Here is a 57,671-nt window from a genome sequence, read left to right on the forward strand (position 1 = left end):
GACAGGCGTCCAGCAGGCGCGTCACGGGGGAAGTGCTGACAGTGGAACGTGCGCAGGAACGCAATCCCGGGCCGGAGACGGACGGCTCCGCCTTACGGCCCGCACCGGCCGGTGCCGAGCTGGAACTCCTGGTGCACGGCGTCGGCGGCACCACACCCGAGAAGATGCTCGACGACCCGCGCACCGTGCGGATCACCGGCGACGACACGGCCGCGATCTTCCGGCGCGCCTCCGACGCCGGGGAGCCCGTGGCCGTGGACGGACCCCGCGGCGAACCGGTCCGGGAGGCGTACGTCTGGTGCAACCTCACCTCCGGTGACGGCACCCGGGCCCTGTGGCTCCTGCTGCTGCCCTTCATGGTGGTCAACCTCGCCCACTGGATGCGGCCCGCCGCCCACGGACGCAGGCGCACCGTCCGGCTCTACGGCCTTCTCGTGCGGCTGGCCGCGCTCACCCTGACCGTGCTGTTCACGGCCACCGCCTGCGAGGTCGCGCTCGACCTGGTCGCCTGGCAGTGCGCGGGCGTCGCGGACTGCGCCCGCCGCCACACCTGGCTGGGCTTCCTCTCCCCGGCCGTGGCCGGGAACGCCTGGTGGACCCAGCCGGGCCGCCGCCTCGCGCTCGCCGCGCTGATCCCGGCCGCGCTGACCGCCCTGCTCTGGTACCTCTCGCACCGCACCTGGAACGCCTACGAGTCGCACCAGCCGATGTCCCGCGATCCCGAGCCGGAGACCGACGCGAGCGCCCTGGCCCGGCCCGGCTTCTGGTACGGGCGCCGCCTGGTGGCCCGGCTGCGCGCCGCCCACACCGCGGCCGGCCTGCTCACGGTCGCCGCCGCCGTCGCCACGCCCACGGCCCGCTTCGACCACCGTCCCGGCGGGCCGGCCGCCCTGGACATGCTCGGCTGGCTCCTCGCCGCGGCCCTGCTGGGCTGCGCGGCGGCCGTGGTGGCCGTCGTCTGCCGCCGCGGCCGCAGCGAGCGGTGCCCCGACCACAGGCTCGACCGCCACCTCGTACGGCGCCTTCCGCTCGGCGCCCTCGTCCTGCTGCTGCTCACCCTCGTCCACGCCGGCTGGTCCCGTCCCGGCTGGCGGTCCGCCGGTCAGCTGCCCGGTGACGCCGCCTTCGGCGCACTCATGCTGACCCAGGGACTGCTCGTCGTCGTCCTCGCCGCCGTCGCCCACGACCTGTACCGCCGTCGGCCCGACCCGCGCGCCGCGGGACGCGGCCTCGGCGGGCCGGCGGTGGCGCTGCTCGCCTGCGCGCTGGGCGGTGTCATGTCCGGCGGCATCGCGCAGCGCGTCGCCGACTGGCTGGACGGCACCCGCGCCCTCCTCGACGGGCCGCCGGTACTGCTGACCTGGCAGGCCTCCGTCATCCCGCCGCTGCTCGCGCTGCTGCTGCTCCTCGCCGCCCACCTGGCCCGGCGCACCACCCGCCTCGCCCGCGCCGAGCGCGACCGGGTACGCCACGAGCATTCGGGCGAGCCCGAGGACCCCTCCCGCACCCGCCGCATCGCCCATGCGCGGGCCATGGCCACCCTCACCGACCGTGCACCGCTGGTCCTCGGCGTGCTCTGCGCCACCACCCTGCTGCTGGGCGCCGCCGCGCTGGCGGGCGCCCTGGCCACCGGCGAGCCACCCGAAGGGGCGGCCCGGCGGACGTACGACGTCGTCCAGGCGGTTGCCGAGACCTCGCAGGCGCTGGGCTCCTGGCTGGTCGGCATAGGGTTCCTGCTGTTCGTCACCTGGGGCCGGCGCGCCTACCGGGACGCCTCCGCCCGGCGCACCATCGGCATCCTCTGGGACGTCGGCACCTTCTGGCCGCGCGCCGCCCACCCCTTCGCCCCGCCCTGCTACGCCGAGCGCGCGGTGCCGGACCTGACGTGGCGGATGGCGACCTGGACCGCGCGCACCGGTGGCCGGCTGGTCCTTTCCGGCCACTCCCAGGGCAGTGTGCTGGCCGCGTCCGCCGCCTGGCAGCTCAGCCCCTCGGCCCGCAAACGGGTGGCCCTGCTCACCTACGGCTCCCCGCTGGAGCGTCTCTACGGCCGGTGGTTCCCGGCCCACTTCGGCCCGTCCGCGCTGGCCGCCCTGCACCGGGACGTCGCCTGCTGGCGCAACCTCCACCGCCCCACCGACCCCATCGGCGGCCCGGTCCGTCTCCCCGGCGACTGCGGCCCCGAGGTCGACCACGAGCCGTTGCGCGACCCCCTCGCCTACGGCCGCACCCCCGAGCACCCGCTCCCCGCCCCGATCCTGGGCCACTCCGACTACCAGGCCGATCCGGCCTTCGCCCGCGAACGGGCCCGTCTCCTGGCCCGCCTGCGCCCCGACCTGCCCGCCCAGCGCCCGGAACGCCCGCGACCGTGACGCTCCCCGCCCTGTGCTCCGGTCAGGGCAGCTCGGGCAGGTCCTCGCCGTACAGCAGGGTCAGGTCGTCGGTGCTGGGGTCCGCGAGCTGGGCGACACGGCTCGCGTGCCGTTCCACCATCGCCTCGAACGTCTGACGCGCGGTACGGCCGTTGCCGAAAGCGGCGCCCTTCGGGATCACCGTGAAGTACTTCAGCAGCGCCTCCGACGCGCCCGGAGTCAGCCGGTACTCGTGCTCGTCGGCCTGCTGCTCCACGATCCTGAGCAGCTCTTCGGGGCCGTAGTCACCGAAGGTGATGGTCCGTGAGAAGCGTGATGCCACCCCGGGGTTGACGGAGAGGAAGCGCTCCATCTCGGCCGTGTAGCCGGCGACGATCACCACGACCGAGTCCCGGTGGTCCTCCATCAGTTTGACCAGCGTGTCGATGGCCTCCTTGCCGAAGTCGCGCCCGGCGTCCTCGGGGGACAGCGCGTATGCCTCGTCGATGAACAGGACGCCGCCGTGCGCCCGCTGGAAGGCCTCCTGGGTGCGGATCGCCGTCGAGCCGATGTGCTCACCGACCAGGTCCACCCGGGACACCTCGACCAGATGGCCCTTCTCCAGCACCCCGAGGGAGGCGAGGATCTCGCCGTACAGCCGCGCCACCGTCGTCTTGCCCGTGCCGGGGGAGCCGGTGAAGACCAGATGCCGTTTGACCGAGGCCGCCTTCAGGCCCGCCTGCTGCCGGCGCCGGCCCACCTCGATCATGTCGGTCAGCGCCCTGACCTCCCGCTTGACGCTCTCCAGGCCCACCAGCGCGTCCAGTTCACCGAGCACGGCCGTCGAGGACCGGGCCGGCTGCTCCGGCCCGACCGCGGCGACGGCCGGTTCCGCGTCCAGGGCGCGCTGGCCGGGGATCGCTCCGAGCAGCCCCGCGGAGGAGGACGCCGACTGCTCGGCCGTCTCGCGCGGTGCCGGCGGCCGGAGACCGCCGCTCTCGTCGCTGGTGCAGTCCTCCACCACCGGACCCGTCCCGGAGCCCGTGTCCGGCCCGGCGGCGTCCGCGAACTCGTAGCCACCGCGCGCGCACCGCTCGGTACGGCACTTGCGCAGCGTCGTGCGGCACCCGTCGATCACGTGGAAGCCGTAGCCGCCGCTGCCGCTGACCCGGCAGTTCACGAAGGTGCCCCGGCCGCCCGCCGACACGTAGAACCCCGCCTCGGCGGGGGAGTCGACCGTGCACCGCTCGACGGTGGGGTCGGCGCCCTTGGTGACGATCACACCGGTCTGGGTGCCGTCCACGGTGCAGTTGGCGAGGTTGCCGCCGCTGCCGTGGTCGCGGAACCAGGCGCCGGTGGCCGCGTCCCGGATCCGGCAGTCGTCGAGCTGCGCGGTCGCGCCGTCGCTCACCGACACCGCCGTGTTGCGCACCTGGTACAGATCGCTGTCCACGACGTCCGCGCGCGAGCCGCGGTCCAGCACGAACAGTGCGTCCGGTACATCGTGCACCCGGCAGGCGTCGAGTACCGCGGTGGCACCGTCGCTCACCCACACCGCCGGATAGTCACCGGTGCTGTCGAAGATCTCGCACTGGTTGGCGTCGACCCGGGTGCCCGGGTCCCACACCGACAGGCCGTTGCGGCCGAACTGACGGACCGTCGTCCGGGTCAGCGTGAGCACCGAGCGGGAGCGCAGGTCGATCGCGTTCTCCGGGACGTCGTGGATCCGGCAGTCGGCGAGCGTGAGCACCGCGTCCGTGTCCAGCGTGACGCCGTCGGCCGTGGTGCGGTGCAGATCGCAGTCGGTGAGATGGGCCGTGGCCCGCCCGGTGATCTGCACCCCGGAGCCCCGGACCTCGTACACCTCGCAACCGACCGCCTCCAGCGCCGAGTTCTCCCCGATCGCGGTCAGTCCGTTGCCGGCGGCGTGGTGCACCCGGCAGCGCTCCAGCCGGGGACGGGCCCCGCCGTGGACCGAGACCCCCGCCTGACCCGCCGCGACGACCTCGCACTCCTCGAACACCCCGCCCGCGCCGTCGAGTACGGCGATACCGATGCCGGCCGGGTTGTCGACGGTGCAGCGGCGCACGGTCGGGCGCGCCCCGCCGCGCACCTCGATGCCCGCGGCGGACCGGGTGACGATCCGCACGTCCCTCAGCTCGGGCGTGCCCTCCTCCACCAGCAGGGCGGGCGCCGCCGCGTCCTGGCCCTCCACGTGCAGGTCCTGCACGACCGCCGAGGCGCGCACGGTCAGCGGTACACCGTCCGCAGGCGCGATCCGCACCGAGCCGGGGGCGCCCTCGGGACCCCGCAGGGTCACCGGCCTCCGCACGACCAGGTTCTCCCGGTAGGTGCCGGGAGCGATGGTGAGGATGTCGCCGTCGGCGGCGGCCTCCAGGGCTGCGGCGAGCGAAGCGTACTCACCCGTGCGGCGACGCCACCGCGAAGTACCGCTGTGCGTCACCTGGACCGTGCCCTGTGCCATGGCGTTGCCGTGCCCCCACCTCGTAGTACGCGGGTTTTGGTGCCGAATGCGAGTCGGCCGGTCCACCGTAGCGTGCGCGCGGGTGGTGGGATGACCAGAGCCGGAAGGCCGTCAGCTGCCGGTGCCCGCCTTGCCCCAGTCCGGACCCGCCCGATCCCAGGCGTGGTCCCAACGCGCGTACCGGCGGCGGACCATGCGCCACACGATCAGCCGCCTGCCGCACTCGACCAGGCCCGCGGTCAGCAACGCGGCCCCCAGACCGGCGAGTACGGCGTGCGTCGTCGCCGTGGGGGAGTCCAGCGGGCGTGTCGTCACCCGGCCGTCCCGGTCCGTCCAGAGCCCGAAGCGGTCGCCCGGATGCGGCGATCTGAGCTTCGCCAGGGCCGGTCCGCGCCGGTGGCCGCCGTCGGGTGCCGTCCAGTCGGCGAGGACCCGGCTGTGGGCGTCCCCCACGGCGCTGGTGTCGGGGTCGGTCTCGACCGGGGCGCCGCCGATTCTTCGCACCACGGTCGCCGAGACGAGGTGGCGTTCGTGCTGCTGCTCCCGCGCGGAGCGCTGCAGGGAGTCCTGAGCCGTCACCCCGACCAGGGTGCCGGTCACCGGCGCGGCCACGGCGATCAGCACCAGTGCCACGAGGGCCACCCAGGCCTCGGTCAGATCGGTCGCACGGCGCAGCGGATTCCGCCGCCAGCGCCACAGGCCTCTGATGGCCCGCACGTCCCCCACCCCCTTCCGCTCCTCGGCGGTCCCCCGAGGAGCCGCCCACCCCCGGGCCCGGGCGCCGGGAGCGAGTGACCTCACTCCCGGGCCGGGCCGTTCACGCATTGCTCATGGTGTCCCAACGACCGGGCCCCGCGCCGGGGTTCCCAGGAGTCACGACAACACCCGTACCGGGTCACCCACCCGGACCGTGCCGGTCGCGAGCGGCACCAGGTTCTGGCCGAACAGCAGCCGGCCGCCGACCCTGCGGTGCCGGGCCAGGGTGTGCAGGGGTTCGCGGCCGCGCCGGGCGGTGCCCTGGTCGGTCGTGGTCACCACGCAGCGCGCACAGGGCTTGGCGACCCGGAAGGCCACCTCGCCGATGACGAGGCCGGACCAGTCGTCCTCCGCCCATGGCTCGGTGCCCTCGACGACCACGCCGGGCCGGAAGCGGTCCATCGGCAGCGGACCCTCGGCGGCGTGGTCGCCCCGCGCGATCAGTTCGTTCAGGGCGTCGAGGGAGGCGACCGTGGTGACCAGCAGGGGATAGCCGTCGGCGAAGCTCACCGTCTCGCCCGGCCGCGCGTACTCGGGATCCAGCGGGCGGCGGGAGGCCGGATCGTCCATGTGGACCAGCCGGACACCGGCGCCGAGATGGCCGGAACACCACGTATGAGCGGTGCCGGACGCCGGGACCGCCGCCACCTTCGTGCCGAAGACGTTCACCGGCACCGTGGCGGCCGGTTCCGGGACCGCGACCTCCAGCGGTTCACGTCCGGGCGCCGACAGGCGAATGCCGCCACCGGGCAAGGGCTCGGCGGCGGCAAGCGCGAGACGCGGCTGCTCGCGTTGTGTGACGACCTTTCCCCCGTCGTCGATCAGTGTCCAGCGCCGGTCCCCGGCCAGCCCCCAGGGCTCCACCGCGGCCTCCCGGGGCGAGACACCCCGGAACGCCTTGACCGGATGGACGTGGATCGACCGCACTCGTGCGTTCCCCATGCGGCCATCGTGCCAGGTGGCAGTGGCAGCCGGGGCCGCGGGTCAGTAGCCGCGGTACTGCTGGTTGTTGTACGGGTCCTGGTACGGAGCCGCCGCGGGCCGCGGGGCGGCGGGGCGCATCGCCTCGTACCCCGTCCCGCCGGCCATCGGGCGCTGCTGCTGCGGCGCCTGCGGGCCCGGGTAACCGCGGGGCGCGCTCGCCTGCTGCGGGATGTACGCCGTGGGCGCCTGCTGCAGCGGGGCGGGCTGCGGCATCTGCGGGTAGCCGTAGGAGGGGGCCTGGTACGACGGGCCGGCCGGGAGGGCCGGCAGCGCCGAGGGCAGCGCGGGCAGGTTGCTGCCCGTGTCGTACGCGGCGGGTACCCGGATCGGGGCGATCTGCGGGGTACCCCGCTCGGCCACGAGGGAGTCGTAGATCGGGGTGTCCGGGAAGGAGGCGGAGTAGTAGCCGCCGCCATAAGTGGAGCGGGGGGAGGTCATGGCCATAAGTTAAGCCCACGATGTGCTGGTTGGGGAGACCGATAAGAGGGTTGTTTTCCGTGTCGGCAGTGACGCGGGATCCCCAATACGAGCGAACTCGGCAAAAATGGACGCCGATCAGGGTTTGGATCGTGTAAAAGCCGAGCTCCTGACGGGTTACCGGCGGTTGACCGGCGATCTTCACCGGTCTTCCCGCGCCCCTCATGTGCGTTCGCCGCCCCCGGGAATAGGTTGGGCGGGTAGCGATCATCCGGGGCGCCCGGGCACGTCCGGGACGCACACCGACACGCGATGGGGGCGGACATGACAATGACGAAAGGATCGAATGCGCCGGTGCCGACCACGGCCCTGCGCGTCGAATTGGGCTGGCGCCCGGGGCCCTCGGTGCCCGACGCGGACGCCTCGGCGCTGCTCCTCGCGGCCGGAAAGGTCCGCTCCGACGGGGACTTCGTCTTCTACAACCAGCCCGCGCACCCCTCCGGCGCGGTCCGGCACGAGGGCAAGCGGACCGCCGGTGAGCGGGTCACCGACACCCTCCTCGTCGACCTTGCGCGGGTGGAGAGCGGGATCGACCGGATCGTCCTCGCGGCCTCGTCCGACGGCGGGACGTTCGGACGGGTTCCCGGCCTCTACATCGAGGTGACCGAGGACGGCGGCGGTGCGGTGGTCGCCCGCTTCGACAGCCCCGGTGCGACCTCCGAGACCGCCTTCGTGCTCGGCGAGTTCTACCGGCGCCAGGGCGGCTGGAAGTTCCGCGCCGTCGGCCAGGGCTACAGCAGCGGACTGGAGGGCCTGGCCACGGACTTCGGCATCACCGTCGACGAACCGCGGCAGCACGCCGCGCCGCCGGCACCCGCTTCGCCGTCCGCGCCGTCGTCGCCGAGCGCGCCGCCCCCGTCGCCCGTGACGCCGCCCGCCCCGCCCGCCGCGGCGCCGCCCTCGCCCGCCGCACCGCCGGTGACCATGCCGCCGCCGGTCACCGCACCGGTCACGCTGCCGCCGCCCCCGGCACCCGCCGCGGCCGCACCGGTCCGCCTCTCCAAAGTCACCCTCACCAAGGCCGCCCCCTCCGTCTCGCTGGCCAAGCAGGGCGGCACCTCGGGAGCCATGCGGGTCAACCTGAACTGGCAGGTGCGCAAGCAGTTCCCGGGTTGGGGCGGCCGATGGGGCGGCGGCCAGGGCGACGTCGACCTCGACCTGTGCGCCCTGTACGAACTCGCCGACGGGCGCAAGGGCGTCGTACAGGCCCTCGGCAACGCCTTCGGATCGCTGAACCGCCCGCCGTACATCCACCTGGACGGCGACGACCGCACCGGCGCGGCGGCGAACGGCGAGAACCTCACCGTCAACCTCGACCACAAGCAGGACTTCCGGCGCATCCTGGTCTTCGTCACCGTCTACGAGGGCGCCGCCTCCTTCGCCGACCTGCACGCCACGGTCACCCTCCAGCCCCAGCACGGCGCCCCGATCGACTTCTCCCTGGACGAGTGCACGGTCCCCTCCACGGTCTGCGCCCTCGCCCTGATCACCAGCACGGGCGGCGACCTCGTCGTCCGGCGCGAGGCGCGGTACCTGGTGCCCGACCGGGGGGTGAGCCCGCAGCGCACCATAGACCGCGCCTACGGGTGGGGCATGAACTGGACGCCCGGCCGCAAGTGAACCGGGTCAGCCCTCGTCGGGCCGCACCTCCGGACGCGCGTACGTGCGGCCCTTCCAGGCCGCACCCCGCCCCCGGTAGTGCTGCACGGCCGAGTCCACCGTCATCAGGAGGTAGAGGAGAGCCGTGAACGGCAGCAGCGGCGCGAGCCACAGCGGCTGCTGGTAGTACCGGAGCATCGGCAGGTAGGTCCCCGCCATCACCGCCCACGCCAGCGCGCCCGCCACCGCCGTGGCCGCACTCCCCGCGGCCGCCCCCGCCACCACGGCCGCGGGCGGCACCAGGTACACCAGGGCGAGCCCGGCGACGGTGCCGAGCAGCAGCGCCGGGCTGTGCCGCAGCTGGGCGTAGGCGCTGCGCGAGACCATCCGCCACAGGTCGTGCAGCCGCGGATAGGGCCGCACGCTGTCCACCCGGTCGGCCAGACCCAGCCACACATGACCGCCGGCGCGCTTGACCGCGCGCGCGAGGGCGACATCGTCGATGACGGCATGCCGGATGGCGTCCGGGATCCCCGCCCGCTGCGCCATGTCCGCGCGCAACAGCACACAGCCGCCCGCCGCCGCCGCCGTACGCGACCCACGCCGCCCGATCCGGCGGAACGGATAGAGCTGCGCGAAGAAGTAGACGAACGCGGGTACCACGAGCCGTTCCCACAGGCTCTCCACCCGCAGCCGGGCCATCTGCGACACCACGTCGAAGCCGCCGGTACGGGCCGCCGCCACCAGCTCCCGCAGGCTGTCCGGCGTGTGCGCGATGTCGGCGTCCGTCAGTAGCAGGTACTCGGGGTCACGCGCGCGTGCGAGGGCGATGCCGTGCCGCACCGCCCAGAGCTTGCCCGTCCAGCCCGCCGGCGGCTCGCCGGGGGAGTCCACCGCGAGCGGCAGCCCGCCGTGCCGGCGGGACAGCTCGCGGGCGAGATCGCCGGTGCCGTCCGTGCTCCCGTCGTCCACGAGGACGATCCCGGCGCGCCCCGGATAGTCCTGGGCGAGCAGTGACGGCAGACTCGCGGGCAGCACCGCGGCCTCGTCCCGGGCCGGCACCACGACGCACACCGACGGCCAGTCACCGGCACCGCTGCGCGGTGGCAGCCGGACGTCCGTGCGCCAGAAGAAGCCCTGGCACAGCAGCAGCCAGCACCAGGCGGCGAGGGAGGCGACGGCGATCCACACGATGGCGCTCACGGGCGCAGTCTGCCCCACCCGACCGGCCGGCCGGAGCCCATCGTCTATCGTGGCCGGGTGAAGATCGCGCTCATGGACTCCGGAATCGGCCTGCTGGCGGCCACCGCCGCGGTACGGCGCCTGCGGCCCGACGCGGACCTCGTCCTCTCCCTCGACCCCGACGGCATGCCCTGGGGGCCGCGCACCACCGAGGACCTCACCACACGTGCCCTGGCCGTCGCCGACGCCGCCGCGGCCCACCGGCCGGACGCCCTGATCATCGGCTGCAACACCGCCACCGTGCACGCCCTGCCCGCCCTGCGTACCCGTCTGGAGCCCGGCATCCCCGTGATCGGCACGGTCCCGGCGATCAAGCCGGCCGTCGCCGGCGGCGGCCCGGTCGCCATCTGGGCCACGCCCGCCACCACCGGCAGTCCCTACCAGCGCGGTCTCATCGAGGAGTTCGCCGACGGTGTCCGAGTCACCGAGGTGCCCTGCTGGGGGCTGGCCGAGGCCGTGGAGCACGCGGACGAGGCGGCCATCGACGCCGCCGTCGCCGCCGCGGCCGCGCTGACCCCGGACGACGTCACGACCGTCGTCCTGGGCTGCACCCACTACGAACTGGTCGCGGACCGTATCCGCGCCGCCGTACGGAACAAAAGCGCCACCCCGCTCGCCCTGCACGGCTCCGCCGGGGCGGTCGCCGCCCAGGCCCTGCGCCGCCTCGGCGAACAGCCCACTCCCGAGGCCCCGGCCGAGGGCACGCTGACGGTGCTGCTCAGCGGCCGGGAGGGCGCGCTGCCCGCGGCCGCGCTGCTCTACCCCGAGGGACGGCTGCTGCCGTCCGCCGGCCCGCTCGCCGACCGGCACTGACCCGGAGCCCCGCGGCCGACGTCTGGGCCGCCCGGAGGAGGCACCCTCCGCGAGCGGGTACCCGCGCGCCGAAACCTGAGTAACCTCATATTCATGAGCGAGCACCGCCGCGCCGAGGACGCCTTGCACCCCGACGTCTGGACCGGACGCGCCACGAACCGGGTCCAGTGGCTGCTGGCGCTGGTGGGAGCCGCCTGCCTGGCGCTCGGCATCGAACTGGCCGTGCAGTCCGCCTGGACCTCCGGCGTCGCCGCGCTGGCGATGTCCGTCGTCGGCTGCATCGCGGCAGGCCTGCTGGTCCTCTTCGGCACCCTGGCCTTCGTGCACGTCGACCTGAAACTCGAGAAGGACTGCCTCGAGGTGCGCTGCGGCCACATCGGAGTGCCGCGCCGCCGCATCCCGCTCTCCGAGGTCGCCGGAGCCGACTTCGCCGCCCTCGTCACCCCCTGCAACTGGGGCGGCTGGGGCTACCGCTGGCGCCCCGAGAAGGGCACCGCGGTCGTCGTCCGCCGCGGCGAGGGCATCGTGCTCAGGCTGTGGGACGGCCACACCTTCACGATCACCGTGGACAACGCGGAGTCCGCGGTCCGCGTCATCAGGGCCCGGCTGCGGGCCATCACGCCGGGCACCATCAGCTGACACGCGGCCGGCTCCGCCCGTACGGATTCGCTACGGCTCGGTGCCGTCGCCCGCCCACGGCCGTGCCGTCGCCCACCCCGCCAGCAGACCGGCGCCCGCCGTCACCGCGGTGAAGCTGAGCGCGTCGCCGACCGCCGCGAGCACGGCGAGCGCGGTCAGCGCCGCGCCCGCGGTGAGGGCCACCGGGGTGGAGCGCGGGGAGCGCCACAGGGCGTGCAGTATCCAGCCGTGCACGGCGACCAGCAGCAGGACCCCGATCAGGCCCTGCTCGGCCGCCTGCTGGAGCGGGGCCGAGTGCGGCCTGCCGTCAGCCAGTACTCCCTGCGGCCCGGCCGCAGCGAACTCGCCGAAGCGGCCGGGGCCGACGCCGAGCATGGTGTCACGGCCGGCCAGCCGCGCGGCGTCCCGCCACAGCTCGAGCCGGCTCGCGGAGAACCGGCCCCGCAGGGCGTCGGTGAGCCCGGCGGGCAGCGCGTCCGCGGCGACCGCCCAGACCGCGGCGGCGGATACGGCCGCCGCGATGGCCAGTCCGGCGACACCGGCGCCCCGGCAGGGCATCGCGCCCGCCGCGAGCGAGCACAGCAGAACGGCCGCGCTGACCGCGCAGCCGACGGCCGAGCCCGTCGCGGCGCCGGTCAGCGCGATGCCGGCGGCCAGCAGCCGCAGACCGAGCCGGGCCGCCGGCCGGCGCGCCGACCAGGCGGCACAGCAGGCCGCCCCGGTCGCGAGCGCCAGCAGCGCGGCGGTGGCACCGGCGTGGCCGAGCGGGACGGCGTACCGGGCGCCGGGGGAGAGGTCGGGCATCACCAGCGGCAGGGCCGCTCCCGTGACCGAACCGGCCGCCGGCGCGGCCACCGGCAGCAGCGAACCGGAGATCCGCCCCGCGGCGTAGCCCGCGGCCACGGCGAGCACCGCGAGCAGCACGCCCTCGGGCCGCCCCTCATGGGCCGCCGCCGTGATCAGCGACCAGGCGGCGCACGCCCCCAAGAGGATCATGCCCGTCCCGTCAGAAACGTTTCGTCCGGTCTGTCGGCAGTCGGCGCCGTCCGCGGATCCCATTTCCGTCGACCCCACCCCGTAGCCCCTCGTACCCAGGTCCCCCGACCCGTGGCGTCCCCGGCGGCGCGCACCGGACCGGCCGCACCGCTGAGGCTGGGCACACGTTAACGGCTGATGGCCGCTTTGTGGACGAGTCGCGCGGGAACGCGCGAGCGGCGACGGGACGCCGGAGGGGGCCGGGACGTCCTGGACGGCGCTGTCGGCGTCTAGGGCGACCGCCGTAGACTCCCCGGGTGACCGTCACCGCAACTTCCGTGGACCAGTCCGACCAGCTCAGGCAGCCCTCCGCGCAAGCGGCGCGAGGCAGCCGGCTCCTGCGTACGGTCCCGGCCGCCGCCTCCGCCCTGTGCGGGGTGCTGCTCTACGTCAGCTTCCCGCCGCGCACCCTGTGGTGGCTGGCCCTGCCCGCCTTCGCCGGCTTCGCCTGGGTGCTGCGCGGGCGCGGCTGGAAGGCGGCCCTCGGCCTCGGCTACCTCTTCGGGCTCGGCTTCCTGCTGCCGTTGCTGGTGTGGACGGGCGTGGAGGTCGGTCCCGGACCCTGGCTCGCCCTCGTCGCCATCGAGGCGGTCTTCGTGGCCCTGGTCGGCGTCGGCGTGGCCGCGGTGTCGAGGCTGCCGGCCTGGCCCGTGTGGGCTGCCGCCCTGTGGATAGCCGGCGAGGCGGTACGCGCGCGCGTGCCCTTCCGCGGGTTCCCCTGGGGCAAGATCGCCTTCGGCCAGGCGGACGGCGTCTTCCTGCCGCTCGCCGCGGTGGGCGGCACCCCGGTGCTCGGCTTCGCCGTGGTCCTGTGCGGGTTCGGCCTGTACGAGGCCGGCCGGCTGATCGCCGAGCGGCGCCGCACCCGGACCCTGCGGCGCGGGGCGGCGGCCGCCGCCCTGCTGAGCGTCGCCGTCCCGGTGGCCGCAGCGGTCGCCGCCCGGCCGCTGGTGAGCGACAAGGCCCAGGACGGCACCGCGACCGTCGCGGTCATCCAGGGCAACGTCCCCCGCTCCGGTCTGGAGTTCAGCGCCCAGCGCCGGGCCGTGCTCGACTACCACGCGCGGGAGACGCTCAAGCTCGCCGCCGACATCAAGGCGGGCAAGGCCGCCCGGCCCGACTACGTGCTGTGGCCGGAGAACTCCTCCGACATCGACCCCTTCACCAATCCGGACGCGGCCGCCGTCATCAACGAAGCGGCCAGGGCCGTCGGGGTGCCGATCTCGGTCGGCGGCGTCGTGGAGAAGGACGGCAGGCTGCTCAATGAGCAGATCCTGTGGGACCCGGTCAAGGGACCGACCCAGACCTACGACAAGCGGCAGGTGCAGCCGTTCGGCGAGTACCTTCCGCTGCGCGGCCTGGTGGGCGCGATCAACAAGGACTGGACCGGCATGGTCCGCCAGGACTTCAGCCGGGGCGGCGAGCCGGGCGTCTTCGACTTCGGCGGCGCCAGGGTCGGCCTCGCCACCTGCTACGAGGCCGCCTTCGACTGGGCGGTCCGGGACACCGTCACGCACGGCGCGGAGATGATCTCGGTACCGAGCAACAACGCGACCTTCGACCGCAGCGAGATGACCTACCAGCAGCTCGCCATGTCCCGTGTCCGTGCCGTCGAGCACAGCCGGACCGTCACCGTGCCGGTCACCAGCGGCGTCAGCGCGATCATCATGCCGGACGGCAGGATCACCCGGAAGACCGGCATGTTCGTGCCCGCGTACCTCGTGCAGAAGGTGCCGCTGCGCACCTCCGAGACGCCCGCGACGCGGCTCGGCGTCCTGCCGGAGATCGCCCTGGTGCTGGTCGCCGCGGGTGGACTCGGCTGGGCGATCGGCTCCGGTGTGCGCGCCCGGCGCGGCGGCGGCGCGTAGCCGTACGACGGCCGTACGCCCCCTGACGTGCGCGGGAGCCCCGGACCGGCCCGTTAGGGTCGGTCCATGGCTACTCCTGACTTCATCCGCACCCTCCGGGCCAGCGCCGGTCAGCAGCTGCTGTGGCTCCCCGGGGTCACCGCGATCGTCTTCGACGACGACGGCAGAGTGCTGCTGGGCCGGCGGTCCGACACCCGCAGGTGGTCGGTGATCGGGGGTATCCCGGAACCGGGTGAGCAGCCCGCGGCCTGCGCGGTGCGGGAGGTGTTCGAGGAGACGGCGGTGACGTGCGTCCCCGAGCGGGTCGTGCTCGTCCAGGCACTGGAGCCGGTCACCTACACCAACGGGGACGTCTGCCAGTACATGGACATCACCTTCCGCTGCCGAGCCGTCGGCGGCGAGGCCCGGGTCAACGACGACGAGTCGCTGGAGGTGGGCTGGTTCACGGTGGACGCGCTGCCGGACCTGAACGAGTTCGGGCTCTTCCGGATCAAGCAGGCCATGTCCGAGGCACCCACATGGTTCGACCCTATGACTATTGGCTGAAGTGTGGGCCGTGACCACATGTGGTGAGGGGTGAGCCCCGCTTATCGTCGGCTCATGACCACGTCCAGCCCGCCACCGGCCGCCCAGCCCCCCGCCCCGCACCACTCCCTCGACCTCGGCGGCCGCACCGCCCTCGTCACCGGCGCCGCCAGCGGCATCGGGCGCGCCTGCGCGCTGCGGCTCGCCGCCGCCGGCGCCGAGGTGAGAGCCGTCGACCGGGACGCGGCGGGCCTCGCCGAGCTGGCGGAACTCGCCCGGCGGGCCGGTGACCTCCCGGGCACGGTCGTACCCCACGCCCTGGACCTCACCGACCTCGACGCCGCCGAGCGCGTGGCCGCCGGCACCGACGTCCTGGTCAACAACGCCGGACTGCAACTGGTGCGCCCCCTGGAGCAGTTCCCGCCCGAGGTCTTCCACACCGTGCTGACCGTGATGCTGGAGGCACCTTTCCGGCTCATCCGCGGCGCTCTGCCGCACATGTACGCGCAAGGATGGGGGCGGATCGTCAACGTGTCCTCCGTGCACGGACTGCGCGCCTCGGCCTTCAAGTCCGCCTACGTGGCCGCCAAGCACGGCCTCGAAGGCCTGTCCAAGACGGCCGCCCTGGAAGGTGCCCCGCACGGGGTGACCTCCAACTGCGTGAACCCCGCCTATGTGCGCACCCCGCTGGTCGAGAAGCAGATCGCCGACCAGGCGCAGGCCCACGGCATCCCCGAGGAGCGCGTCCTGTCCGAGATCCTGCTGAAGGACAGCGCCGTCCAGCGGCTCATCGAACCCGAGGAGGTGGCCGACGCCGTGGCCTACCTGTGCGGGCCGCAGGCCTCCTTCGTCACCGGCACCTCCCTCGTCCTCGACGGCGGGTGGACGGCCCACTGAGCGGGCCGGCGCCGCCGGGCCCGGGAGTTTTCCACAGGCCCGGCAGGCCGGGCCGCCGATGCGGAATCCTGTGACCATGTCTCGCGATCACGTCCAGCCGGCCGGAACCCCCGTCTCCGAGGGCGCCACGGGGGTGCCCGACGACGGCGCGGGCGCCCCGTACCTCGAGCTGCTGGCCCGCGACGCCCCCGTGGAGGCCTACGAGCAGCCGGTGCTGCTCGCCCGCGCCGAGGGACAGCCGGCCGACCGGGTCGCCGCGCTGGAACGGGCCAAGCTGCTCGCCCTGCGGGTCCGCTCCGAACTGGAGGGACGCCGCCGGCGCGAGGCCGAGCTGTCGGCGCTGTTCGAGACCGCCCACGACCTGGCCGGCCTCCGGGACCTGGACGCCGTCCTGCAGGCCATCGTGCAGCGCGCCCGGTCCCTGCTGGGCACGGACGTCGCCTATCTCAGCCTCAACGACCCGGCACGCGGCGACACCTACATGCGCGTGACCGAGGGCTCCGTGGCCGCCCGCTTCCAGCAGCTGCGCCTCGGCATGGGCGAGGGGCTCGGCGGACTGGTCGCCCAGACCGCGCGGCCGTACGTCACTGACGACTACTTCAAGGACGCCCGCTTCCGGCACACCCGCGCCATCGACGCCGGCGTGGAGGACGAGGGCCTGATCGCCATCCTCGGCGTACCGCTGATGCTCGGCCCGAACGTCATCGGTGTCCTCTTCGCCGCCGACCGGCGCGCCCGCGTCTTCGAACGCGGGCAGATCGCCCTGCTCGGCTCCTTCGCCGCGCTCGCCGCGGCCGCCATCGACACCGCCAACCTCCTCACCGAGACCCGCTCGGCGCTGGCCGGTCTCGAACGGGCCAACGAGATCATCCAGGACCGCAGCGCGGTCATCGAGCGCGCCTCCGAGGTGCACGACCGGCTCGCCGAACTGGTACTGCGCGGCGGCGGGGTCCACGACGTGGCCGCGGCCGTCTCCCAGGTCATCGACGGCACGGTCGAGTTCACCGAGGCCGGCACGGCGCCGGCCGGGGCCCTGAAGGCGTCCAGGACCGAGGGACACGCGGTACGGCACCAGGGCGACTGGATCGCCGCGGTGGCCGCGGGCGGCGAACTCCTCGGCGCTCTCGTGCTGCGCGGCCACCCCGACCTCGACCCGGTCGACCAGCGCACCCTGGAACGCGCGGCGATGGTCACCTCGCTGCTCCTGCTGGCCCGCCGTTCCGCCGCCGAGGCCGAACACCGGGTGCGGGGCGAACTGCTGGACGACCTCCTGGACGCCCGCGACCGCGATCCGCGCCTGCTGCGCGAACGCGCCGCCCGGCTGCACGCCGACCTGGACGCCACCCACGTCGTCCTCGCCGCCCGGCTCGACGGACCGGCCGCCGACGCCGACGAGGAGGCCGCCGCCCGGCGGCGCCTGTGGTCCGCCGCCTCCCATCTCGCCGCCACCCGGCACGGGCTGGCCGCCGCCCGGGACGGCGGCACGGTCCTGCTGCTCCCGCTCGCCGCCGGCGACAGCGCCACGGAGCTGGCCCGCCGGACCGCCCGCCACCTCGGGACGGCCGTCCACCAGCCCGTCACCGTCGGCGCCTCCGCCCCGGTCACCGATCTCACCGTCCACCACGACACCGTGGCCGGCGCCTATGACGAGGGCCGCCGCTGCCTGGACGCGCTGCGCCTGCTGGGCCGCGGCGGAGACGGCGCGGCGGCGGAGGACTTCGGCTTCCTCGGCCTGCTCCTCGCCGGCGACCGGGACGTGGGCGGCTTCGTCGGCCGCACCATCGGCCCCGTCGCCGACTACGACGAGCGCCGCGGCACGGAACTGCTGCACACCCTGGACGCCTACTTCGCCTGCGGAATGAGCCCGGCCCGCACCAAGGACGCCCTCCACGTGCACGTGAACACCGTCGCCCAGAGGCTGGAGCGGGTGGGCCGGCTGCTGGGCGAGGACTGGCAGACGCCGGCCCGCGCCCTGGAGATCCAGCTCGCCCTGCGGCTGCACCGGCTGGCGACCCCGGAACGGCACTGACCGGCCCCCCGAGAAGGGAGCCGGTCGGTGCGCAGGGCCGTACGGCCGGTCAGACGGTGCCCGCCCTGGCCGCCGGGTTCGCGTCGGCGGGCTCGCCGTCCCCGGCCTCCACCTGGGCGAGGTCCCGGTGCCGGGTCTCCTTGGCGACACCCACGGCGATCAGGGTGAGCACGGCCGCCGCGATCACGTACAGGGCGATCGGGGTGGAGCTGCCGTAGTCGGACAGCAGCGCCGTGGCGATCAGCGGTGCGGGCGCACCGGCGGCCACGGAGGCGAACTGGGCGCCGATGGAGGCGCCGGAGTACCGCATCCGGGTCGCGAACATCTCGGCGAAGAAGGCCGCCTGGGGCGCGTACATGGCCCCGTGCAGCACCAGGCCGACGGTCACGGCCAGCAGCAGGTACCCGAAGGAACCGGTGTCGACGAGCGAGAAGAACGGGAACATCCACAGTCCGACGCCGGCCGCGCCCAGCAGGTACACGGGCCGCCGTCCCACCCGGTCGGAGAGCGCGCCCCAGGCCGGGATCACGGCGAAGTGCACGGCGGAGGCGATGAGTACGGCGTTCAGCGCGGTCTGCTTCGAGACGCCGGCGGACGTGGTGGCGTAGACGAGGATGAACGCGGTGATGACGTAGTAGCTGATGTTCTCCGCCATCCGGGCACCCATGGCGACGAGCACGTCCTTCCAGTGGTGGCGCAGCACGGAGACGAGCGGCAGCTTCTCCGGCTCCTCGGCGTGCCGGTCCTCGGCCCGCCGCAGCGCCTCCTTGAAGACGGGGGACTCGTCCACGGAGAGGCGGATCCACAGACCGACCATCACCAGCACACCGGAGAGCAGGAACGGTATCCGCCATCCCCAGGTGCCGAAGGCGTCGTCCGAGAGCACGGCGGTGAGCAGCGACAGCACACCGGTCGCCAGCAACTGCCCGGCCGGCGCGCCCGTCTGCGGCCATGCGGCCCAGAACCCCCGCCGCCGCGCGTCCCCGTGCTCGGAGACCAGCAGAACGGCGCCGCCCCACTCACCGCCGAGCGCGAATCCCTGCACCAGGCGCAGCGTGGTCAGCAGCACCGGCGCGGCGGAGCCGACGGTCGCGTGCGTGGGCAGCAGACCGATGGCGAAGGTCGCCCCGCCCATCATCAGCAGGCTCAGCACCAGCAGCTTCTTGCGCCCCAGCCGGTCACCGTAGTGCCCGAACACCAGGGCGCCCAGCGGGCGGGCCGCGAATCCGACGGCATACGTCAGGAAGGACAGCAGTGTTCCGACGAGCGGGTCGGAGTCCGGGAAGAAGAGCTTGTTGAACACCAGCGCGGCGGCGGAACCGTACAGGAAGAAGTCGTACCACTCGATGGTGGTGCCGATGAGGCTCGCGGCGACGATTCTTGGGAGGCTGGCGGGGGGTGGGGGAGCGGTGGTTCCGGAGGCCATGTGCGCCACTTCCTCGTGTGCGGTGGGGACGGGTACGTGTCGGCACACCGTAGGAAGTTGCAGGTCAGGGGCACATGTGGTGGGGCACCATAGTTCCGGGCGCTGCTATGCGTGCGGCCACCATGCCGGGCCGAAGAAGGGCGGTTCCCGGGCTCGGGAGTGGTCGAGACCAGTGCTGTCCGGGAAGCGTAGTTGGAGATGATTTGGCGGTGCGGTGCTGACTCCCGTGCTGGTCGGTCGGCCGCGGCAGGTCCTCTGGCGTGACGGAACCGCCGGGGACACCGCCGTCGCCCTCGGGCGTGTTGGATTCGTCCGTGGAGATGCCGAGAAGCGGGTGGATCGGCCGTATCGGTGTGGCGACCGGCCGGAATCGGCCGTGTTTCAAGAGTCGGGCGTGAAGGGTTGCATGCGTGCGATGAGGATGGCGACATCGTCCGGGTCGGCGGGCAGCCGGAGTTTGTGAAGGAGTCGGTCGCAGGTTTCTTCCAGGGTGGGGTCAGGTGTGTCAAGCAGGCGCAGGAGGGTGTTTAGTCGTTCGTCGATGGGGTGATGACGGACCTCGACGAGGCCGTCGGTGTACAGGACCAGCCGATCACCGGCGTCGACGGGGATGGTCGTGGTCACGAAGGGCACGCCGCCGACCCCGAGTGGGGTGCCGGTCGGCAGGTCGAGCAGTTCCGGGGGCTTGCCATCGCGCACCAGGACGGGCGGCAGATGGCCGGCGACGGAGATGTGGCACTCCGCGCGGTGCGGATCGTAGACGGCATAGACGCAGGTGGCTATGTACTGCTCAAGCCCTGAGGTGATCTTGTCGAGGTGATGGAGGACCTCGGCGGGGTCCAGGTCGAGGTCGGCGAAGTCGCTGGTGCCGGTGCGCAGGCGGCCCATGGTGACGGCGGCGTCGATACCACTGCCCATGACGTCTCCCACAACCAGCACGGTCTTGTCGCCGTCGAGCGGGAGGACGTCGTACCAGTCGCCACCGACCTCGTAAGCCGCCTGTGCAGGCCGGTACCGGGAGGCGACTTCCAGGCCCGGGAGGTGCGGAGGGTGGTCCGGGAGCAGGCTGCGCTGAAGGGTCTCGGCCGTATTGCGCACCGTCTGGTGCGAGCGGGCGTTGTCGATGCACACCGCGGCGCGGGAGGCCAGCTCACCGGCGAGGGCGAGGTCGTCCTCGTCGAAGGGCTGCGGGTTACGGGCGCGGCTCAGCCCCAGGAAGCCGAGGATCTGGCCGCGGGCGGTGAGCGGGAGCAGCATGTAGGAGTGGACGCCTGCACGGGCCAGCAGCGTGGCGGCGCGGTCGTCGCGGGCGATGCGGGCCATGGCGGCGTCATCCATGTGCGAGATCAGGATCGGCCGGCCGGTGCGTACGCATTCCGTGGGCAGGCGGTCGGCGTCGTAAGCAGCGATCTGCCCGGGCGGGTCGGCGGCCTGGACGGCTTCGGTGGCATAGGCGGCCTGCACTGCGAGGGCGCGGAAGAGCGCGGGACCGTCGCCCAAGGGCGGGCGGTGCTCGTGGAGGACGGAGTCGAGGACGTCGACCGTGGCCATGTCGGCGAGCTCGGTAACGGTGACGCCGGCCAGCTCTCGGGCGGTCTGCTCCACTTCCAGGGTGGTGCCGATGCGGGCAGAGCCGTCGGCGATCAAGGCCAGGCGATGGCGGGCCTCGGCGGCCTCCGTGGCTGCCTGGTAACGGTCGGTGACGTCCACCACCAGGTCGGCCACCCCGAGGACCCGCCCCTGGGGGTCGTCCAGCCGATACAGCGAGATCGACCAGGCGTGCACGTTCGGGTCGGCGGGGGTGTGGCCGACGATGGTGTACTCGTCGACCATGGGGACCCCGGTCTTGAGGACCTGCCGCATCCCGGCCTCCGGCCCCTCGAACTTCGCCGAGGTCATGATCTCGCGGTAGTGCCGGCCCAGATGGTCTTCCGCGGGAATGCCGTGCATCCGCTCCAGAGCGGGGTTGACGGCGACGTACCGCAGTTGGGTGTCGAGGATCGCCAGCCCGATGGGCGACTGGGAAATCAGCCGGGTGGACAGGGCGACGTCCCTCTCGACCTCCCGAAGCTTTGACCTGTCGGTGGCCAGACCAAGCGCGTAGAAGTCACCCAGGCTGTCCAGCAGCCGCATGTTGCGGAACTCCACCAAGCGAGTGCTGCCGTCCTTGTGCCGGATGGGGAAGGCCCCGGCCCACCTCTCCCCGGTAGCCATGACCTCGGCAAACAGCTTGATCATCAGATCCCATTGCTGCTCGTGAACGAGCAGCGGCGCGGCGTACTGCCCGAGCGCCTCCTCAGCGGTGTAGCCGAACAGGTCCTCGGCCTCCGGGCTCCACAAATCGATCCGCCCATCGGCATCCAACAGCACCGCGGCAACGCCGAGAAGATCCATCAGCCCACTCGGCTGCGACGATCGTTCCTCCGGCTGGCCGGTGTCACCCGGACGCCCATCGGCTGCGGTCACACGGGCACCCCTTCCATGCGCCGGACCACAAGGGCCTCCACTCGCGCCAGTCCGTGGCTCTGCCCCGTACCGTACGGAGTGCTTGGCTTCCATGGTCCCCCTGGAGCGGCCTTCCGCGCACGCACTGGACCAGGACGGCTCCGCCCCTTTTCATTCGTCGTGAGCACTGCCTGGAACCAGCGGCGCACCTGATAGGTCACGGTCTGGCTTCGGGAGCACCAGGGGGAGCACCCGCGTTGGTCGGGTGCCACCACCCGGTCATACCGACTGGTCGGTCTGCCCTGCGGAGCCCTGGTTGAACATGACGTCGAATTCAACTATAACCGATCCGAAGGCCCGGCTGCCCTCGCCCCGCGGTCATGATTCATGTCATCGGTCAACGGTGAAGGCGGCAACGAGCGTGCACAGCGCCGCAGTTGCCTTCGATTCCGCCCGCCGGCAGCGAGCCCGGCTCACGGAGCTCGGAATTCCGGTCCCAAAGCCCCCGGACGAACCGGGCCGACAGAAAGCAGTGAGTCCGACATGAGGGAAGCAGTCATCGTCTCGACGGCACGGACGCCGATCGGTAAGGCGTACCGCGGCGCGTTCAACGACACCCAGGCGCAGGAACTCGCCGCCCATGCCCTTCGGCACGCGGTGCAGCGCGCCGGGCTCGAAGGGGGCGAGGTCGAGGACGTGGTCTTCGGTTGCGCCGCGCAGCAGGGGTCGGCCGGCTACAACGTCGCGCGCCAGGCCGTTCTCCGTGCCGGACTTCCGGATGTCGTGCCGGGGATGACCATCGACCGGCAGTGCTCGTCGGGCCTGATGGCCATCGCGACGGCCGCCAAGCAGATCGTCGCGGACGGCATGCAGATCGCTGTCGGCGCCGGTGTCGAGTCGATCTCCCTGGTGCAGAACGACCACATGAACACCCACCGAGCGGAGGATCCCTGGCTGGTCGGGCGCAAGCCGAGCATCTACATGCCGATGCTGCAGACGGCGGAGCTTGTCGCCGAGCGCTATGGCGTGAGCCGGGAGCGCCAGGACGAGTTCGCGCTGGTGTCACAGCAGCGCACCGCGGCGGCGCAGGAAGCCGGCCGGTTCGACCGGGAGATCGTCGCGCTCACCAGCGTCAAGAAGGTGCTCGACAAGCAGTCCGGGGAGGTGCGTGAGCAGGAGGTCACCCTGACCCGGGACGAGGGCAACCGCGCGTCGACGACGCTCGAAGGGCTGGCCGGGCTGGCGCCGGTGCTGCCCGACGGCCAGGTGAGCGCGCATTCCAGCGTGACGGCGGGCAACTCCTCGCAGTTGTCGGACGGGGCTTCGGCGTCGGTGCTGACGGAGGCGAAAGAGGCCGAGCGCCGTGGACTGGAACCGCTGGGCGTCTACCGGGGTATGGCCGTCGCCGGTTGCGGACCGGAAGAGATGGGCATCGGCCCGGTGTTCGCCATTCCGAAGCTGCTGAAGCAGCACCATCTCGCCATCGACGACATCGGCCTGTGGGAACTCAACGAGGCGTTCGCCTCGCAGGCGCTGTACTGCCGCGACGAGCTGCGTATCGACCCGGAGCGGTTCAACGTCAACGGCGGCGCGATCTCGGTCGGCCATCCGTACGGAATGACCGGTGCCCGCCTGGTGGGTCATGCCCTCATCGAAGGCAAGCGGCGTGGCGTCCGGTATGTGGTGATCTCGATGTGCGTCGGCGGCGGAATGGGTGCAGCCGGACTGTTCGAGGTCGCCTGATGGGAAACGACCGAACCGCCGTCCTGGTGGACTTCGGCGGGGTCATCACCTCCAGTGTGCTGCGCGCCTTCACCGACTTCGGCGCCTCGCTCGGCGGGGACCCGCGCCTGCCGCTGGACCTCCTCGCCCGGGACCAGCCGTCACGCACCCTCCTCGCCGACCACGAGTGCGGCCGTATCGACGTCGAGTCCTTCGAGCGAGGATTCGCCGAGCGTCTCCGCGTCCACGGCGTCGACGTGGTGGCCGAGGGGCTCACGGCCCGGATGGTGGCGGGTATGTCGATCGACCGGGAGATGCTCGCGCTGCTCAGCGATCTCCGAGCTGCCGGCCATCCGGTTGCGCTGGTCTCGAATTCGTTCGGAACCGGAACCTACGACGGCGTCGACCTCGCCGCTGTCGCCGATGTCGTCGTCATCTCCGCTGAGGTCGGGATCCGCAAACCTTCCCGGCGGATCTACGCGATGGCATGCGAACGCCTCGGGGTCGGCCCCGAGGAGGCGGTGATGATCGACGATCTGCAGCAGAACCTCGACGGAGCGGCGCGGATCGGCATCGGGGGCGTGCTGCACACCAGTGCCGCCGACACCCGCCGCCGGCTCGCCGAGCGCTTCCGCATCACCGCCTGACCGACCGGTGCGCCCGCGGCCAGGCCGGCGGAGTCGGCGGAGGGCTCGATGCCGAGGCCGGGCCGCGGCCACTGATCGACGGGGAAGACCCGGCGCCGCGACCCGATCGCCTCCCCGGAGGGCACCGCCTATGACCACTTTTTCGATCCCGTGTGCCACACGCGACCCTCGCGAACTGCGGCCACGGCGCCCCACGGTGACTTGTGACTCTGGCGTCGGATTCAAGTAAAATCACCGGGATGGACACCAGTGCGCCCGAGGAGATCGACACCGAGAACGCGCCGCCCATGGCGCCGCTCTCGCACCTCCGGGAGCCGCCTACGACGAAGCGTGGGGCACGGACACGGGCCGCTCTGGTGAAGGCCGCGCGGAAGGTCTTCGAGCGCGACGGATACCTCGACACCCGCCTGACCGACATCACCAAAGAGGCGCAGTGTGCGGCGGGATCCTTCTACACCTACTTCGCCAACAAGGAAGAGGTGCTTGCCGCCGTCCTCCTGGAGGCGCAGGAGGACATGATGCACCCCGGCATGGGCCGGGTGCAGGGCGCCGACGATCCCTATGCGGTGCTCGAGGCGAGCAATCGCGCGTATCTCGAGGCGTACAAACGCAATGCGAAGCTGATGGCGCTGCTGGAGCAGGTCGCCCAAGTGGAGCCTGAGTTCCGTGAGTTCCGAAGGCGGCGGGGGGACGCGTTCATCCGCCGCAATGCCCACGGCATCGCCGAGTTGCAGGCGCGGGGTGTCGCAGACCGCGAGGTCGATCCGATGCTGGCCTCCCGTGCGCTGTCGGGCATGGTCAGTGTCATGGCGTACAACGCCTTCGTGGTCTGTGAAGGGCAGGAGGAGGGTACGCCGGTGGACTTCGAGGAACTGGTGTCCACGGTCACCCGGCTCTGGGCGAACGCCCTGCGGTTCCCCGGTCACCGCTGACCGGGCCCGCCCGGATCACGGTGCTGCGCGGCCTGCCGGTGTTCGGCTGCCAGGACCGTGAGGGGCACGCCGAAATCGACTTCACCGACGTACGAGTGCCGGCCACGGGCCTTCTCAAGGGGGAGGGCGAGGGCTTCGCCATCAGCCAGGCCCGGCTCGGACCCGGTCGTATCCACCACTGCATGCGGGCCATCGGCGCGGCCGAGCGGACGCTGGAACTGATGTGCCGGCGCGCGCAGTCACGGGTGACCTTCGGCAGCCCGGTCATGTGCCGCCTCGGTCCTGGGCGGACTCCACGATGCCGCTCACTGGCACTCTTCCCCTTCCCCGGCCCCGTCACGGATGGCGAGGGCGACCAGAAGTTCCAGGAGGTCGGCGATCCGGCGCGGATTGCGGCCGGTGCGTTCCTCGAGCCGGCACCCATACGCACTGCTCATCGCATCGTGCGCCGCCCACCGCGCGAGCCCTCGCTGACGAGCGGGCCGTTCTGCCCGCCGTCCCCCTGTGCCCGCCACGCCGTGCCGCGTGGCGGGCGAGGCTGTGGCCGTACCGGGTTCAATGGCTTGCGTGGCGGACAGCGAGGCAGAACATCGCGACCGAGTGCAAGGTGGTGTCCAGCGGTGGAGAAGCGGATGACGGAGCTCAGGGAAAGCCACGACGATCCGTTCGCCCTGCACCTCGCCGCCCTGGCGGTGCTCGACGACCGGGGAACCGTGACCGGATGGAACCGGCGGGCCCAGGAACTGCTCGGCTACCCGGAGACGGCCGTGCTCGGCCGTCCGGTGTCCGAGGTCCTGGTCGAGCCCCGCGACCTGCCGGCCGTCCGGGACGTCGCCGCGAGCTGCAGGAGAGCCGGCGGCTGGTTCGGGGTGCTCAAGGTACGGCACCGTGAGGGGCGGCCGGTGGAGATGGGGGTCAGGGCCCATGCGGTCGCGCGTGACGGCCGGGTCCGTGAGTGGTTCCTCACCGGGGCACCCGCGGCCGACGTCCTGGAATGGCAGAGGGACCGCGCGCTTCTCGACGGCTTGTTCCGCAGATGCCCGATCGGCCTGGTCGTGCACGGCCCCGATCTCCGGGTTCTCCGGGTCAACCGGGCCATCGAACGCTTCACCGGCATCCCGGCGGAACACTTCCGGGGGCTGCCCACCGGCTATCTGCTCCTCCCCGACGACGCACGCAAGGCCGTGGACCGCGTGCGTCAGGTGATCGAGACCGGGAAACCGCTGGTCTACTCCGAGCAGTTCGCTCGCCTGGAGTGGGATCCCGCACGAGAGCGGGTCGCGCTGGTCTCGTCCTTCCGGATGGAGGACCCTGCCGGGCGCGTCCTGGGCGTGGCCGAGATGATCGAGGACATCACCGAGCGTCATCGGGCCCAGCGCCGGCTCGCGCTCCTCGACCAGGTCGGCAGCCGTATCGGAACCACCCTCGACGTCGTGGAGACGGCCCGGGAACTCGCCGAGGTGATGGTGCCTCACCTCGCCGACCATGCGTCGGTCGATCTGCTCCAGCCGGTGACGCGCGGTGAGGAAGTGACGCAGGGCCTGGCAGGGCCGGTGGTACGAGTGGGCACCGGCGGCGTCGGCGCCCGGCAAACCGGCCCGCCCCACCCCCAGGGGGAGGCGGTGGAGTTCGCGCCGGACACGCCCCAGGCCAGATGCCTGGCCGAAGGGCGGCCCGTCCTGGAGCCGGTGCTCCCGCCCGACTGGTTCTCGACGGAGGGCCGCCAGGGGATCCACGCCCCGGACCTGGGCGCCCATTCGCTGATCGTGGTGCCCCTGGCCGCACGCGGCCTGGTGCTCGGTGTGATGACCCTGTGGCGTTCGCGCCGCCCCGATCCGTTCGAGGCGGAGGATCTCACCCTCGCCCAGGAACTCGCCTCGCGCGCCGCCGTCGCCATCGACAACGCCCGGCGCTTCACCCAGCAACAGCAGACCGCGTTCACCTTGCAGAGCAGCCTGCTGCCCCGGACGGTCCCGGACCAGTCGGCCGTCGAGGTGGCCCTTCGCTACCTGCCGGCCAGCGCGGCCCCGGGCCTGGGCGGTGACTGGTTCGACGTCATCCCGCTGTCCGGTGCACGGGTCGCCCTCGTGGTCGGCGATGTGGTGGGACGTGGCCTCCACGCTGCCGCCACCATGGGCCGGCTGCGTACGGCCGTGCACACGCTCGCCAGCCTCGACCTGGAACCGGACGAGGTGCTCGCCCGTCTTGACGACCTGGTCGACCTGCTGGCGGCCGAGCAGGAAGCCGCCGGCGAGCGGCCGGTGGGCGAGCAGGTCATCGGCGCCACCTGCCTGTACGCCGTGTACGACCCGGTCTCCGGGCGGTGCTCCGTGGCGCGCGCCGGCCATCCCCCGCCGCTGCTGACCGCCCCGGACGGACAGGTGGCTCCGCTCGACCTGCCGGCCGGCCCACCCCTCGGCCTGGGCGGCCTGCCGTTCGAGGCCCGGGAGGTCGAACTGGCCGAGGGCAGCCTGCTGTGCCTGTACACCAACGGGCTCATCGGCGAACGCCACATCGATGCCGACGTCGGCCTGACCAAACTGTGTGGAGCGCTCACCCGCCCCGCGGACGCCCTGGAACGGACATGCCAGGCGGTGGTCGACTCGCTCGTGCCCGCGCGCCCCAGCGACGACGTCGCCTTGCTGGTAGCCCGTACCCGCATGCTGCCGCCGGAGGACGTCGCCTCCTGGCAGCTTCCGCTGGAGCCCGCCAGCGCCGCCCGGGCCCGGGAACTGACCTCGGCCAAGCTGTCCGAATGGGGTCTGGAGCACTTGGCGTTCACGACGGAGTTGATCGCAAGCGAACTGGTGACCAACGTCTACCGGTACGCCAGCGGACCGGCGACCCTGCGGCTGATCCGGGAACGGTGCCTGGTGTGCGAGGTCAGCGACACCAGCCACACCTCACCCCACCTGCGCCGCGCTCGTACCACCGACGAGGGCGGGCGCGGCCTGTTCCTGGTGGCCCAGATGGCCGAGCGCTGGGGTACCCGATACACCCGCGAAGGCAAGACCGTTTGGACCGAACAACCACTGACCGGCATGTTCCCCTGACCGGCCCCCGCGCATCCGTGCCCCCGAGGTCCCGGCCACGCCGGGCGGACCGCGGCGGCGGGGCCGGGACCGTTCGCGCAGCCGGCCCCGCCGCCGTGGTCACTCGACCGCGGCCAGCAGCCGCGCCTCGCTCTCCTCGTACAACCGCCGGGTCTCCACGCTGCCCGCGGCGCGGCGCCGGTGGTCCAGTCCGCTGCCGAGCCAGCCCGCCAGGTAGCCGAACGGGACCGAGACCAGTCCGGTGGACTGCATGGGGAACAGGTGGAAGTCGGCGTCCGGGAAGACGGCGGACGGCGTGCCCGACACGGCCTTCGAGAAGACCAGCAGCAGCAGCGCGCAGGCCGCACCGCCGTAGAGGGTGGCGAGCAGGCCGGTGCGGGTGAATCCGCGCCAGAACAGCGAGTAGGTGAGCGCGGGTGCCACCGCCGATGCGCCTATGCAGATGGCCAGCGTGGTCAGCACGCCGACATCCCAGTCCTGGACCAGGGTGGCGAGCCCGATCGCGGCGGTTCCCACCACCACGCTCGTCCACACCGCCACCGTCATCTCCGTACGCGGCTCGGCGTGTCCCCGCCGTACCGCATGGGCGAACAGGTCGTGGGCGAGCGACGAGGCCGCGGCCAGGGTCATCCCCGCGACCGACGACAGGAGGGTGATGAACACCATGCCCGCCACGGCCGAGTAGAGAATCGTCGTGCCCACGGAGCCGTGGGGCCGGCCGAGCACCTGCGACAGCATGAGCACCGACGTCCTGCCCTGCGGGTCGGCCTCGGTGATGTAGCGCGACCCCACCAGCGCCGCCGCGCCCGTACCCATGATGATCACGAGCAGGCAGAACGTGGTGACCGTGCCGACCGCCCACGACATGGAGCGACGTACGGCGGGCACGTCCCGCGCGGAGTACAGACGCATCGTGATGTGGGGCAGGCAGGCCACGCCGAGGACCACGGTGATCTGGAGACCGATGAAGTCCAGCCGGTCGACGGCCGACGTACCCAGTTGGAGGCCCTGCTGGAGGAAGGCCGGGCCCGCGCCGCTGCCGTCCTGGGCGGCCCTGAGGACGCTGCCGGGACTCCAGCCGAAGCGGTTCAGCACCAGGGCGGCGACGAGGGCGCTGGTGCCGATCAGGATGACGATCTTGATCATCTGAATGAGCGCGGTGCCCCGCATCCCGCCGAGCGCCGCGTAAATGATCATCAGGCTGCCGACCATGACGATGCACGCCGTCCTGGCCCCCGCCGCGTGTGGGAGGTCGAGGATGAACGTGAGCAGCGACCCGGCCCCGGAGAGCTGCACGACCAGGAAGGGCAGGGTCGCCGAGAGTGTCACCACACAGGCGGCGATGCGCACGGCCCGCCCGGGCATGTTGCGGGCCAGGACGTCGCCCATGGTGAACCTGCCGGCGTTGCGCAGAGGTTCGGCCAGCAGGAACATCAGCAGCACCAGCGACAGGGCGGTGCTGACCGCGAGGACGTAACCGTCGTATCCGGCGAGCGCGACGATGCCGGTGGTGCTCAGCACCGTGGCCGCGGAGATGTAGTCGCCCGCGATGGCCAGGCCGTTCTTGAACGGGGTGAGCGACCGGTAGCCGGTGTAGAAGTTCGTCAGGTCGTCGTGGTCCGGTCCCGCCATCACGCAGATCAGCAGCGTGAGGGTGACCAGGGCCGTGAACAGGAGGAGGACGGCGGCCTGCGTCCCGGAGCTGAAGTCGTTCATCTCGCCGCCCTCGCGTCCCGGGCCACGTGGACCCCCCGCTCCCTGACGTTGCGGGCCAGCGGATCCACCGAGCGTTGTGCGCTGCTGCCGTACCAGAAGACCGCCGCGAAGGTGACGACGAGCTGGAGGACGCCGAGGGCCATGCCCAGACTCAGCTCCCCGGCGATCTTGGACCCCATAAGGTCCGGAGCCCAGCAGGACAGCACGACGTACACGACGAAGGAGCCGAGCGCGGCGAGTGTGGAGGTCCGGCGGAGCACGCGATAGGCCGAGCGGAGGGCGGCCAGGTCGGCACCGGACCCGGGGGTCTCGTGCGGGTACGCCTCGGCCCAGGTGGCTTGCCCGTACGCGTCGTAGTGGCGGGCGGTGTGGCCGTAGGACTGCGGCTCGGTGTGCGGCAGCGGCCATCCGGGAGGTGCTGACGGCGGATACGGATTCTCGTCGGGGTATGTCATCGCCTGGCCTTCCACAGCGGCTCGGATCCTGGGAGTGATGAGGGGGGCGGAGTGCTTCAGGCGGCGCACCATACCGACTGGTTGGAATGCCTGTAAGCCCGCCGTGGATCACATTTCGGGGTCGATGTGGTTCACCGGGTGCGGGACCACGGCGCGGTCAGCGGGACGGGTCGAGCAGGACCTTGCGCACCCCTCGGCCACCAGGGGCGTCGGCGGATGAGACGCGGCGCACGCCTCCGGCTACAGCGGCGCCGGTGAGGAAGCGCCCGGGACCAGCACGCGGGGGGTTCCGGTGCCGTCGGCGGGCACGGCCCACACGTCGCTGCTGCCCACTTCGCCGTCGGCGGGCAGGGCGTAGGCGAGGGTGCGGTCGTCCAGCCAGGTGGCCTGGTCGTCGACGCTGTGGCGCTCGGCCAGCGGCGTCCGGCGCAGGGTGCGCAGATCGAGGACGTACTCGTGCCAGAGCGTGGCCCCGGACAGGACCCGTTTCTTGAAGGCGACCCGGGTGCCGTCGGGGGAGAGCGAGGGGCACTCCACGTTCTCGGCCAGGGTGGTGACCGAACGCCGGGAGAGCGAACCCCGCACCAGATACGTCTTGTTGGCGGTGTTGAGGGTGGCGTAGAAGGTGTCGTCGTCGGAGGCGAAGGTGACCCCCCAGAAGTTGATGTCCGAGGCGTGGTACGGCTTGCCGTCCTTGACGACCGAGAACTTCTCCAGGCTGGGGATCAGCCGCATGGTACGGGTGTCCAGGATCGAGGTCCGGGTGGAGAAGAAGGCGGAGGAGTAGGACTCGCCGGAGACGAAGACGGTCCAGGCGGCGAAGCGGCCGCTCGGCGAGACCCGGGCCCGGCTGGGCGTGCCCGCGAGCGGGAACTCGCGCCGGGTACGGAGGTCCGCGTCCAGGAGCAGGGCGCGGTTGCTCTGCTTGAGGACACCGGGGTCGGACTGGAGGCAGACGCCGGTGCCGGCCGCCGCGTAGAAACGCGCGCACTTCAGGTCCGAGGCGACCCGCCGGCCGCCGGGATCGGCCGACGGCACCGAGGCGACGGCGGTGCGGTGCGGGCCGGCGGCCGCGTTGACGAACGTCAGGCGGTTCTTCTGGTCGAGAGTCAGCCTGCCCTCGCCGACGGCGGGGCCGCCCGCCTGCGGCCGGTCGGCGCGGTCGGCGCGGGAGGCGGCGTGCAGGACCACGCCGGTGCCCAGGCCCGCGAGCAGCAGGACCGCCACGACGAGTATGAGCAGACGGCGGTGGAGCGTAGTCATCCGGATCCTTGGGGCTGAGGTGGTCATCGGGTCCCGTCGGCCGGCCGCAGCACCAGGCCCGCGACGGCGGCGCAGGCCAGCAGGCCCACCGCCGAACCGGCCAGCGCCGGGCCGTCGCCCCACACCGTCCAGGCGGCGCCGAAGGCCAGTGAGCAGCAGAACCGGGCCAGCGCCTGGCTGGTGCCGACGATGGCGAGGCCGCTGGCGCGCAGCTCCTCCGGCACGACGCCGGCGAGGGCGGCCGGGAGCACACCGTCGGTGGCCGCGTAGAACGCGCCGTGCAGGGCGAGTACGGCGGGGGCCAGGACCGGCGTGGCCGGCGCCCACAGCAGCAGGGCGTAGGCGATGAGCAGGCCCACGTGCCCGGCGAGGAACACGGTGCGCCGCCCGATCCGGTCGGCCAGCGCGCCGGCGGGCACGGCGAGCAGCAGGAACACCGCGGCGGTGCCCAGCGGCAGCAGCGTGAACCACTCTTCGCCGATGCCCGCGCGGCGTTGCAGGAGCAGGTAGACGAAGGCGTCGCTGACGGTGGTCAGACCGAGCAGTGCGGCGCAGCCGGCGAGCGCCCGCAGGCGCGGCAGACGCAGCAGCGCCAGTGCCTCGCGCACCCGGACCGGCGGCCTGCCGTCCGGACCGCCGGCACCGTCCAGCCCGCCCGGCTCGCCGGTTGCGTCCGAACCGTCCGGCTCGCCTGTTCCGCCCATGCCGTCCGTCCGCGCCTCCCGCCGCCGGCCGGGCACGAACAGCACCAGCACCAGCACGCCGAGCACGGCGACGCAGGCGCTCACCCCGAACACGGCGTCGTAGCCGTCGGCCGCCGCGCGCAGGATGAGGAAGGCGGCGAGCGGGCCGAGCATCGCGCCGGTGGTGTCCATCGCCCGGTGCACGCCGAAGGCCCGGCCCTGGTTCGCGGCCGGCGTGGACAGGGAGATCATCGCGTCGCGCGGGGCGGTGCGCAGGCCCTTGCCGGTGCGTTCCAGGGCGAGGACCGTGCCGAGCGTGCCGAGGCTGCCGGCGAGCAGCAGCAGCGGCTTGCAGAGCGCGGACAGGCCGTAGCCGAGCCCGGCCATCAGCTTGTGGTTGCGCACCCGGTCGGCGAGGTGGCCGCCGGTGAGCTGGACCAGGGCGCTGACGCCGTTGTAGACACCGTCGAGGGTGCCGAACCCCAGCGGGCTGAAGCCGAGTCGGCTGACCAGATAGAGCGGCAGGACGGCGGTGACCATCTCCGAGGAGATGTCGGTGATCAGGCTGACGGTGCCGAGCACGAGCACGACCGGGGCGACCCCGCGTCCGGGGCCGCGTCTCCGGTCCCGCTCGGTGTCCGCCCGGGCGGGGGTGGAGCGGTCGGTGAGGTACATGATCGGGGACTCCAGGTGCGGTGCGATCAGTTCTGCCGGCTGCTCTCGTCCCGCAGCCAGGTGCCGAAGTCCTCCGCCTCGATGGCCTTCCGGGCCCGCCACCGGGCGACGACCGCCGTGGCGACGAAGACCACAACACCCGCGAGGAGCCCCGGTTCCTCACGGACCACGGCCAGCAGATCCGCCCTGCTGGTGCGCGCCGACGCCTCCCGCGGTTCCTGGTGCCGCTCGACCTGGGCGGTGGACACCGCGGCCCGGATCCGCCGCCTGACCAGATCCGGCCAGGTGCGCGGCGGGTGGACCACGACCCGGGCCGCACCGACCACGAGCCGCTCCTCGGGGGCGAAGGCCAGGGACGCGGCCAGGTCGTCCGCCATCAGCGGCGGCAGCGCCGCGATCCGCGCGTACCCGGCCTTGGAGACCGCGATGACGCCCCGGCCGAACAGCCCCTCGCGCACGGCCGGGAGCCGCTGCCACACGCGGTAGTAGGCGCGCACCGGCCATGCGCAGCCGGCCAGCGGGAGCTGCCGTTCGGGGGCGGTGGCGAGGACGCCGGAGGCGTCGTCGTCCAGGGGCCCGGCCAGCGCCCGTACGTCGGCGCCCGTGATCACGACGTCGGCGTCCACGTAGATCCGCGGGAAGCCGCGCGCGTGCTCGTCACCCGCCCGCAGGGCCGCGTGCTTGGAGGGGACCGGGATCTCCACCACCCGTACGCGCGGGCCGCGTTGGGCCGCGATGCGCGCGGTGTCGTCCGTGCAGCCGTTGCACACGACCACGATGTCGGTCTCGTCCCCGGAGGGGTCCGCCAGCAGCGAATCGAGGAGCCGGCCGAGGACGCGCGCCTCGTTGTGGGCCGGGATCACGATGCTCGTCACCCGGGCAGTATGCCGTCGGTGTCGTCATTGCGCCGTGTGTTTCGTCCAACTGTTCCCGCGACTGCGTCCCGTGGTCTAGATTGAGGTCCGCCGGGCCGGTTTGGGAGGGACATCCGCACCTGACGACAGGTCAAGTAGCGGATTCGTAAGCCGGATACGGCACAGGCAACAGCCAACATGCAGGGCGCGCAAGACGGTTGGGGAACCGCTGACCGCTCCCTGGTTTTCCGGCGCCGTTGTGTTGAGGAGACACACCGGCGCTGTTCCGGCCCTGGCCGCGGACTTGCGACCGTATGTCCGCATCGCTCGGTCAGGGGTAGCCGCGCATGTGGTGGGGGGGGCATGACCATTGAGGTCACGCATGAGCAGGTGGTTCTGGATCACAGGAGTCCAGAAGCGCGCCGAAGACCTTGGGAACGGAAGTACCGAACGGTCCTGTTGGTCGCGGACGGCCTGGCGGCCGTAGCCGCGGCCTTAGTGATCCACGGGGCCTACGGCCGCTGGACGGTGGCCCTGGTACTGCCGCCGATGTGGATCGCGGCGATGCTGGCCCATCGCTCCTACGACCGGGGCGCCCTGGGCCTGGGGACCGAGGAGTACCTGCGGGTGCTGCGCGGGGCCGTCGCCCTGCCGGCGCTGGCCGCGTGTGCGTACTGGCTGTTCGCACGCGACCTGGGGCTGCTGCACGACATGATCGCGGCCGCGGTCCCGGCCGCCGCGATCGCCCTGGCGGTCCGGTACGCGCTCCGCCGCCGGCTGCACCGGCGCTGGGCACGGGGCCGGGACCGCACCACGACACTCCTGGTCGGGCCGTCGCACGGGATCGTCGAACTGGTCGCCGTGCTGCGCAGGGCGGGCGGCGCGAAAGAGTTGCAGGTCGCCGGCGTGTGCCTGAGCGACCCGGAGAACGCGGTCGCGATCCGTGAGCTGGGGCTCCCCGTCCTCGGCGGGATCGGCGACATGAACGACGTCGTACGGGCCACGGGCATCGGTGCCGTCGTGGCGCTGCCGGCGCCGGAGTTCGACGCCTCCGTCCTGCGCCGGATGTCCTGGACGGCGGCCGTGCAGGACGTCGACTTCCTGCTGGCACCCGTGCTGACCGACGTGTCCGCCTCCCGCCTGGTGGTACGGCCCACCAACGGGGTCCCGCTGATGCGGATACAGGCACCGAACCTCTCGCGGGCCTCCCGGCTGCCCAAGGAACTGCTGGACCGGACGCTCGCCGCGGCGCTGCTCGCGGTGCTCCTGCCGCCCATGCTGGTGATCGCCCTGGTCGTCCGGCTGGACAGCACCGGTCCCGCGCTTTTCCGGCAGCGCCGGGTGGGCCGCTACGGCAACCACTTCACCATGCTGAAGTTCCGCACGATGCGGCAGGACTCCGAGGCCCTGCGGGCGGAACTGGAGCACCTCAATGAGAACAGTGACGGCCTGCTGTTCAAGGTGAAGGAGGACCCGCGGATCACCCGGGTCGGCTCGCTGCTTCGCCGCAGCTCGCTCGACGAGATCCCGCAGCTGATCAACGTGGTGCGGGGCCACATGTCGCTCGTCGGTCCCCGCCCCTCGCTGCCCGAGGAGGTCGAGGAGTACACGCCGGACATCAAACGCCGGCTGCTCGTGAAGCCCGGACTCACCGGGCTGTGGCAGGTGAGCGGCCGTTCCGACCTGCCCTGGGACGAAGCGGTCCGGCTCGACCTCGGATACGTGGACAACTGGTCGATGGGCCTCGACCTGACCATCCTGCTGCGCACCGGGTCCGCCGTGGTGCGCGGAGCGGGGGCCTACTGATGGACCGAAGGAAGAGGAACAACACAGTGACGCAGACCACGGATCCGCTGGGGGTCGCGGTCGTCGGGGCCGGCTACTGGGGCCCCAACCTCGTACGCAACTTCCAGGCCAGCGAGCGGTTCCGGCTGCGCTGGCTGTGCGACCTCGACGTGGACCGGGCCCAGCGGGTCCTCGGCGGCTACTCGACGGTCCAGGCCACCTCCGACTACGCGGCCGTCCTGGCCGACCCCGCCGTCGCCGCCGTCGCCGTGGCCACCCCCGCCGGGACCCACCTCGACATCGCCCTGGCCGCACTGCGCGCCGGCAAGCACGTCCTGGTGGAGAAGCCGCTCGCGGCCACCTACGCCGACGGGATGCGCCTCGTCGCCGAGGCGGAGGAGCGCGGGCTCACCCTCATGTGCGACCACACCTACTGCTACACACCCGCCGTGGGCCGCATCCGCGACATGGTCCGCTCCGGTGAACTCGGCGAGATCCACTTCGTCGACTCGGTCCGGATCAACCTCGGCCTCGTCCAGAAGGACATCGACGTCCTGTGGGACCTGGCCCCGCACGACCTGTCGATCCTGGACTTCATCCTCCCCGACAACGTCGAGCCGGTCGCCGTCGCCGCCCACGGCGCCGACCCGATCGGGGCGGGACAGGCCTGCGTGGCCTATCTGACGCTGCAGCTCAACACGGGGGCCATCGCCCACGTGCACGTCAACTGGCTCTCCCCGACCAAGGTGCGCACCACCATGGTGGGCGGTTCCAAGCGCACCCTGATCTGGGACGACCTCAACCCGGTGCAGCGCGTCGCGGTCTACGACCGCGGGGTGGACCTGGCCGCGCCGCAGGAGATCGGCGCGGACGAGCGCCGGGAGATGCTCGTCTCCTACCGCTCGGGGGACATGGTCGCCCCCGCGATCGGCGAGAAGGAAGCGCTGCGCAGCATGGTCGACGAGTTCGCCGACGCGATCAGCGGCGGGCGGGCCGCGCTGACCGACGGCCGGGCGGGTCTTCGCGTGCTGGACATTCTCGAAGCGGCCTCCCGGAGCCTGGAGTTCCGGGGCGCGGTCGTCGGCCTGCGCGCCGGGCATTGACAGTTCCACCGATGGAGAGGGCACTTCAGTTGAGCAGCGTACGGGGCAAGAAGATCCTGGTCACCGGGGGGGCGGGGACCATCGGGTCCAATCTCGTCGACCTCCTGACCGAGGGCGGTGCCCGCGAGATCGTCGTGCTGGACAACTTCGTCCGCGGCCGGATGGGCAATCTGGCCGGCGCGCTGCGCAGCGGCGTCGTCGAGGTCGTCGAGGGCGACATCCGTGACGCCGCCGCGGTGCGGAAGGCCACCGACGGCGCCGACCTGGTGTTCCACCTCGCCGCGATCCGCATCACACAGTGCGCGGAGGAGCCCCGGCTCGCCAACGAGGTCATGGTCGACGGCACCTTCAACGTCCTGGAGGCGGCGGTCGAGGCCGGGGTCGGCAAGGTGATCGCCTCGTCCTCGGCCTCCGTCTACGGCATGGCCGAGGACTTCCCGACGACCGAACGCCATCACCCGTACAACAACGACACGTTCTACGGCGCGGCCAAGGCCTTCAACGAGGGCATGCTGCGCAGCTTCCACGCCATGTACGGCCTGGACTACGTGGCGCTGCGGTACTTCAACGTCTACGGCCCACGGATGGACATCCACGGCCTCTACACCGAGGTGCTCATCCGCTGGATGGAGCGCATCGAGTCGGGCGAGCCGCCGCTGATCCTCGGCGACGGCAGCCAGACCATGGACTTCGTCGACGTCAGGGACATCGCGAGGGCCAACGTGCTGGCCGCCGAGGCGGATCTGACCGACGAGGTCTTCAACATCGCGAGCGGTACGGAGACTTCGCTCAAGGAGCTCGCCCAGGGCCTGCTCGAGGCGATGGGGGCCCAGGGCCTGGAGCCTGAGCACGGGCCCGCCCGCGCGGTGAACGGGGTGGTCCGGCGGCTGGCGGACACCACGCGCGCCGCCGAACGGCTCGGCTTCACCGCGCGGATCGATCTGCGCACCGGCCTCAGGGACCTGGTCGACTGGTGGCGCGCGGAGCGCGCCGCGGGGGAGGCCGCCCAGTGAGCACCGACCGCATCCCGGTGATGATCCCCTGGCTCGGCGAGGAGGAGGCCCGGGCAGCCTCCGAGGCCGTCCTCTCCGGATGGGTCGCCCAGGGCCCCCGGGTCACCGCGTTCGAGCGGGCCTTCGCGGAGCGGGTGGGCGCCGAGCACGCCGTCGCGGTCAGCTCGTGCACCACCGCCCTGCACCTGTCCCTCGTCGCGCTCGGCCTCGGGCCCGGCGACGAGGTCGTGGTGCCGTCGCTGTCGTTCATCGCCACCGCCAACGCCGTCCGCTACGTGGGCGCCGAGCCGGTGTTCGCCGACGTCGAGCCGGCCACCGGCAACCTGACCACGGCCACCGTCGACGCCGTCCGCACCCCCCGCACCAGGGCCGTCCTCACCGTCCACCAGGGCGGCGTACCGGCCGATGTGCACGCCCTGCGGGCCGCCTGCGCCGACTGGGACCTGCCGCTGGTGGAGGACGCGGCGTGTGCCATCGGCTCGACCGTCGGCGGCAAGCCCGTGGGGCACGGCGCGCTGATCGCCGCCTGGTCCTTCCACCCCCGCAAGGTCGTCACCACCGGCGAGGGCGGCATGGTCACCACCGACGACGCCGAGTGGGCCGAGCGCCTGCGCCGGCTGCGCGAGCACGGGATGAACGCCTCGGCGGCCCAGCGCCATGCGAGCACCAAGCCGGTCCTGGAGAGCTACCTCGAGGTCGGCTACAACTACCGGATGACGGACATCCAGGCCGCGGTCGGCCTGGTCCAGCTCGGCAAGCTCGACGCGATGATCGTCCGCCGCCGCGAACTGGCCGCCCGCTACGACGCATTGCTGCGGGATGTCACCGGCCTCACCCCGGTCCGCGACCCCGCCCACGGGCAGAGCAACTTCCAGTCCTACTGGGTGCTCCTGGACGAGGACTTCCCCGTCGGCCGGGACGACCTGCTGGCCGCGCTCGCCGGGGCCGGAGTCTCCGCCCGGCGCGGGATCATGGCGGCCCACCTCGAACCCGCCTACGCCGGCCATCCCAGCGCACCGCTGCCGGTCACCGAGCGGATCAGCAGCGACTCGCTGATCCTTCCGCTGTTCCACACGATGACCGAGGCCCAGCAGGACCGCGTCGTCACGGCACTGCGCGAACAGGCCCGAAGATGAACGGACTGCTGATCATCGGCGCCGGCGGCTTCGCCCGGGAGACCGCGCAGGCCGTACGGGACGCGGGCGGCACCGAGCTGCTCGGGCACCTCGACGACAACACCGCCCTGCACGGAACCGAGGTGGACGGCGTCCCCGTCCTCGGCGGCTGCGACCTGGTCCACGACCTGCCCCGGGCCCGCGTGGTCGTCTGCGTGGGCAACCCGAGGGACTACGCGGCCCGTGCCCGGCTGGTCCGCCGGCTCGCCCTGCCGGCGGACCGCTACGCCACGGTGGTCCACCCGACGGCCTCGGTGTCGAGGACGTCCGAGGTCGGCCCCGGCTCGGTCCTGCTCGCGCACTGCGCGCTGACCGCCGCCGTGCGGGTGGGCGCGCATGTCGCGGTCATGCCGCAGGCCGTCCTCACCCATGACGACGTGATCGAGGACTGCGCCACCATCACCTCCGGCGTCCGCCTGGGCGGGGGCGTACGGGTGGAGCGGGGCGCCTATCTGGGCTCCGGCGCCCTGATCAGGGAAGGCACGACGGTCGGCGCCTGGTCGCTGATCGGGATGGGGAGCGCCGTGCTCGGCGATGTGCCGCCGGGCGAGGTCTGGGTGGGGAGCCCGGCCCGGCGGCTGCGCGCGGCGGACGCGCCCGCGCTCGACCAACTCGCGTCGCCGGAGGACGACTTCGCGACGCATGCACTGGGGGGACCAGTCACATGAACCAGATTCCGCTCGTGGACCTCAAGGCGGCCCACGACGAGGTCGCCGACGAGGTACGGGCCGGCTTCGAACGTGTCCTGGCGGGCACCGCTTTCATCGGCGGCGAGGAGGTCCGCCTGTTCGAGCGCGAGTACGCGGACTTCGGCGGCGTCGCGCACTGCGTCGGTGTCGCCAACGGCACGGACGCCGTCGAACTCGCCCTGCGCGCGAGCGGGGTGGGGCCCGGCGACGAGGTCGTGGTGCCCGCCAACACGTTCATCGCCACCGCGGGCGCGGTGGCCCGCACCGGCGCCCGGCCGGTCCTCGCCGACTGCCTGCCCGACACCTACCTGCTCGACCCGCGGGCCGCGCTGGACGCGGTCAGCCCGGCCACCCGCGCGGTCGTACCGGTCCACCTCTACGGCCAGATGGCCGACGTGACGGAACTGACCGGCCGACTGCCCGAGCAGGTCCGGGTGGTCGAGGACGCCGCCCAGTGCCAGGGCGCCACCCGCGACGGCCGGTCGCCGGGCAGCGGCGGCATCGCGGCGACCAGCTTCTACCCGGGGAAGAACCTGGGTGCCTACGGTGACGCGGGCGCGGTGCTCACCGACGACGAGGAGCGGGCCGGCCTGGTGCGGGCCATCGCGAACCACGGAGGTGTCGCCAAGTACCGCCACGAGGTCCCCGGTTTCAACAGCCGGCTGGACGGGCTGCAGGCCGTCGTGCTGCGGGCGAAGCTCAAGCGCCTCGCGGCAGGCAACGCGGCCCGCCGGGCGGCCGCGGCCCGCTACGACGAGCTGCTCGCCGGCCTCGCGGCGGTCGGGCGGGTCGTGCTCCCGGTGACGGCGCCCGGCAACGTCCACGTATGGCACCTCTACGTCCTCCAGGTCGACGGGGCCGACCGCGACGACATCGTCGGCAAGCTGAACGCGGAGGGCATCGGCGCCGGGGTGCACTATCCGGCACCGGTCCACCTGACCCCGGCGTACCGCCATCTCGGCCACTCCCCGGGCGACTTCCCGAACGCCGAGCGGACGGCGGAGCGGATCCTCTCGCTCCCGCTCCACCCGCACATCACCCCCGACCAGCAGCAGCGCGTAGTGGACGCACTCGCCCGGGCCCTGCGCGGCTGACCGGTCACGGCTTCACGGCTCCACCCCGACCGCACGGGTCGGTCCTGCACAGCACCGTGAGAGGTACACATGAAAAAATGGAGCAGACGGATCCGGGGCAGCCGCCTCGCCGTCGTAGCAGCGTTGATCTGGGCGGTGCTCCCGCAGGCGGGGACCGCCCTGGCAGCCTCCGATCCGTGCGGAACGGGTTCCAATCCCGTCGTCTGCGAGAACTCCAAGCCGGGCAGCCCGAAGTCCGACTGGTTCTCGCCCAACGCCTACGGTGACATCAAGGGCTTCTCCACCAAGGAGAGCGTCCAGGCCGGTGACACCGTGCAGTTCAAGGTGCAGTCGAAGGTCCCCTACCACATCGAGATCTACCGCCTGGGCTGGTACGGCGGCGACGGCGCGCGCGAGATGTCCACCGCGGCCCAGGCCGCCGTCACCTACCCGGCCAACTACCTCACCAACCCCGCCAGTTGCACCAAGAAGAGCAGCACCGGCCTGGTCGACTGCGGCAACTGGCCGGTGACCGCCAACTGGACGGTGCCCAGCGACGCCGTCTCCGGCCTGTACATCGCGAACCTGACCCAGACGGACGGCGACGGCCTGATGCCGTACCCGTTCGTGGTCCGCAACGACTCCAGCACCTCCGACATCGTCGTGCAGACCAGCGACCAGACCTGGCAGGCCTACAACGACTACGGCGGCCAGGACCTCTACGGTGGCGCGGGACCCGCTCCGGACGGCCGCGCCTACGAGGTCAGCTACAACCGTCCGCTGGACATCGGCGGCGACAACGGCATCTACGGCTCCGAGTACATGATGCTGTCCTGGCTGGAACGCAACGGCTACGACGTCAGCTATCTGTCCGGTGTGGACGTGTCGGCCAACGGCGCCACCCTGCTGAAGAAGCACAAGGTGTACCTGTCCTCCGGCCATGACGAGTACTGGACGCAGAGCCAGTACTCCAACGTCCTCGCGGCCCGGAAGGCCGGCGTCCGGCAGGGCTTCTTCAGCGGCAACGAGGTCTTCTGGAAGACCCGGCTCACCCCGAGCATCGACGGCGCGAACACGGCCAACCGCACCATGGTCTGCTACAAGATGACCAAGATGGCGCAGAACAACGGCGTCGCCGACCCCAGCGGCACCTGGACCGGCACCTGGATGGACCCCGCCAGTACCCAGTACGGGCAGGACTACCAGCCGCCCAACATCCTCACCGGCTCCATGTTCACGGTGAACGGCTACCGCAGCGACGCCATCACCGTCCCCGGCTCGTACGGGAAGAACCGGATCTGGCGCAACACCTCCGTCGCCAACCTGACGTCGAGCCAGACAGCCACCTTCCCGGCGGGCACCCTCGGTTACGAGTGGGACAGCGACATCGACAACAGCACCCGGCCCGCCGGGGCGATCGACGTGTCGTCCACGACGGTGGACATCAACGACGGCAAGCTCCGTATGGACTGGGGCAACGTCTACGGCAACGGCACGGCGACGCACAACCTCGTCGAGTTCCGCGACCAGGACTCCGGCGCCCTGGTGTTCGGGGCGGCGACCGTGCAGTGGTCGTGGGGTCTGACCAACATCCCGACGTACGACCCCGACGACACCGTGGTCACCGAGGACGCCCGCATGCAGCAGGCGACCCTGAACATCCTCGCCGACATGGGTGTCCAGCCGCTGACCCGGCAGAGCAACCTCGTCGCCGCGACGGCCACCACCGACACCACCGGCCCGGCCGTCACCGTGACGGCCCCGGCCTCCGGGGTCACCGTCCCGGCGCTGAAGCCGGTCACCGTCACGGGCACCGCCACCGACTCCGGCGGCGGCGCGGTGGCCCGGGTGGAGGTGTCCACGGACGGCGGCAAGACCTGGAACGCCGCCACCGGCCTCGCGTCCTGGAAGTACACCTGGACCCCGACCACCCCCGGCGCCGCGTCCGTCAAGGTCCGCGCGGTGGACGACAGCGTCAACATCGGCGCCGTCAACACCGTCGCGCTCACCGTCGGTCCGCAGGCCTGCCCCTGCACCGTCTGGCCGGCCTCGGCCGTGCCCGGCACCGTCAACGGCGGTGACGGCAGCTCGGTGGAGCTCGGCGTCAAGTTCCGCACCACGGTGGCCGGTTCGATCACCGGTGTCCGCTTCTACAAGTCGCCCGTCAACACCGGCACCCACACCGGAAGCCTGTGGAGCGCCTCCGGTACCCGTCTGGCCACCGGCACCTTCACCGGCGAGACGGCCTCCGGCTGGCAGCAGCTGAACTTCTCCACCCCGGTGAGCGTCAAGGCCAACACCACGTACGTCGCCTCGTACTTCGCCCCCAACGGCGGTTACTCCTACGACGGTGGCTACTTCTCCGGCGGTGACGCGGGCCTCGCCCCGCTCACTGCCCTGAAGTCCGGCACCGACGGCGGCAACGGCGTCTACCACTACGGCTCCAGCAGCGCCTTCCCGTCCTCGCAGTCCTCGGGCAGCAACTACTGGGTCGACGTGGTGCTGGACACCTCGACGGCCAGCACCACGCCGCCCACCGTCACCTCGACCTCCCCGACGTCCGGGGCGACCGGGGTGTCGATCACGGCACCGGTGTCGGCCGTCTTCAGCTCGGCCGTCGACGCCGACAGCCTGACCTTCACCGTGAAGGACCCGGACGGCGACACCGTGCCGGGGACCTGGGCGCTCCCCGCGTCCAACAAGGCGACCTTCACCCCGTCGACGGAACTGGCGCTGCACACCACGTACACCGCCTCCGTGCAGGCCTCCGACCTGTGGGGCAACGCGATGGCGGACCCGGTGAGCTGGACCTTCACCACCAGCACCACCCCGCCGGCGGTCACCTGCCCCTGCACGCTGTGGAGTTCCTCGACCGTACCCGCCACGACCGACATGAGCGGTGACACCAACTCCGTCGAGCTGGGCACCCGGTTCACGTCCTCGACGAGCGGCTGGGTCACCGGTGTCACCTTCTACAAGGGCACCGGCAACACCGGCACCCACACCGGCAGCCTGTGGTCCGACGACGGCACCCTGCTGGCCACCGGCACCTTCACCGGCGAGACGGCCGCGGGCTGGCAGCGGATGACCTTCACCACCCCGGTGGCCATCAGCGCCGACACCCGGTACGTCGTCTCCTACCACGCGCCGAACGGCCACTACGCGGTCGACGGCGGCTACTTCGCCGCGGCCCACCAGTCCTATCCGCTGACCGGCACCGCCGACACCACCACGCACCACAACGGGCTCTACCGGTACGGCGCCGACCCGGCCTTCCCCAACGGCTCCTACGGATCCGCGAACTACTGGGTGGGCCCGGTCTTCACCGCCGACAACCCGGGCGCGTCCCTGGCGGCGCCCGGCGCCTCGGAGGACAACGCGGCCACGCTGACGCACACCGCCGACGCGGGCAGCCCGCTCGTCACCACCCTGCCCGCGAGGAGCGCGGTGTCGTCCGTCAAGGCGACCGTGACCGTCCTGTCCGGCCCCCGGGCGGCGGCGGCCAGGAAGCTCCATGTCACGGCCGTCACCTCCTACGACCGGGCGGGCCACAAGGTGTCCGTGCACCTGTCCGCCCCGCTGCCGGACGGCACCCGGTTCAAGGTCACGGTCACGGCCAGGGACAGGCACCGCCACGCGGTGAAGTCCCGTAGCTGGACCCTGACCGCCAGGACCGTCCACAAGAAGAAGAACTGACCCGTCACAGCGCACCGGTGGTGGCCCCCGCGAACCCGGGGGCCACCACCGGGGATTGGCATTCCCACCCATGAGCAGCGTCAGTGTTGTGATCCCTTGCTACAAGTACGGCCACTTCCTGGCCGACTGCGTGAGCAGCGTCCTGGACGAACAGGACGGCGTCGACGTCCGGGTCCTCATCATCGACGACGCCTCGCCCGACGACTCGGCGGAGATCGCGCACAAGCTGGCCGCCTCCGACCCGCGGATCGAGGTCCGCGTCCACGAGACCAACAAGGGCCATATCGCCACCTACAACGAGGGCCTGCTGGAATGGGCCGACGGCACCTACGTCGCCCTGCTCTCCGCCGACGACCGGCTGGTGCCGGGCGCCCTGGTGCGGGCCGCCGCGCTGCTGGACGCCCACCCCGAGGCGGGGTTCGCCTACGGGCGTCCGCTGCGCTTCCAGCACGGCGGGCCGCTGCCGCCGGCCCGTACCCGCGGCACCGGCTCGGTCGTCTATCCCGGGCATTGGTGGCTGGAGCGGCGCTTCCGTGAGGGCACCGGCTGCATCACCTCGCCGGAGGTCGTCGTCCGCACCAGCCTCCAGCGCGAGGTCGGCGGCTACGACCCGGCGCTGCCGCACGCCGGCGACATCGAGATGTGGATGCGGCTCGCCGCGCACGCCGACGTCGGCTACGTACGCGGTGCCGACCAGGCCTTCTATCGTGTCCACGGCAAGAACATGTCCACGACGGACTTCGGCGGTCAGCTCGACGACCTGCGCCAGCGCCTGGTGGCCTTCGACTCGGTGCTCGCCAAATGCGCCGACCGGCTGCCGCACGCCGACCGCCTCGCCGACGAGGTCCACACCCGGCTGGCCCGCTTCGCGCTGCGCCGGGCCTACCGTGCCTATGACCGAGGACGCACCGAGGCCGTTCCGGTCGACGAGTGCGTGGCCTTCGCCGAGGAGTGCCTGCCGGGGTACGCGGCGCTGCCGGAGTACCGCGCGCTGCGGCTCAGACGGCGGATCGGGCCGAAGGCGATGCCGTATCTCCAGCCGCTGGTGTTGTCGGCCGTGGCCGAACGCGGCCGGGAGTGGCTGTGGTGGGAGTCGTGGAAGCGCCGCGGTATCTGATGAGCGATCAGTTCGGTTCAGCCGGCCGCGGGGACCGGTCCGGCGTGCCGGCCGGGCGCGGCCTCGCGACGGCTCATCACGTACCGGTCGAGCCACAGCGCGCCGAGAACGCCGCCGGCCAGGCCCAGCAGGCCCGTGCCGGCCAGGCCCCGGCTCCGGTCGCCCCGTACCTCGGCGGCGCTCGGCGAGGTCAGCACGGAGGCGGTGATCCGCGAACCGGCGGGCACCCGCTGGGCCGACTGCATCTCCTCGACGTGCCTGGTGTATACGTCGATGATGCGGCGCACCGCCGTCACGGCGGCATCCGGCCCGGATGCCTGCGACTGGATCTGCAGGGAGGGGATCAGATAGCGGGGCGTCGCGCTGGTGCCGCTGTTGCGGGGGACGAGACCGTAGGTCCCCTGGACTCCCGCCGCCTTCAACTCCCGTGCCCCGGCCGGGGATGCCAGCTGCTGCACGACCCCGTAGGAGACCAGGGCGAGCGGCGGCTGCAGATTGGTGAGCTGGTTGGGCTGGTTCCGGGTCACCGGCGGCTTCAGGACGACGACCGCGGACCCGGTGTACTGCGGCGCGGGACGCACCACCTGGTACGCCGCGGCGGTCGTCAGCAGCAGCGCGGCCAGCACCACGTACCAGCGGCGGAGCAGTGCGTCGGCGACGTTCCCGGGCGACATACGAGATCCTTCCGTCAGCCCCGATACTGGCAGGACGCGCGGCGGGATGCCACCGAATGGGGGGATGGTTCATGAGTCTTGGTGAGATCTGGGCCATTCTGCGCAGACGTTGGTACTTCGTGGTGCCCCTCACCCTGCTCAGCCTGGTCTGCGGCGGATACCTGTACGTGACCGTCCCCGTCTCCTACCAGTCGCAGAGCTCGGTGACCCTGCTGGACTCCTCGGCGGTCTCCCGGCTGCCCCCCACCTTCGGCAACCCCATCTCGAACGCGGGCGGTTCGCTCATCGTCACGGCCGACGTGCTGATCAGGACCCTGGAGTCGAACGACGCCGCGAAGGAGCTGCGCGGCCGGGGCGTCACGGACCCCTACACGGCCGGCTTCGCGCCGACGGCCGACAGCCCGCTGCTCACGCTCAGCGTGACCGGGACCGACCGGGCGAAGGTGCTGAAGGAGACCAACACCCTGACCGAGTTCGCCGGCGAGCAGCTGAAGGCCCTGCAGGCCGCGGCCAAGGTCCCGCCCGCGTACTTCGTGCAGACGGCGCCCGTCGTCCTGCCGCAGACCCCGGTGGCGAAGTCGAAGAACCGCTACCAGGACATCGCGGCCGTCGTCATCCTCGGTGTCGTCAGCGCCTTCCTCCTGTCGATCCTGATGGAGGGCGTCGCGGTGGTCCGCCGACGGCGGCACGCCGCGAGGAGCGCCGCCCCGCGGGCCCGGGACGCCCGTGCTCCCAGCCGGGGCCGGAGGGGACTGCTCGGCCGGCGGGTCGACGCCACGGCGATCCTCACGGTCTACCTGGTGCTGGCATTCTTCATCCCGTCGAACCTGGCCCTGCCCGCCCTCGGCGGCGTCGGCACCCCCGCCAACGTCTTCGCCCTGCTCGGCCTGTTGTGGTATCTCGCCACCTGGCTCGGCGGACGCGTCCTGCCCGCGCCGGGAACCAGACTCGCGCGCGTCGCGATGTGCGTGCTCGGGCTGGCCGTCCTGGCGGCGTACGTCTCCGACGCGGCGCGGGAGAGCTCGCACGCGGAGGTCCTGGGCGCCGACCGCGGGCTCATCGGCTTCCTGGTGTGGGTGTCGCTGGTCGTCCTGACCTCGGCGGGCGTGCAGGAGCGCGGCCGGCTCGACGTCCTGATGCGCCGGGTGGTGGTGCTGGGCTCCGTCGTCGCCGCGATCGGCTTCTACGACTTCTTCTCGGGCACCAACATCGCCGACTCCATCCACATCCCGGGCCTGCAGACCAGCGTCGCCCAGGTGAGCGTCATGGACCGCGGTGCCTTCACCCGGCCTCGGGCCACCACCGCACAGCCGCTCGAGTTCGGCGGCATGCTGGCGATCCTGCTGCCCTTCGCCATCCAGCAGGCCTTCGATCCGGTGCGCCGTCATCTCCACTGGACGCGCCGCTGGGGTCCGGTGCTGCTCATCGCCGGAGCGCTGCCCCTGACCGTGTCGCGGACCTCTATCATCGGCCTGCTGCTGGTCGCCCTCGTGATGGTGCCGCGCTGGAAGCCTGCCCGGCGCTGGGCCGCGATCGGTGTGATGACGGCCTCCGTTGCCGTCTTCAAGGTGCTCGTCCCCGGTCTGATCGGCACGATCACCGGCCTGTTCGCGTCGTTCCTGTCCAACTCCGACAGCAGCACCCAGGCCCGTACGGTCAAGTACAGCGCGATCGTCCCCTACCTGGAGGAACATCCGCTGTTCGGGCGGGGCTTCGGCACCTTCACCCCGGACCTGTACTTCTTCACGGACAACCAGTACATGCTGACCCTGGCCGAGATGGGCGCGCTCGGACTCCTCGCCATGCTCGTCCTGTTCATCGCCGGCATCCACCAGGGGGGTGCCGTCCGAAGGCTGGCCCGTACCGAGGCCGACCGCGAACTGGGGCAGGCGTTCTTCGCCTCGTCGCTGGTCGCGCTCGTCGTCAGCGCCACGTTCGACTCGCTCAGCTTCCCGATGTTCGCCGGCCTGTTCTTCCTGCTGCTGGGGGCGGGGGGCAGCCTGCTCGGCTTCGTCCGGGGCGAGGCGTCCACCGCCGCCGCGCCGGCCGCCGTCAAGACCTCCGAACCCCAGCTCCCCCAACTCGTGGAGTCCCGATGAGCCCCGTCGCCGTCATCGTCGTCACCTGGAACAGCGCGCCGGTGCTGCCCGGGTTCCTCGCCGCGCTGCCCGAGGGCATGGCCGGACTCGACTGGCGGCTCGTCGTCGCCGACAACGACTCCGCCGACGACACCGTCGAGGTGCTCCGGTCACTGGCACCCGACGCCACGGTCGTCCAGACCGGACGCAACGCCGGGTACGCCGCCGGGGTCAACGCGGCACTGAAGGCCGCCGGTGAGTGGGAGGGCGGATACGCGGCCGTACTGGTCTGCAACCCGGACATCCGGATGCGGCAGGGCTGCGCCAAGCGCCTCCTCGACACCCTCGGTGCCCAGGTGGGCATCGCCGTCCCCCTCCTGTACGAGGACGGCCGGGAGGCGCCCCTGCACTCGCTGCGCCGCGAGTCGAGCGTGACCCGGGCCCTCGGCGAGGCCCTGATCGGCAACCGCAGGGCCGGGCGCTTCCCGCGCCTGAGCGAGCTGGTCACCGACCCCGCCGCCTACGCCCGGCCCACGCGCGCTGACTGGGCGACCGGCGCGCTCATGGCCGTCTCGGCCGGCTGCCTGGCCGCCTGCGGCCCGTGGGACGAGTCGTTCTTCCTCTACTCGGAGGAGACCGAGTACTGCCTGCGCGCGCGGGACCACGGCTACGCCACCCAGCTCGAGCCGACGGCCGAGGCGGTTCACCTCGGCGGCGACTCCCGGGTCTCGCCCCGGCTGTGGACCCTGCTCACACTCAACCGCGTGCGCCTGTACGGGCGGCGCCACGGGCGAGGCGCGACGGTATGTTTCCGGGCGGCCGTGTTCCTGCGCGAGGCGTCCCGCGCGGCCCTCGGCAGGAGGGCCAGCCGGGCGGCGGCGGCCGCGCTGCTCAGGCCGGGCGCGCTGCGGGTCACGCCCGGGCCCTGAGGCGCGGCCGGTACCGCGCTCAGGCGGACCAAGTGGTGTAGAAACTGCCGGGGTTCACCAGATACCGCACGGTGGCGTGCGGTACGTGGCGCACGGTGTGGCCGCGGCTGTAGCGGTGGACCAGCTCCCAGTCCTCACGGGGCAGCACCTCCGGGGTCCGGCGCAGCCGGCTGAAGCGCAGGGCCCTGACGCGCCGAGCGACGAAGGCGTTGGTGTCCAGGAAGGACTCCCGGGCGGACCGGCGGCGGTCGAACGGCACGGACAGGACGTCCCGTTCGGTCCCGTCCGGCAGCACGCGGCGCAGCGCCGTGTAGACGCCGTCCGGCCCGCCGGGCGCCTCCAGCACCGCCAGCGCCCGTTCCAGATGGTCGGGCTCCCACAGGTTGTCGTCGTCCAGGAAGGCCACGTACCGCGAGCGGGTCAGCCGGATGCCCACGTTGCGCACCACACCGGCCACTCCGGTGTTGCGCGCCAGGGAGACGGCGAACAGCCGCGGGTCGTCGGGGAGTCCGGGGAGGCCGGCGCCGTCGTCGACGACGATGACGACCTGGTCGCGGACGGTCTGGTCGAGCGCCGAGCGGACGGCCGCCCGCAGCTCGTCGGGGCGGCGGTGGGTGGCGATGACCGTCGCGACGAGGGCGGTCGGCGGGGGAGCGGTGGCGGCCGCGAGGCGGCGGGTCTCGGCGGTCTCGACGCGGCGCAGCCGCAGCGCGGAGGGGGCGAGCAGGACCTTGTTGCGGAGCTCGAACAGGACGAGCCAGCCGAAGGCGCGCTTGAGCAGTTCCCAGGGGGCGCGGGCGATACGTCTCATCATCCTCTTCCTCAGCCGGCCTGCTCGGGGGCGATCGAGTGCCCGTGGGTGAACCGGTTGCCGCGCCAGACGTTGCCGGCTCCGCCGGCGTTCCAGGCGGTGACGGCCCCGTAGTGGCCGGAGTTGCGGTGATACCGCGTGGAGAAGACGTTGTCCGTGACCCTGATCCCGGTGGCGCCCTCGCCGCCCCCGTACAGGGCGTAGGCGCCGCCGGCCAGCAGATTGCCGTCGATGACGGTGTTGGAGACGGGGCCGGTGTCGGCGAAGAGACCGACGGCGGCCGAGGCCCCTTGGTCGACGGGGACGGAGTTGAGCAGGGTGTTGTGCCGGATGACCAGGCTGCCCTTGTTGCTCCCGCCGCTGATCACCGCGTCGGTGTGCTGCCACTCGCCGCCGGTGTTGCGGAAGGGCACCAGGTCGTGGACGTAGTTGTCATGGATGTCGCCCTGTCCCATGGAGAGGGCGTTGCCGAAGACGGAGACGTCGCACCAGCCCACCTCGATGGAGCTGACGCCCATGTTGGAGACGGCGTAGTCCACGCCCCCGTTGTCGGGACCCTTGCCGGGGACGGCGGTGATGGTGCTGTGCAGGACCCTCAGACCACTGTGCCCTGGACGCAGGTTCACGCCCCACCAGTTGGTGGAGGTGATCCTCGAGTCGATGATGGTCACGTCGTCCGCGTAGACGTCGAGTGAGCCGGTGATGTCCCACCCTCTGATGACGGTGCCGTCGGTCTTGATGCTCATGTTCCCCGTGGAGTGCGGCTTGAGCGGGATGCGGGGGCCGGTGGAGCGGGCGTCGGGGAAACCGGCTTCGGCTTGCGCCGCCGGTGCCGCGGGCCGCGCGGACCCCGCGCGGGGCGAGGGGCTCCCGGGCGAGGAGCCGACCGGGGACGGTGAGCGGGCTTCAGGCGACGAGGGGGCCCCGGACGCCGGGGGAGGCGGGTGGGAGGTGCCGCGGGAGGGGCCCTGGGCGGACGGTGCGGCGTCGGCGCCCGAGGCACACGCGGCGCAGAGTAACAGGGCCAGTACGGCGAGCAGTTGGCGAAGCCTGGTCACGCGGCCTCCGGGGTTGGGGTGCCGAGCAGGAAGCGGCGGCTGGGCAGGACGCACACCACATAACAGGCCAGGGCGGTGGCGCCGATGACGAAGAGGGCGACGGTGCCGTCGCCGAGGAGCCGCTTCGCGGCGATGGTCACCAGTGCCATCACGGCTCCCCCGAGAAAGGGCCAGGTACAGGCCCTGACGATGTGGGCGGGGCCGATCCCGGCCCGGCCGAGGGCGTACAGAAATGCGGGGACGACAAGACCGGCCGCGACGATGACGTGTCCCTGGGAGACGCCGACGATGCCGTCCAGGCGGGCGCCCGCGACGAGGACGGGGACGAGGGCGACGACCCACAGACCCTGGACGAGGATGAGGGAGCGACGCTGTCCGGCGGCGACGAGGCAGTCGTAGGCGAGTTCGCAGCCGATCCGGACCAGCCCCAGGGCCATCAGCCAGGGCAGCGCCGAGGCGGCGGGCACCCACGTGCTCCCGTACACGAGACGGACGACCGGCTCGGCCAGCCCGCCGAGCAGCACGCACAGCGGGACGGTGCCGGTGACCAGCACGCCCAGGGCACGGCTGAAGCCCTGCGCGAGGGCCTCCGGCGAGCCGGCCAGGCGGGAGAAGCCGGCGAAGGAGACGCGGCGGGCCGCCTCGGAGATGATCCGCACCGGCCAGCCCGACATGTTGAACGCCAGGACGTAGAAGCCGAGGGCGACCGAGCCGAGGGACGAGCCGACGACCATGGTGTCCACGTTGACGACGGCGAGCGCGAGCAGGCTCGCGCCGGCCAGCGGGAGCCCGAACCTCAGCAGGGCGCGGGCCTGCCCGGGGTCCCAGCCGAACCGCAGCAGGCCGGGGGCGGCGAGCGCGCAGCCCACCAGCGCGGCGACGTTGCCGGCCACCGCTCCCCAGGCGAAGCTCATCGCGCCCCAGCCGTCGAAGGCCAGCACCAGTGTCACGGCGGTGCTGAGGACGAAGTTGAGCGCGTCGATCACCATCCGCTTGCCCTGGGCGAACTCCCGGGTCAGGTAGCCGGCCGGGACCTGGGCCACCCCGTCCAGCACCAGGCACAGGCACATCACCCGCAGCACGCCCGAGGCCCCGGGCGAGTCCAGCAGCCCGGCCACCGTCGGCGCCGAGACGAAGATGGCGGCGTACAGCAGGACGCTGGACGCGGTGCCCAGGGTCAGCACGGTCGGCGCGAAGCGGCGCGGGTCTCCGTCCCAGCGGACGATGGCCAGGCCGACACCCAGCTCGTTCGCGGAGAGCAGGACCAGGAGCACGGTCTGGGCTATGCCGTAGACGCCCCATTCGGCGGGGCCGAGGGCGAAGCGCGCCAGCAGGATGCCGGTGGCGAAGTTGCCGAGGCGCATGACCACGGTGTTGATCAGACTCCAGCGGGCCGCGGAACGGACCTTGCGCCCGAGGGAGGGGGGAGCGGGGGTGTCGCCCGGCTCAGCGGTCTCGCTGTCCGGTGTGCGAACGCTGTCCATGAGTCGACTCCTCGTCGAGCGGCTCGGCGGCGGGCGCCACGGCCATGGCGGGCCGTCCGGCCCCCGGCTCCGCGGCGGGCCTGTTCTCGGCGGACCGCGACCAGCTGGGCGGCGTCCTGAGTGCGATCGTCCGTTCCACGGCCGATTCCGCGGCCGAACCCCCGGCCGCGGTCTCGGCGGCGGGCGGACCGGAGACGGCGGCCGGACCGGAAGCGGCGGCCGTGAGCGTGGGTTCCTCCGCGCGCGCCCGCGGGCGCGGCCGGCGGCGCGCCTCCACGTAGAAGGCGGCGGCCAGGCTCAGCACCAGGCCCAGGCCTCCGGCCATGACCAGGTACTCCAGCCGGGTCTTGGTCTGCGCCACCGGGTTCTGCGGGGGCACGATCGTGGTCATGCGGATCATGGCCTTCGGGGCGACCGACTGCTGCTTCTGGAACTGGTCCAGCCGCTCCTTGGCGTACGCCGTCAGGATGCGGTCCGAGGCCAGGACGGCGTCCTTGTCCGTGCCGGTGACGGTGAGCCACATCAGCGGCCCCTGCGCGTTGTCGGCGAGCTTGGCCTCGAACGTGCCCTTGGCGCCACGGGACTTGAGTTCCCGCAGGGAGCCGTCGGAGTTGAGGTTGCGGGCCAGGCTGTCGGCCATGCCGGTGAGCGAGGTCTGGGTGCTGAGGAACGGGTTGCCGTCGTAGGCCACGGTGGCCTTCTGGGAGTTCAGAAGGGCCACCGTGCTCTGCGACTGGTAGGTGACCGGGACCACCAGTGCCACACCGACCGCCAGCGCGGCGGTCAGCAGCAGTCCGGGCAGCAGGACGTACCAGCGCCTGCGCATGACCCGGAAGATCTCAGCGAGATCCATGGTGGTCCCCCCTCACGCCCCGACCCCCGATGAGCATATGTTGCAAGCGGATCATATGGTGGATGTTTGGTCGGTGGGCCTCGGCCGGCTGCTCGCGGTGCCTCCCTCCAGCAGCACGTCGGCGATGCGGTCGCTCGCGTGGCCGTCCCACAGCTCCGGCCGGCGTGGCGCGGGCGGATCGCCCAGCACCCGGTTCACGGTGGACACGATGCGCGCCGGATCCCGGCCCGCCAGCACATTGGTGCCCTGCTCCACGGTGACGGGCCGCTCGGTGTTGTCCCGCAGGGTCACACAGGGCACGCCGAGCGCGGTGGTCTCCTCCTGCACGCCGCCCGAGTCGGTCAGCACCAGGCGGGCCGAGTCCTGCAGCGCGATGAAGTCCAGGTACCCGGCGGGCGGCACCAGCCGGATGCCCCCGGGGACGCCGATGCCGGCCAGCCGTTCGGCGGCCCGCGGGTGCACGGGCAGCAGCAGCGGGCAGCGGCCGGCGATCTCTCCCAGGGCCTTCAGGAGCCCGGTCAGGACCTCGGGGTCGTCCACATTCGCGGGGCGGTGCAGGGTGACCAGGCCGTACTCCCCCCTGGCCAGGCCGTACCGGTCGAGGACGTCCGAGGCGCGGGCCCGTTCCAGGTTGGCCAGCAGCGTGTCGATCATGACGTTGCCGACCAGGTGGATCTGGTCGTCCCGGTACCCCTCGGCGCGCAGGTTCCCGGCGGCGTCGGGGGAGGGGGCCAGCAGATAGTCGCTGACCCGGTCGGTGGCGACCCGGTTGACCTCCTCCGGCATGCTCCAGTCACGGCTGCGCAGTCCGGCCTCGACATGGGCCAGCAGCGGGCCCGCCTTGGCGGTGACCAGGGCGCAGGCCAGGGTCGAGTTGATGTCGCCGACCACCACGACGACATCCGGGGACAGCTCGCCGAGCAGCGGCTCGAAGGCGGTCATCACGCGTCCGGTCTGCTCGGCGTGGCTGCCGGAGCCGACCCCGAGGAAGTGGTCGGGCGGCCGGATGCCGAGATCGGTGAAGAACACCTCGTTCATGGCCGGGTCGTAGTGCTGACCGGTGTGGACGAGGATCACCTCGGCGCCCCGGCGTTCCAGCGCGTCCATCACCGGTTTGATCTTCATGTAGTTGGGTCGCGCACCGGCGACGCAGACGATGCGGGGCATGGTTCAGAGCACCTCGATCGTGGGCCCGGCCGACAGCCGGCGGCGGCAGTCGAGGACGAAGCGGGCGTGCTGGGCGATGAGTTCGTAGTCGAAGCTGTCGTGGTCGGTGAGCAGGACCACCACGTCGGCGGCGGCCAGCTCCTCCGGCACCGGCTCGACCCGCACCAGCCGGGTGTCCACCGGCAGGCTCTCGACCACGTGCGGGTCCGCAGCCTTGACCTGGGCCCCCATGTCGAGCAGCAGCTGGGAGATGCGCAGAGCGGGCGACTCGCGGGCGTCACCGGTGTTCTTCTTGTACGCCAGGCCCAGCAGCAGGATGTTCGAGCCGTTCACGGACCGGCGTCTTTCGTTGAACAGGTCGCTGATGCGCCGTGCCACGTACTCGGGCATGTGGTTGTTGATGTCGTTGGCCAGCTCCACGAAGCGGAAGCTCTGGCCGAGTTCGCGCTGCACCCGCCACGACAGGTAAGAGGGGTCGATCGGCAGGCAGTGGCCGCCGACACCCGGTCCGGGCGTGAACTTCATGAAGCCGAACGGCTTGGTGGAGGCGGCGTCGATGGCCTGCCACACGTCGATGTCCAGGTGGTGGGCGAACATCGCGATCTCGTTGACAAGCGCGATGTTGACATGCCGGAAGGTGTTCTCCAGCAGCTTGGCGAGCTCGGCCTCCTTCGGCGAGCGCACCGGCACGGTGGTGTCGACGAGCTGCCCGTAGAAGTCCCGCACGGCCTCCAGCGAGGCCGCGTCGACTCCGGACACGACCTTCGGGGTCTCCTTGAAGCCCCAGACGGCGTTTCCGGGGTCGATCCGCTCCGGGCTGTAGCCGAGGTGGAAGTCGGGGCCCGCGGTCAGGCCCGAGCCGTCCTCCAGGATCGGGGCGAACAGCTCCTGGGTGGTGCCGGGATAGGTGGTCGACTCCAGGACGACGGTGGCGCCGGGGCGCAGATAGCGGGCGAGGGTGACCGCCGACTCCTTGATGTACCGCAGGTCGGGAGTGCCCTCGTGCAGCGGCGTCGGCACGGTCACCACGGCGACGTCGAAGCCGCCGCAGTCCCGGGCCGCGTCGCTGGGGCGGTAGGTGCCGTTGTCCAGTGCGGCGCGGATCCGCTCCGAGGAGACGTCCTCGACGAACGACTCACCGGCGGCGAGGCTCTTGATCCGCCGGGAGTCCACGTCGTAGCCGATCACCTCGTGACCGACCTCGGCGGCCCGGACGGCCAGTGGCAGGCCGACATATCCCTGTCCGACCACGACGACGCGCATCAGTGACTCCTGTTCGCGGAGGCGGGCGACGGGGTGCGCCGGATGAACTCGCGCGCCGTCATGAGGACGAAGGCAGCATTGGTGGTGAGATAGCGCCGGCCCAGCCGGCGCGGCTCCTGCAGCGCGCGGTAGAGCCATTCGACGCCCCACCGCTGCCAGGCCGCCGGGGCCCGTCTGGTGACCCCGGCCAGGATGTCGAAGGAGCCGCCGACCCCGTGCACCACGCGGGCGCCGGTGCGCTCGCCGTACGCGGCGGTGAAGATCTCCTTCTTGGGCGAGGTCATGCCGAGGAACAGCATCTGCGCGCCGCTGCGGGCGATCGCGTCCGCGACGGCCTCCTGTTCGGAGTCGTCGAAGTAGCCGTTCCGGCTGCCGGCCACCTTCAGGCCGGGGAAGCGGCCGGCCACCTCGCCCAGCATCCGCTCCAGCACCTCCTGCCGGGCGCCGAGGAAGTAGACGGACATGCCCGCCGACTCCGCCTCGGCCAGCAGCCGCAGGAACAGGTCGATACCGGCCACCCGTTCCGGCAGCGGGGCGCGCAGCAGCCTGCCGGCCCAGACCACGGCCTGTCCGTCGGCGAGGACGAGATCGCAGCCCGACACCGCCTCGGCGAGCCGCTTGTCCCGCCGCATGTTCACCAGCTTCGCGGCGTTGACCACACCGATCTCGAGCTGCCGGCCCTCCCGGACCGCGGCCAGGCAGCGCCCTACGGTCTCGTCCATGGTCAGCGGGTCCAGTTCGACCCCGAAAAGGGACTGACGCCCGCTCATACGCGGCCTCCCTGCCAGGCGTGGAGCATCCAGCCGAACTCGTACGGCCGGCATTCGCGGTCCACCGAGACGGGGCGGTACACCCGGTCCAGGGGCCTCAGCCGGAGGTTCGGAACGACCCGGGTGCCCAGGCCCCGGGCGGCGCGTACGGCCTTCTTCGGGTCGCCCCGGAAGACCTTGCGCCAGGTGACGCCGAGCTCGTCGAGGATCAACGGCTCCTTCTTGCTCGGGTGTTCGGCCAGTTCGGGTACGTCCGTCATCCAGCCGAGCCCCTTGCGGACCGACGCGGCGAAGTCGGTGCCGCCGGCGTCGGCGAGGTCGAACAGGGCGGTCGGCGCCATCGCGTGCTGGTGGACGCTGTAGACCGGGTAGCCCTCCACGACGCCGCCGGTGCGCGCGTCGTAGTGCCACCACCACTGCCCGCCGTCACCCTGCAGCTCGCAGATGCGCGCGGCGCAGGCCTCGGCCGCGGCCAGTGCCTCCGGATCGCCGTCCCCGTCGCCGCAGGCGTGCGCCCGGGCCAGGGCCTGGAGCGGGTACGTCTGGTCCGCGAAGCAGCTCACATGGGCCCGGTACCAGGACACCAGGCCGGGGCCGGTGGCGTGCGGGAAGAGCGGGCTGTTCCCGATCCTGGCCCGCAGCAGACGGTCGCGGGCCGCGCTGAGCGGCCCCTCCACGTCGACCGTGCCGTGCGCCGCCGCCAGGGCGGACAGCACCCACGCCGCCTCGACGGTGTACTGCGGCCGGCCCTCCTCGTCCAGGGCGCGCATCCGGTCGAGGGCGTCGGACAGCTTGGGATGCGCGGTGTCGGCGGCGGCCCAGGCGATGAGCGCCGCGTCACCGAGGTTGGTCACCGCGGGCAGGGACTCGATGAGCAGACCCGTGAACTCCTGGGCGCTGCGCCCGCCGAGCACCGCACGCTGGCGGTCCTCGGGCAGGAAGCGGGCCCCGAGCGCGGTGATGGCCGCGTACCGGGTGCTGGTCCCGCGCCGCTCCAGCGTCCAGGAGCCGTCGGGTGACCTGCGCCCGGCCATGGTGAAGGCGAAGGCCTCCTTGCCGGGAAGCAGCATCGACGGAAGCCCCGACTCGGCGACCGTGAGCAGTCGTTGGGCGAGCGTGAGCAGCGCCGGCTCCTCACGGCCGAGCGCCGCCAGACGTGTGATGGTCATCGTTCGGACACACCAACCCCCCTGTGGGTGTCGTTTTCGCGCAAACTTGAGATCGCCGCGGCGCGAACGGCCGGGCGAGGTGAAGGCGATGCGGATGTCAGGCGCCGGAGCGGCTGCCGCTCCTCGTTTCAGGCACAGATGTCCCCACTCTGAAAACCCCCCCGGGCACTGCCGAATCGTGTGCTCACTGTGC

At 72.4% G+C, this 57,671-nt stretch carries 45 protein-coding genes and 1 pseudogene; 23 read left to right on the forward strand and 23 right to left on the reverse strand.

Translation table 11 applies throughout. From position 1 onward, the window contains the following. The first annotated feature begins 41 nt into the window (after positions 1-41). A complete protein-coding gene (locus tag ACZ6B1_RS14330) occupies positions 42-2,372 on the forward strand; it encodes a hypothetical protein (protein WP_468778085.1) in 2,331 nt (776 codons plus the stop codon). A gap of 22 nt (positions 2,373-2,394) precedes the next feature. Here ACZ6B1_RS14330 and ACZ6B1_RS14335 read toward each other — a convergent pair whose 3' ends face one another. The 4 genes from ACZ6B1_RS14335 to ACZ6B1_RS14350 form a co-directional block, all read right to left on the reverse strand. Continuing rightward, positions 2,395-4,836 carry a right-handed parallel beta-helix repeat-containing protein gene (locus tag ACZ6B1_RS14335; RefSeq protein WP_468778087.1) on the reverse strand — a complete coding sequence of 814 codons (2,442 nt, stop codon included), beginning with the start codon at positions 4,834-4,836 and terminating at the stop codon, positions 2,395-2,397. Positions 4,837-4,947: 111 nt separating this feature from the next. Then, complete coding sequence (locus ACZ6B1_RS14340) at positions 4,948-5,553, reverse strand: Rv1733c family protein (protein ID WP_468778089.1); 606 nt, start codon at positions 5,551-5,553, stop codon at positions 4,948-4,950. 156 nt (positions 5,554-5,709) lie between these two features. Beyond that, entirely contained in the window at positions 5,710-6,534 is an 825-nt protein-coding gene (locus ACZ6B1_RS14345; RefSeq protein WP_468778091.1) for an MOSC domain-containing protein, read from the reverse strand. A gap of 42 nt (positions 6,535-6,576) precedes the next feature. Continuing rightward, positions 6,577-7,014: a DUF6643 family protein gene (locus tag ACZ6B1_RS14350; RefSeq protein WP_468778093.1), complete on the reverse strand. Its 438-nt coding sequence runs from the start codon at positions 7,012-7,014 to the stop codon at positions 6,577-6,579. A gap of 309 nt (positions 7,015-7,323) precedes the next feature. On the opposite strand from ACZ6B1_RS14350, the gene ACZ6B1_RS14355 reads away from it, so the two are divergent. Next, the gene (locus tag ACZ6B1_RS14355; RefSeq protein ID WP_468778095.1) at positions 7,324-8,673 is read left to right on the forward strand and encodes a TerD family protein; all 1,350 of its coding nucleotides are present in this window, start codon (positions 7,324-7,326) and stop codon (positions 8,671-8,673) included. 6 nt (positions 8,674-8,679) lie between these two features. Here ACZ6B1_RS14355 and ACZ6B1_RS14360 read toward each other — a convergent pair whose 3' ends face one another. Continuing rightward, positions 8,680-9,873 carry a glycosyltransferase gene (locus tag ACZ6B1_RS14360; protein ID WP_468778097.1) on the reverse strand — a complete coding sequence of 398 codons (1,194 nt, stop codon included), beginning with the start codon at positions 9,871-9,873 and terminating at the stop codon, positions 8,680-8,682. Positions 9,874-9,912: 39 nt separating this feature from the next. Between ACZ6B1_RS14360 and ACZ6B1_RS14365 the strand changes: the two genes are divergently transcribed. Continuing rightward, on the forward strand, positions 9,913-10,707 hold the full coding sequence (locus ACZ6B1_RS14365) for a glutamate racemase (RefSeq protein WP_468778099.1): 795 nt from the start codon (positions 9,913-9,915) through the stop codon (positions 10,705-10,707). Between the two features lie 93 nt (positions 10,708-10,800). After that, on the forward strand, positions 10,801-11,346 hold the full coding sequence (locus ACZ6B1_RS14370; RefSeq protein ID WP_468778101.1) for a hypothetical protein: 546 nt from the start codon (positions 10,801-10,803) through the stop codon (positions 11,344-11,346). A 30-nt stretch (positions 11,347-11,376) separates the two neighbouring features. Here ACZ6B1_RS14370 and ACZ6B1_RS14375 read toward each other — a convergent pair whose 3' ends face one another. After that, positions 11,377-12,342 carry an O-antigen ligase family protein gene (locus tag ACZ6B1_RS14375; protein WP_468778103.1) on the reverse strand — a complete coding sequence of 322 codons (966 nt, stop codon included), beginning with the start codon at positions 12,340-12,342 and terminating at the stop codon, positions 11,377-11,379. A 296-nt stretch (positions 12,343-12,638) separates the two neighbouring features. Here ACZ6B1_RS14375 and lnt point away from each other — a divergent pair, with 296 nt between their 5' ends. The 4 genes from lnt to ACZ6B1_RS14395 all read left to right on the forward strand — a co-directional run bounded on the left by lnt (position 12,639) and on the right by ACZ6B1_RS14395 (position 17,700). Beyond that, a complete protein-coding gene (gene lnt / locus ACZ6B1_RS14380) occupies positions 12,639-14,249 on the forward strand; it encodes an apolipoprotein N-acyltransferase (protein WP_468778105.1) in 1,611 nt (536 codons plus the stop codon). Positions 14,250-14,315: 66 nt separating this feature from the next. Beyond that, positions 14,316-14,795 carry an NUDIX hydrolase gene (locus ACZ6B1_RS14385; RefSeq protein ID WP_468778107.1) on the forward strand — a complete coding sequence of 160 codons (480 nt, stop codon included), beginning with the start codon at positions 14,316-14,318 and terminating at the stop codon, positions 14,793-14,795. A gap of 54 nt (positions 14,796-14,849) precedes the next feature. Next, on the forward strand, positions 14,850-15,671 hold the full coding sequence (locus tag ACZ6B1_RS14390; protein WP_468778109.1) for a 3-hydroxybutyrate dehydrogenase: 822 nt from the start codon (positions 14,850-14,852) through the stop codon (positions 15,669-15,671). A 76-nt stretch (positions 15,672-15,747) separates the two neighbouring features. After that, positions 15,748-17,700, forward strand: a complete 1,953-nt coding sequence (locus ACZ6B1_RS14395) for a helix-turn-helix domain-containing protein (RefSeq protein ID WP_468778111.1) — start codon at positions 15,748-15,750, stop codon at positions 17,698-17,700. A gap of 49 nt (positions 17,701-17,749) precedes the next feature. Here ACZ6B1_RS14395 and ACZ6B1_RS14400 read toward each other — a convergent pair whose 3' ends face one another. Both ACZ6B1_RS14400 and ACZ6B1_RS14405 read right to left on the reverse strand, forming a co-directional pair. Then, on the reverse strand, positions 17,750-19,126 hold the full coding sequence (locus ACZ6B1_RS14400; protein WP_468778113.1) for an MFS transporter: 1,377 nt from the start codon (positions 19,124-19,126) through the stop codon (positions 17,750-17,752). A 381-nt stretch (positions 19,127-19,507) separates the two neighbouring features. Beyond that, a complete protein-coding gene (locus tag ACZ6B1_RS14405; RefSeq protein ID WP_468778564.1) occupies positions 19,508-21,520 on the reverse strand; it encodes a SpoIIE family protein phosphatase in 2,013 nt (670 codons plus the stop codon). Positions 21,521-22,114: 594 nt separating this feature from the next. On the opposite strand from ACZ6B1_RS14405, the gene ACZ6B1_RS14410 reads away from it, so the two are divergent. The 4 genes and pseudogenes from ACZ6B1_RS14410 to ACZ6B1_RS14425 form a co-directional block, all read left to right on the forward strand. Further along, a complete protein-coding gene (locus ACZ6B1_RS14410; protein ID WP_468778115.1) occupies positions 22,115-23,314 on the forward strand; it encodes an acetyl-CoA C-acyltransferase in 1,200 nt (399 codons plus the stop codon). Further along, positions 23,314-23,940: an HAD family hydrolase gene (locus ACZ6B1_RS14415; protein ID WP_468778117.1), complete on the forward strand. Its 627-nt coding sequence runs from the start codon at positions 23,314-23,316 to the stop codon at positions 23,938-23,940. The genes ACZ6B1_RS14410 and ACZ6B1_RS14415 overlap by 1 nt, the downstream gene beginning before the upstream one ends. A gap of 239 nt (positions 23,941-24,179) precedes the next feature. Beyond that, positions 24,180-24,872 (forward strand): TetR/AcrR family transcriptional regulator, encoded by a 693-nt coding sequence (locus tag ACZ6B1_RS14420; protein ID WP_468778119.1) that lies wholly within the window; start codon positions 24,180-24,182, stop codon positions 24,870-24,872. Positions 24,873-24,967: 95 nt separating this feature from the next. After that, a pseudogene (locus ACZ6B1_RS14425) lies at positions 24,968-25,126 on the forward strand (acyl-CoA dehydrogenase family protein); the annotation flags it as partial. 51 nt (positions 25,127-25,177) lie between these two features. Here the strand turns inward: ACZ6B1_RS14425 and ACZ6B1_RS14430 are convergent. Then, entirely contained in the window at positions 25,178-25,309 is a 132-nt protein-coding gene (locus tag ACZ6B1_RS14430; RefSeq protein WP_468778585.1) for a hypothetical protein, read from the reverse strand. Between the two features lie 195 nt (positions 25,310-25,504). Between ACZ6B1_RS14430 and ACZ6B1_RS14435 the strand changes: the two genes are divergently transcribed. After that, a complete protein-coding gene (locus ACZ6B1_RS14435; protein WP_468778566.1) occupies positions 25,505-27,925 on the forward strand; it encodes a SpoIIE family protein phosphatase in 2,421 nt (806 codons plus the stop codon). A 99-nt stretch (positions 27,926-28,024) separates the two neighbouring features. Here ACZ6B1_RS14435 and ACZ6B1_RS14440 read toward each other — a convergent pair whose 3' ends face one another. The 5 genes from ACZ6B1_RS14440 to ACZ6B1_RS14460 form a co-directional block, all read right to left on the reverse strand. Further along, a complete protein-coding gene (locus ACZ6B1_RS14440) occupies positions 28,025-29,641 on the reverse strand; it encodes a sodium/solute symporter (protein WP_468778121.1) in 1,617 nt (538 codons plus the stop codon). Further along, a complete protein-coding gene (locus ACZ6B1_RS14445; RefSeq protein WP_468778122.1) occupies positions 29,638-30,096 on the reverse strand; it encodes a DUF485 domain-containing protein in 459 nt (152 codons plus the stop codon). Before ACZ6B1_RS14445 ends, ACZ6B1_RS14440 begins: the two co-directional genes overlap by 4 nt. A gap of 240 nt (positions 30,097-30,336) precedes the next feature. Then, the gene (locus tag ACZ6B1_RS14450) at positions 30,337-31,359 is read right to left on the reverse strand and encodes a TolB family protein (protein ID WP_468778124.1); all 1,023 of its coding nucleotides are present in this window, start codon (positions 31,357-31,359) and stop codon (positions 30,337-30,339) included. Between the two features lie 23 nt (positions 31,360-31,382). Then, positions 31,383-32,717, reverse strand: coding sequence for an MFS transporter (locus ACZ6B1_RS14455; RefSeq protein WP_468778128.1), 1,335 nt, complete (start codon positions 32,715-32,717; stop codon positions 31,383-31,385). Between the two features lie 26 nt (positions 32,718-32,743). Then, positions 32,744-33,592 (reverse strand): glycosyltransferase family 2 protein, encoded by an 849-nt coding sequence (locus tag ACZ6B1_RS14460; RefSeq protein WP_468778130.1) that lies wholly within the window; start codon positions 33,590-33,592, stop codon positions 32,744-32,746. A gap of 477 nt (positions 33,593-34,069) precedes the next feature. Between ACZ6B1_RS14460 and ACZ6B1_RS14465 the strand changes: the two genes are divergently transcribed. From ACZ6B1_RS14465 to ACZ6B1_RS14500, 8 genes are all read left to right on the forward strand, one after another. Further along, entirely contained in the window at positions 34,070-35,377 is a 1,308-nt protein-coding gene (locus ACZ6B1_RS14465) for a sugar transferase (protein WP_468778132.1), read from the forward strand. A 26-nt stretch (positions 35,378-35,403) separates the two neighbouring features. Further along, positions 35,404-36,459: a Gfo/Idh/MocA family protein gene (locus tag ACZ6B1_RS14470; RefSeq protein ID WP_468778135.1), complete on the forward strand. Its 1,056-nt coding sequence runs from the start codon at positions 35,404-35,406 to the stop codon at positions 36,457-36,459. An 11-nt stretch (positions 36,460-36,470) separates the two neighbouring features. Next, positions 36,471-37,472: an NAD-dependent epimerase/dehydratase family protein gene (locus ACZ6B1_RS14475; RefSeq protein ID WP_468778138.1), complete on the forward strand. Its 1,002-nt coding sequence runs from the start codon at positions 36,471-36,473 to the stop codon at positions 37,470-37,472. Then, positions 37,469-38,608, forward strand: coding sequence for a DegT/DnrJ/EryC1/StrS family aminotransferase (locus ACZ6B1_RS14480; RefSeq protein ID WP_468778139.1), 1,140 nt, complete (start codon positions 37,469-37,471; stop codon positions 38,606-38,608). Before ACZ6B1_RS14475 ends, ACZ6B1_RS14480 begins: the two co-directional genes overlap by 4 nt. Continuing rightward, complete coding sequence (locus tag ACZ6B1_RS14485; protein WP_468778141.1) at positions 38,605-39,315, forward strand: acetyltransferase; 711 nt, start codon at positions 38,605-38,607, stop codon at positions 39,313-39,315. The genes ACZ6B1_RS14480 and ACZ6B1_RS14485 overlap by 4 nt, the downstream gene beginning before the upstream one ends. Continuing rightward, positions 39,312-40,430: a DegT/DnrJ/EryC1/StrS family aminotransferase gene (locus ACZ6B1_RS14490; protein WP_468778143.1), complete on the forward strand. Its 1,119-nt coding sequence runs from the start codon at positions 39,312-39,314 to the stop codon at positions 40,428-40,430. The genes ACZ6B1_RS14485 and ACZ6B1_RS14490 overlap by 4 nt, the downstream gene beginning before the upstream one ends. A 69-nt stretch (positions 40,431-40,499) precedes the next feature. Next, positions 40,500-44,105, forward strand: coding sequence for a DUF4082 domain-containing protein (locus ACZ6B1_RS14495; protein WP_468778145.1), 3,606 nt, complete (start codon positions 40,500-40,502; stop codon positions 44,103-44,105). 70 nt (positions 44,106-44,175) lie between these two features. After that, entirely contained in the window at positions 44,176-45,222 is a 1,047-nt protein-coding gene (locus tag ACZ6B1_RS14500) for a glycosyltransferase family 2 protein (RefSeq protein ID WP_468778147.1), read from the forward strand. A 17-nt stretch (positions 45,223-45,239) separates the two neighbouring features. On the opposite strand, the gene ACZ6B1_RS14505 is transcribed toward ACZ6B1_RS14500, so the two are convergent. Then, a complete protein-coding gene (locus tag ACZ6B1_RS14505) occupies positions 45,240-45,896 on the reverse strand; it encodes a hypothetical protein (RefSeq protein WP_468778149.1) in 657 nt (218 codons plus the stop codon). A gap of 71 nt (positions 45,897-45,967) precedes the next feature. Between ACZ6B1_RS14505 and ACZ6B1_RS14510 the strand changes: the two genes are divergently transcribed. Both ACZ6B1_RS14510 and ACZ6B1_RS14515 read left to right on the forward strand, forming a co-directional pair. Further along, the gene (locus tag ACZ6B1_RS14510) at positions 45,968-47,995 is read left to right on the forward strand and encodes an O-antigen ligase family protein (RefSeq protein WP_468778151.1); all 2,028 of its coding nucleotides are present in this window, start codon (positions 45,968-45,970) and stop codon (positions 47,993-47,995) included. Then, entirely contained in the window at positions 47,992-48,903 is a 912-nt protein-coding gene (locus ACZ6B1_RS14515; protein ID WP_468778153.1) for a glycosyltransferase family 2 protein, read from the forward strand. The genes ACZ6B1_RS14510 and ACZ6B1_RS14515 overlap by 4 nt, the downstream gene beginning before the upstream one ends. A gap of 19 nt (positions 48,904-48,922) precedes the next feature. Here ACZ6B1_RS14515 and ACZ6B1_RS14520 read toward each other — a convergent pair whose 3' ends face one another. The 8 genes from ACZ6B1_RS14520 to ACZ6B1_RS14555 form a co-directional block, all read right to left on the reverse strand. Beyond that, on the reverse strand, positions 48,923-49,714 hold the full coding sequence (locus ACZ6B1_RS14520) for a glycosyltransferase family 2 protein (protein WP_468778154.1): 792 nt from the start codon (positions 49,712-49,714) through the stop codon (positions 48,923-48,925). 11 nt (positions 49,715-49,725) lie between these two features. Then, positions 49,726-50,460 carry a hypothetical protein gene (locus tag ACZ6B1_RS14525; RefSeq protein ID WP_468778156.1) on the reverse strand — a complete coding sequence of 245 codons (735 nt, stop codon included), beginning with the start codon at positions 50,458-50,460 and terminating at the stop codon, positions 49,726-49,728. Between the two features lie 308 nt (positions 50,461-50,768). Continuing rightward, positions 50,769-52,256 (reverse strand): oligosaccharide flippase family protein, encoded by a 1,488-nt coding sequence (locus ACZ6B1_RS14530; RefSeq protein ID WP_468778158.1) that lies wholly within the window; start codon positions 52,254-52,256, stop codon positions 50,769-50,771. Continuing rightward, the gene (locus ACZ6B1_RS14535) at positions 52,219-53,109 is read right to left on the reverse strand and encodes a Wzz/FepE/Etk N-terminal domain-containing protein (protein ID WP_468778160.1); all 891 of its coding nucleotides are present in this window, start codon (positions 53,107-53,109) and stop codon (positions 52,219-52,221) included. The genes ACZ6B1_RS14530 and ACZ6B1_RS14535 overlap by 38 nt, the downstream gene beginning before the upstream one ends. A gap of 51 nt (positions 53,110-53,160) precedes the next feature. Continuing rightward, positions 53,161-54,276, reverse strand: coding sequence for a non-hydrolyzing UDP-N-acetylglucosamine 2-epimerase (gene wecB / locus ACZ6B1_RS14540; protein ID WP_468778163.1), 1,116 nt, complete (start codon positions 54,274-54,276; stop codon positions 53,161-53,163). Between the two features lie 3 nt (positions 54,277-54,279). After that, positions 54,280-55,539, reverse strand: coding sequence for a nucleotide sugar dehydrogenase (locus ACZ6B1_RS14545; protein WP_366912030.1), 1,260 nt, complete (start codon positions 55,537-55,539; stop codon positions 54,280-54,282). Beyond that, positions 55,539-56,309: a WecB/TagA/CpsF family glycosyltransferase gene (locus ACZ6B1_RS14550; RefSeq protein WP_468778166.1), complete on the reverse strand. Its 771-nt coding sequence runs from the start codon at positions 56,307-56,309 to the stop codon at positions 55,539-55,541. The genes ACZ6B1_RS14545 and ACZ6B1_RS14550 overlap by 1 nt, the downstream gene beginning before the upstream one ends. Further along, positions 56,306-57,478 carry a hypothetical protein gene (locus ACZ6B1_RS14555; protein ID WP_468778168.1) on the reverse strand — a complete coding sequence of 391 codons (1,173 nt, stop codon included), beginning with the start codon at positions 57,476-57,478 and terminating at the stop codon, positions 56,306-56,308. Before ACZ6B1_RS14555 ends, ACZ6B1_RS14550 begins: the two co-directional genes overlap by 4 nt. Between the last annotated feature and the right edge of the window lie 193 nt (positions 57,479-57,671).

This window comes from Streptomyces sp. NPDC041129, from assembly GCF_055592265.1.

Bases quoted from the DNA above. Each gene is read 5' to 3' on its own strand.
- ACZ6B1_RS14545 (WP_366912030.1), bottom strand. From the start codon at position 55,539: ATGCGCGTCGTCGTGGTCGGACAGGGATATGTCGGCCTGCCACTGGCC.
- ACZ6B1_RS14405 (WP_468778564.1), bottom strand. From the start codon at position 21,520: ATGGATCTTCTCGGCGTTGCCGCGGTGCTGTTGGATGCCGATGGGCGG.
- ACZ6B1_RS14515 (WP_468778153.1), top strand. From the start codon at position 47,992: ATGAGCCCCGTCGCCGTCATCGTCGTCACCTGGAACAGCGCGCCGGTG.
- ACZ6B1_RS14530 (WP_468778158.1), bottom strand. From the start codon at position 52,256: ATGGACAGCGTTCGCACACCGGACAGCGAGACCGCTGAGCCGGGCGAC.
- ACZ6B1_RS14510 (WP_468778151.1), top strand. From the start codon at position 45,968: ATGAGTCTTGGTGAGATCTGGGCCATTCTGCGCAGACGTTGGTACTTC.
- ACZ6B1_RS14445 (WP_468778122.1), bottom strand. From the start codon at position 30,096: ATGACATACCCCGACGAGAATCCGTATCCGCCGTCAGCACCTCCCGGA.
- wecB (WP_468778163.1), bottom strand. From the start codon at position 54,276: ATGCCCCGCATCGTCTGCGTCGCCGGTGCGCGACCCAACTACATGAAG.
- ACZ6B1_RS14395 (WP_468778111.1), top strand. From the start codon at position 15,748: ATGTCTCGCGATCACGTCCAGCCGGCCGGAACCCCCGTCTCCGAGGGC.
- ACZ6B1_RS14440 (WP_468778121.1), bottom strand. From the start codon at position 29,641: ATGAACGACTTCAGCTCCGGGACGCAGGCCGCCGTCCTCCTCCTGTTC.
- ACZ6B1_RS14500 (WP_468778147.1), top strand. From the start codon at position 44,176: ATGAGCAGCGTCAGTGTTGTGATCCCTTGCTACAAGTACGGCCACTTC.
- ACZ6B1_RS14430 (WP_468778585.1), bottom strand. From the start codon at position 25,309: ATGAGCAGTGCGTATGGGTGCCGGCTCGAGGAACGCACCGGCCGCAAT.
- ACZ6B1_RS14420 (WP_468778119.1), top strand. From the start codon at position 24,180: ATGGACACCAGTGCGCCCGAGGAGATCGACACCGAGAACGCGCCGCCC.
- ACZ6B1_RS14550 (WP_468778166.1), bottom strand. From the start codon at position 56,309: ATGAGCGGGCGTCAGTCCCTTTTCGGGGTCGAACTGGACCCGCTGACC.
- ACZ6B1_RS14505 (WP_468778149.1), bottom strand. From the start codon at position 45,896: ATGTCGCCCGGGAACGTCGCCGACGCACTGCTCCGCCGCTGGTACGTG.
- ACZ6B1_RS14385 (WP_468778107.1), top strand. From the start codon at position 14,316: ATGGCTACTCCTGACTTCATCCGCACCCTCCGGGCCAGCGCCGGTCAG.
- ACZ6B1_RS14535 (WP_468778160.1), bottom strand. From the start codon at position 53,109: ATGGATCTCGCTGAGATCTTCCGGGTCATGCGCAGGCGCTGGTACGTC.
- ACZ6B1_RS14355 (WP_468778095.1), top strand. From the start codon at position 7,324: ATGACGAAAGGATCGAATGCGCCGGTGCCGACCACGGCCCTGCGCGTC.
- ACZ6B1_RS14400 (WP_468778113.1), bottom strand. From the start codon at position 19,126: ATGGCCTCCGGAACCACCGCTCCCCCACCCCCCGCCAGCCTCCCAAGA.
- ACZ6B1_RS14455 (WP_468778128.1), bottom strand. From the start codon at position 32,717: ATGTACCTCACCGACCGCTCCACCCCCGCCCGGGCGGACACCGAGCGG.
- ACZ6B1_RS14490 (WP_468778143.1), top strand. From the start codon at position 39,312: ATGAACCAGATTCCGCTCGTGGACCTCAAGGCGGCCCACGACGAGGTC.
- ACZ6B1_RS14335 (WP_468778087.1), bottom strand. From the start codon at position 4,836: ATGGCACAGGGCACGGTCCAGGTGACGCACAGCGGTACTTCGCGGTGG.
- ACZ6B1_RS14475 (WP_468778138.1), top strand. From the start codon at position 36,471: ATGGAGAGGGCACTTCAGTTGAGCAGCGTACGGGGCAAGAAGATCCTG.
- ACZ6B1_RS14350 (WP_468778093.1), bottom strand. From the start codon at position 7,014: ATGACCTCCCCCCGCTCCACTTATGGCGGCGGCTACTACTCCGCCTCC.
- ACZ6B1_RS14345 (WP_468778091.1), bottom strand. From the start codon at position 6,534: ATGGGGAACGCACGAGTGCGGTCGATCCACGTCCATCCGGTCAAGGCG.
- ACZ6B1_RS14525 (WP_468778156.1), bottom strand. From the start codon at position 50,460: ATGAGCATCAAGACCGACGGCACCGTCATCAGAGGGTGGGACATCACC.
- ACZ6B1_RS14450 (WP_468778124.1), bottom strand. From the start codon at position 31,359: ATGACTACGCTCCACCGCCGTCTGCTCATACTCGTCGTGGCGGTCCTG.
- ACZ6B1_RS14370 (WP_468778101.1), top strand. From the start codon at position 10,801: ATGAGCGAGCACCGCCGCGCCGAGGACGCCTTGCACCCCGACGTCTGG.
- ACZ6B1_RS14520 (WP_468778154.1), bottom strand. From the start codon at position 49,714: ATGAGACGTATCGCCCGCGCCCCCTGGGAACTGCTCAAGCGCGCCTTC.
- ACZ6B1_RS14410 (WP_468778115.1), top strand. From the start codon at position 22,115: ATGAGGGAAGCAGTCATCGTCTCGACGGCACGGACGCCGATCGGTAAG.
- ACZ6B1_RS14555 (WP_468778168.1), bottom strand. From the start codon at position 57,478: ATGACCATCACACGTCTGGCGGCGCTCGGCCGTGAGGAGCCGGCGCTG.
- ACZ6B1_RS14390 (WP_468778109.1), top strand. From the start codon at position 14,850: ATGACCACGTCCAGCCCGCCACCGGCCGCCCAGCCCCCCGCCCCGCAC.
- ACZ6B1_RS14485 (WP_468778141.1), top strand. From the start codon at position 38,605: ATGAACGGACTGCTGATCATCGGCGCCGGCGGCTTCGCCCGGGAGACC.
- ACZ6B1_RS14415 (WP_468778117.1), top strand. From the start codon at position 23,314: ATGGGAAACGACCGAACCGCCGTCCTGGTGGACTTCGGCGGGGTCATC.
- ACZ6B1_RS14375 (WP_468778103.1), bottom strand. From the start codon at position 12,342: ATGATCCTCTTGGGGGCGTGCGCCGCCTGGTCGCTGATCACGGCGGCG.
- ACZ6B1_RS14495 (WP_468778145.1), top strand. From the start codon at position 40,500: ATGAAAAAATGGAGCAGACGGATCCGGGGCAGCCGCCTCGCCGTCGTA.
- ACZ6B1_RS14435 (WP_468778566.1), top strand. From the start codon at position 25,505: ATGACGGAGCTCAGGGAAAGCCACGACGATCCGTTCGCCCTGCACCTC.